The organism is Bradyrhizobium glycinis, assembly GCF_016031655.1.
In the GTDB taxonomy this organism is placed as follows: domain Bacteria; phylum Pseudomonadota; class Alphaproteobacteria; order Rhizobiales; family Xanthobacteraceae; genus Bradyrhizobium; species Bradyrhizobium glycinis.
The window spans coordinates 1-57671 of the sequence record NZ_JACCHQ010000020.1 but is presented as its reverse complement, the minus strand read 5'-3'; the positions used below and the strand labels follow the sequence as shown (position 1 = coordinate 57671).

The following is a 57671-nucleotide window of genomic DNA, read 5'->3' as shown; positions in this document are numbered from 1 at the left end:
CAGCAGGCTTCATGTCTTCGCTCGCAAGCCGGCGCCGATTCAGGTCACGGGCTTCGGGCATGCCACGGGGACGGGCCTTCGAACGATGGACTACGTGCTCGCTGACCCAATCTTCATCCCGCAATCGGCGCGCCATCTCTTGGCCGAGAAGGTTCATGACCTGCCGTGCCTGATCACGATCGATCCGATTCTGGCCATTCCGCCTTCGGAGCCTCCCATGCTCCGCAACGGCTACGTCACTTTCGGCGTGTTCAACCGCATCTTCAAGATTTCGGACGAGGCCATCCGGGTGTGGTCGAACGTGATGCATGCTGTGAGGGGATCGAAGATCATCGTCAAGAACGGGCTGCTTGACGATCCATTATTGCGCGATCGTCTGATCGCGCGGTTCGCGGCACGGGGCATCGCCGAGCAGAACGTGGTCTGCATGGGCTCGACCTCGCGCCCCGAGCATCTGCGGGCATTTGCGATGGTCGACATTTCCCTCGACACCTTCCCGCAGAACGGCGGCATCAGCACCTGGGAGTCCCTCTATGCCGGCGTTCCCGTGGTCGCCAAGCTCGGCAGCGGCGCCTCGTCGCGCGCCGGCGGCTCCATCGTCACGGCCCTCGGCCTGGAGGACTGGGTCGCCGAGGATGACGCGGGCTATGCCGCGATCGCGTGCAAATACGCGGCGCAGCCGGGCTACCTGGCAAAGCTGCGGGCGGAGCTGCCGGCTCGGATCGCAGCCTCGCTGGCCGGCGACGTCGAGCTTTACACGCGAGAGGTCGAAGCGGCCTATCGCCGGTTCTGGCGCGATCATTGTGCCGCCGCCTCGGAGGTGGCCTAGGAAGATCTTACGCTAAGCCCCGGGAAATCCCGGAGGCGAAGGGACTCCGGTGACCGGCGGGCCAAGCTCGCGAATCAGTTAGACTCTGCCCAGGGCATCCTCCGGAGAGACACCTTGCAGAAGAGCGGCGGCGGCGCGCGCGCGTTCCAGAATGCGCGATTGCAGAAGAAATTGATGAAGCAGGCCGACGCCGTGATTGCCGCGGCGGCGACCGCCTATGGCCAGGGCCGATATGCCGAGACCGAGGCGCTGTGCCGCGAAATCCTGAAAGCCCTTCCGGATCATGTCGATGCCATTCACCTGCTCGGCATGTGCGCCCATGACGGCCGGCGCCTGGAAGAGGCGAGGGAGCTGCTCGAGCGCGTGATCGCGCTCGATCCGCGCCTGCACGATGCCCACAACAACCTCGCGACCGTGCATTTCGACCTCGGCAATTACCAGGAGGCGCGGCGGTGCCAGGAGCGGGCGATCGCGCTGAAGCCGAATTTCGCGGTGGCGCTGACCAACCTCGGCAATACGCTGATGCATCTGGGGCAGTACGAACAGGCGCTCGAGCTGCACGAGCGCGCCATCAAGATCAAACCGGATTATGCCGATGCGTTCTGCAATCGCGGCATGGTCGAGATCGTGCTTGGGCAGATCATGCGCGCCAAGGAGAGTTTCGATCGCGCTTTGCTGTTTCAGCCGCGTCACGCCGAGGCCATTGTCGGCAGCGGCATGGTCAGCATGGAGCTGCGGCACCACGAGGAGGCCGCAGCTAAGATCGCCCAGGCCCTCGCAATCAAGCCGGGCGCGCCGCGGATCCTGGCCCAGCGCGGACGGCTCAGTTACGAGCTGCAGCGCCTGCACGAGGCGCTGGCGGATTTCGATGCGGCGCTTGCGATTTCGCCCAAGCTCGAGCTGGCCCTTCGGGGCAAGGCGCAGGTCTGCCTCGTCATGGGAAGGACCGCGCAGGCGATGGCGGCCGCGACGACCTTGATCGAGCGAAATCCTCGCTCCGAGATCGGGTTGGCGCTGTTGGGCTTCGCATATTCGAACCAGGGAGACATGGACTCCGCGATCCAATATCTCGATCGCGCGCTGGCGCTGCGACCGGACTATGGAGACGCGATCAGAGGCAAGATCTTCTTGCTGGACTACCTTGCGGAGGCGGATTTCGCGGTCCAGCAGGCGGTGCGAAAGTCCTGGTGGGATGCAATCGGCTCGAGGATCCCGCAAAGGACGCTGCCGAAGCGGCCGCTGGATCCGGACAAGCAGATTGTGGTCGGATATGTCGCGGCCGAATTCCGGCAACACTCGGCGGGACTGACCTTGCTGCCCGTGTTGCGCCATCATGATCACGCCAAGTTCAAGATCATCTGCTATTACGCCTGGCCGGGGGCGGACGAGTACACCGCCATGTTCAAGCAGATGGCGGACGTCTGGGTCGACGCTTGGCAGATGTCGGACGACGAGCTCGCCGATCGTATTCAGGCCGACAATGTCGACATTCTGATCGACGTTTCCGGCCACACGACCGGCAACAGGCTGCAATGCTTCGCGCGGAAGCCGGCTCCGATCCAGGCCACCGGCTTCGGACACGCGACGGGCACGGGCATGCCGACCATGGATTACGTGCTCGCTGATCCGATCTTCATTCCGCCATCGGCCCGGCATTTGTTTCCGGAAAAGATCTACGACCTGCCGTGCCTGATCACGATGGAGCCGGTGACAAATCTGCAGCCTTCCGAGCTGCCGATGCTCCGCAACGCCTACGTCACCTTTGGCGTGTTCAACCGAATCTACAAGATCTCGGACGACGCGATCCGCGTGTGGTCGCGCATCATGCGCGAGGTGCCGGGATCGAAGATCGTCCTCAAGCATGGCTTGCTCGACGATCCTCTGCTGCGCGATAGTCTGGTCGCACGCTTCATCGCGCAGGGTATCCCCGAGGAGAACATCACATGCCTTGGCACCACCTCGCGCGACGACCATCTGAGGGCCTTTGATCAGATAGATATTTCCCTCGACACGTTCCCACAGAACGGCGGCATCAGCACCTGGGAGTCCCTCTACAAGGGCGTGCCCGTGGTCGCCAAGCTCGGCATTGGCGCCTCCTCGCGCGCCGGTGCTTCGATCGTGACGGCCGCAGGTCTGGGCGATTGGGTCGGCGAGGACGACGAGGGTTATGTCGAGATCGCCCGCAAGTTTGCCTCGCAGCCCGAGTATCTGGCGAAGTCGCGCGCCGGTTTGCCAGCCCAGATCGCAGCCTCGCCCGCCGGCAATGTCGAAATCTACACGCGTGAGCTCGAAGCCGGCTACCGCCAGTTCTGGCGCGACTATTGTGCCGCTGCCGCCGAGCGAGGCGAGGCTGCGGTCAGCGGGACGGACGCACCTGGCGGCTCCTGAGCTGGATCCTGCAGGCGACCCCCGGGATATCCCGGACGGGTTTCTAGCCCGGCAGTTCGGCCGAGTGGACACGCGAATCAGCTAGACTCGCCACGGGCCACCTCCGGAGAGACACCTTGCAGAGCAGCGCCGGTGCGCGCGCATTCCAGAATGCGCGATTGCAAAAGAAATTGAAGAAGCAGGCGGATGCCGTCATCACCGCCGCGGCGAGTGCCTTTGGCCAAGGCAGATATGCTGAGACCGAGGCGATCTGCGGTCAGATCCTGCAGGCCATTCCGGATCATTTCGACGCCACGCATCTGCTCGGCCTGTGCGCGCAAGAGGGCGGGCGGCTGGAACAGGCGCAACAGCTGCTCGAACGCGCGGTCGCGATCGATCCGCGTTCGGCCGAGGCCCACAACAGTCTCGCAACATTGTACTTCGTCCTGCAGAAACTGGAGGCCGCTCGCGCCTGTCAGGAGAAGGCGATCGCGCTGAAGCCGAATTTTGCGCCGGCCCTGACCGGCCTCGGCAATACCTTGCTTCAGATGAACCTGCGCGAACAGGCCATCGAGATGTACGATCGCGCCATCAGGCTGAAGCCGGACCATGCCGACGCGCTTTGCAATCGCGGCTTGGCGGAGCTGGCGCTGCGCCGGTTCGACCGCGCGCGGGAAAGCCTTGATCGGGCGCTGTTGTTTCAACCGCGTCACGCCGAGGCGCTCGTCGGCAAAGCCGTGGTCGGCCTCGAGCTCAAGCACTACGATGACGCGGAAGCTGCTCTCGCAGCGGCGCTCACGATCAGGCCCGGTTCGGCGAAGATCCTGGCGCAACGCGGGCGGCTCAATTACGAGCTGGGACGCCTGGAGCCGGCGCTTGCGGATTTCGAGGCGGCGCTCGCGGTTTCGCCCAACCTCGAACTGGCTCTCCGGGGCAAGGCACAGGCTTGCCTCATGATGGGCAAGACAGCGCAGGCGTTGGCGGCCGCAGCGGCCTTGCTCGAGCGAAATCCGCGGTCGGAGGCGGGGCTGGCACTGATGGGCTTTGCTCATTCGAACCAGGGAGAAATGGACGCCGCGATCGAATATCTCAATCGCGCGCTGGCGATCCGGCCGGACTATGAAGACGCGATCCGAGGAAAGATCTTCTTGCAGGACCACCGCGCCGAGGCCGATTTCGCGCTCCAGCAGGCGGTGCGGCGAGATTGGTGGGACTTGATCGGCTCCAAGATACCGCAGCGGACGCTGCCGAAGCGGCCGCTCGATCCGGAAAAGCAGATCGTGGTCGGCTATGTCGCCAACGAATTCCGACACCACTCAGCGGCCCTCACCTTGCTGCCGGTGCTGCGCCGTCATGATCACGCCAACTTCAAGATCATCTGCTATTCGTGCTCGCCGTCGCGAGACGCGATGACCGCCAAATTCGAGTCATTGGCTGACGCATGGGTCGATGCCTGGCAGCTTTCGGATGACGAGCTCGCCGATCGCATCGAGGCCGACAAGGTCGATATCCTGATCGACGTGTCCGGCCACACGACCGGCAACAGGCTGCAGCTTTTCGCGCGAAAGCCGGCTCCGATCCAGGCCACCGGGTTCGGACACGCGACGGGTACGGGCATGCCGACCGTGGACTATGTGCTCGCGGACCCTGTCTTCATTCCACAATCGGCACGGCATCTGCTGGCCGAAAAGGTCTATGACCTGCCGTGCCTGATCACGATCGATCCCATCCTGGATGTGCCGCCGTCGGAGCCTCCCATGCTCCGCAACGGCTACGTCACTTTCGGCGTGTTCAACCGCGTCAGCAAGATCTCGGACCATGCCATCCGCGTGTGGTCGAACGTGATGCGCGAGGTGACCGGATCGAAGATCGTCGTCAAGCATACGCTGCTCGACGATCCCCTCGTGCGCGACGGTCTGCTGGCGCGTTTCGTGGCGCAGGGCATCGCCGCGGAAGACGTCATCTGCCTGGGCTCGACCCCGCGCCACGAGCATCTGCTGGCACTTGCGAAGGTCGACATCTCCCTTGATACGTTCCCGCAAAACGGCGGCATCAGCACCTGGGAATCCCTCTATGCGGGCGTTCCGGTCGTGGCCAAGCTCGGCATTGGCGCCTCCTCGCGTGCCGGCGCCTCCATCGTGGCGGCCGTCGGCCTCAGCGACTGGGTCGCGGAGGACGACGACGGCTATGTCGAGATCGCCCGCAAGTTTGCCTCGCAGCCCGAGTATCTGGCGAAGTTGCGCGCTGGCTTGCCGGCCCAGATCGCGGCCTCGCCCGCCGGTAATATCGAGATCTACACGCGTGAGCTCGAGGCGGGATACCGAAAGTTCTGGCGCGATTACTGTGCCGCTGCCGCAGAACGCGACGACGCTGCGGTCAGCGGGGCGGACGCACCTGGCAGCTCCTGAGCTGCATCCTGCAGGCGAACCCGGGATATCCCGGACGGATTTCTGGTCCGGCAGTTCGGCCGGGCCGGTACGCGAATCAGCTAGACTCGGCCTGGGGCATCTTCCGGAGAGACATCTTGCAGAGCAGCGTCGGCGCGCGCGCATTCCAGAATGCGCGATTGCAGAAGAAATTGAAGAAGCAGGCCGACGCCGTCATCTCCGCCGCGGCGAGCGCCTATGGTCAAGGCAGATATGCGGAAAGCGAGGCGCTCTGCCGCCAGATTCTGCAAGCCGTTCCGGATCATTTCGACGCCACGCACGTGCTCGGCCTGAGCGTGCAGCAGGGCGGGCGCCTTGAGGAGGCGCAACAGCTGCTCGAGCGCGCGATTGCGATCGATCCGCGTTCGCACGAGGCTCAGAGCAATCTCGCGGCCGTCTACTTCGTGCTTCAGAAATTTGAAGCGGCCCGCGCCTGCCAGGAGAAAGCGATCGCGCTGAAGCCGAATTTTACGCCGGCCCTGGCTGGCCTCGGCAATACCCTGCTCCAGATGAACCTGCCCGAACAGGCCATCGAGATGTATGATCGGGCCATTAAGCTGAAGCCCGACTACGCCGACGCACTTTGCAATCGTGGCGTGGCGGAGCTGGCGCTGTTCCGGTTCGACCGTGCCAGGGAGAGTTTTGATCGCGCGCTGTTGTTTCAGCCGCGCCACATCGAAGCGCTCATTGGCAAAGGCATGGTCAGCATCGAGCTCAAGCGCTACGATGAAGCGGAAGCTGCGCTCGCGGCGGCGTTCGCGATCAAGCCCGATTCGGCGAAGATTCTGGCGCAGCGCGGTCGCCTCAACTCGGCCCTGTCGCGGCTGGAACAGGCAGCCGCGGATTTCGATGCGGCACTTGCACTTTCGCCCCGGTTCGAAATGGCCTTGCGGGGAAAGGCGGAGGTCTCGCTCAGCCTGGGAAATACCGCACAGGCGATCCTGGCCTGCACGACCTTGCTCGAGCAAAATCCACGTTCCACGATCGCGTTGGCATTGCTGAGCTCCTGTTTTGCAAATCAGGGAGAAATCGCGTCCGCAATCGAACATCTCGACGCGGCGCTGGCGATCGCGCCGGATCCAGACTTGATGGCGCGGAAGATCTACTATCTGGACTTTCTCCCCGACGCCGATTTCACGATCCAGCAGGCGACACGAAGGTCCTGGGGCGAAGCGATCGGCGCCCGCGTGCCGCAGCGGAAGCTCGCTCCCCGGCAGCTCGAGCCCGACAGGCGGATCGTCATCGGCTATGTTTCCGCCGAATTCTGGTATCATTCGGCGGCGTTCGGCCTGCTGCCGGTGCTGCGCCATCACGATCACGCCAGCTTCGAGGTCGTCTGCTATTCGTGTTCGCCGACACGAGATGCGGTCACAGCCGAATTCAGGTCGGCGGCAGACGTCTGGGTCGATGCCTGGCAGATGTCCGACGACGAATTGGCCGATCGTATCGAGGCCGACAAGGTCGATATCCTGATCGACGTGTCCGGGCATTCGTCGGGCAACAGGCTCCAGGTCTTCGCCCGCAAGCCGGCTCCCATCCAGGTCACGGGCTTCGGACACGCGACCGGTACGGGCCTTCGGACGATGGACTACGTGCTCGCGGACCCCGTCTTCATTCCGCAATCGGCGCGGCATCTGCTGACCGAAAAGGTCTATGACCTGCCATGCCTGATCACGATCGATCCCATCCTGGATGTGCCGCCGTCGGAGCCTCCCATGCTCCGCAACGGCTACGTCACCTTCGGCGTGTTCAACCGCGTCAACAAGATCTCGGACGAGGCCATCCGGGTATGGTCGAACGTGATGCGGGAGGTGGCCGGATCGAAGATCATCATCAAGCACACGCTGCTCGACGATCCCCTCGTGCGCGACGGTCTCCTCGCGCGCTTTGTGGCCCACGGGATCGCCGAAGAGTGGATCACTTGCCTCGGCTCGTCCGAGCGCGGCGATCATCTGCGAGCCTTCGCGTTGGTCGATATTTCGCTCGATCCGTTTCCGCAGAATGGCGGCGTCAGCACCTGGGAATCCCTCTATGCGGGCGTTCCGGTCGTCGCCAAGCTCGGCCACGGTGCATCCTCGCGCGCCGGCGGCTCCATCGTGGCGGCCGTCGGTCTCGACGACTGGGTGGCCGAGGACGACGAGGGCTACGCCGTGATCGCGTGCAAATTTGCTGCCCAGCCCGCGCATCTGGCAAAGCTGCGCGCGGAATTGCCGGCCCGGATCGCAGCTTCGGCCGCAGGCAACGTCGAAGGCTACACGCGCAGGGTTGAGGAGGGCTACCGCAAGTTCTGGCGCGACTATTGTGCCGCTGCCTCTGAAAGCGGGCAGCTCCCTTAAACCGGCCGAACCGCGCAGAGCGTGTGGACGTGAGCTCTCGACTCGACGACGCGCGTGACAGTCAGACGAAGGGCGGCTTGATGTTGCTGCGCTTCTCCAACCATTCCGGAACTGGTAGGTTCTTGGCGCGCATGAAGTCGGCGTTGAACAGCTTCGACAGATAGCGGCTGCCGGAATCGCACAGCACCGTGACGATCGTCTTGCCGGGCCCGAGCTGCTTCGCAAGCCGCATCGCGCCGACGACATTGATGCCCGTCGAGCCACCGAGGCACAGACCTTCGTGCTGAAGCAGTTCGTAGATCGCACTGACGGCGTCAGCGTCGGGGATGAGATAGGCATCGTCGACCTTGGCAGTCTCGACGATCGCGGTGGCGCGGTTGAGGCCGATGCCCTCGGTGATCGAGCCGCCCGGCGTCGCCTTGGGATCGCCGGTCCTGAAATATTCGTACATGCCGGCACCGTGCGGATCGGCGCAGGCGATGCGGATGTTCTTGTTCTTCTCCTTCAGATAGCGGCTGACGCCGGCGAGCGTGCCGCCGCTGCCGACCGAGCAGACGAAGCCGTCGACCTTGCCGCCGGTCTGCTCCCAGATCTCAGGCCCCGTGGATTCGTAATGCGCCTTGGCGTTGTCGAGGTTATTCCACTGGTCGGCGAACAGCACGCCATTGGGCTCGGTCTTGCGCAGCTCGTCGGCGAGCCGCCGGCCGACATGCTGGTAGTTGTTGGGGTTGGCGTAAGGAAGGGCCGGCACCTCGATCAGCTCGGCACCGCAAAGCTTCAGGAAATCCTTCTTCTCCTGGCTCTGCGTCTCCGGGATCACGATCAGGGTGCGGTACCCGCGCGCGCTTGCAACCACGGCAAGGCCGATGCCGGTATTGCCGGCGGTCGACTCCACCACCAGCCCGCCGGGCTTCAGCTCGCCGCGCTTCTCGGCCTCCAGGATCATCCATTTCCCGGCGCGGTCCTTCACCGACTGACCGGGATTCATGAACTCGGCCTTGCCCAGGATGGTGCAGCCGGTCAATTCCGAAGCCCGCTTGAGCTTGATGAGGGGGGTGTTGCCGATGGCTTCGACAACGTCGTTGCGAATGGTCATGTCAGGGAAAATCACTACCAGGGGGTTGATCGGCTTTGGCCCGAACCTAGTGCTTGGGAGGCCAAAGGGAAAGGCTTTTGCGCTGCGGCGAACCCGACTAAACGCCCGCGCAAACAGTGATATGCTTGAGAGCAGGCTAGCGATGATGCGCACGGCCGTGCGGCCGGATATTCGGTAGGAGGAAACGGCCGAACCCCGGCCAGTGCACGAAACGACCGCGCTTCCGATCAGCGTTGTTGCGACCAGTTCTTGCACAGGCGACAGGACGCGTGGACTGCGGTTCGTTGGCCGAACAGATATCGGCACAGTGGAGGGCTGCGTATTTGGCAAGATTGACGGTCTTGCGCGCCGCGCAGAGGGTGCGACTGAGCTGAAGGCGCGTGGCGCGGTCCAAATGGAGGGCGAAGCTGAGGGGTGTGGCCGCGATATCACATGAAATCTTGGTAAGCTTGCTTACGTTTCCCAATGCTTCGCAATGAAGAAAGTCTCTGCGAGACAGGCGCTTTCCGTATTCTTGTCTGCTCGCTACCGGCTCGTTGGCACCGGCATCTCGCAATTGCGGCACTGTCCCGCCGTTCCGCGCCCGGCTAGTATGAACCTCAGGTTCCGCAGAAAGCATCATCACTGTGAACGCGTCGTCCAAGGCCTCCCGACCACCCCGCCGCGAATCGGTTAATCCGGCAGCGTTGCGGCGGCTTGATCTGCCCGGCGGGGGGTGGATGTGACACAGCAAGTTCCAGTGATCGCCTCGCGGCGGTCTCTCGGTTCTGCATTCGGAACGTTGCGCGCGGCGCGATGGATTGCGGTGCTGTGCCTCGCCGCCGGCTCGGGGGCTTGCGTGCTGACCCAGGATCTTCCCGATCCCGCACTCGACGTTCCCACGCACTACAAATATGCCGGCAAGGGCGATGCGCCACCGTCGCTGGATTGGTGGCGCGGCTTCCGCTCTGCGGAGCTGACGCAGCTAATGGAGGAGGCGCAGACCGTCAACCTCGACATCGCCGCGGCCGTTGCGCGCATCGTCCAGGCCGACGCGCAGGCGCGGCAGGCGGGCGCGGCGCTGCTGCCGAGCGTGTCGACAGCCGGATCGGAAACCTATTCGCGCACCTCGGGCGCAAGCTCCTCGGGTCTGTCGATCGGCGGGCGCGAGGTCGTCAATTATACGGCCTCGCTGAGCGCGAGCTATCAGCTCGATTTCTGGGGCCAGAACCGCGACGCGCTGCAATCGGCAGAGGAGACGGCGAACGCCAACCGTTTCGATCGCGACACGGTCGCGCTGACCACGCTCGCCGCCGTCGCCAACGCCTATTTCCAGGTGCTGGCCTCGCAGGACCGCATCAGGACCTCACAGCGCAATATCGCGAGCGCGCAGCGCATCCTCGATGCGGTCAGGGAGCGCCGCAGGGCCGGCACCGGCAGCGATCTCGACGTCGCCCAACAGGAGAGCGTGCTGGCGAACCAGAAGGCGCTGGTGCCGCCGCTGCGCCAGACGTTGGACCAGAACGTCAACGCGCTCGCCGTGCTGGTCTCGCGCCCGCCGGAGAGCGTGCGCGTTCACGGCGGCTCTCTGGACCGGATCGCGATCCCGCGCGTGACGCCCGGCCTGCCGTCGGAGCTGCTGACGCAGCGGCCGGACATCCGTCGCCAGGAGGCGCAGCTCGCCTCCGCCACCGCCAACATCGGCAATGCCCGCGCACAGTTCTTTCCGACCATCCAGCTCACCGGCAGCGGCGGCTATCAGAGCGCGGCGCTGGTCTCGCTGTTCCAGCCGCATGCGGCCTTCTTCCAGCTCGTCGGCAGCGCGACGCAGCCGATCTTCGACGGCGGCAGGATCCTCGGCAATCTCGAGTTGGCCAAGGCGCGGCAGGACGAGCTGCTGCAAACCTATCGCAAGACCATCATCCAGGCCTTTGCCGATGTCGACAACGCACTGTTCTCGATCAAGCAGACCACGATCCGGCTGCAATTGCAGCGCGACGTCGTCGCCGCCTCGCGCCGCGCCTTCGATCTCTCCGAGCAGCAATTGCGTGCTGGCACCGCCGACATCGTGACCGTGCTCAACACCCAACTGACCCTGTTCCAGGCAGAAGACGCGCTGTCGCAGGCCCAACTCGCACGGCTTCTGGCCATCGTCAGCCTGTACCAGGCGCTCGGCGGCGGCTGGGAGCCGCGAATGGAGAAACCGGTCAATGCTCTTTAAGCCGGACACCAAGCAGGGCGCGGGAGAGGGGACGGCGAAGAGATCGCGCGGCCGCGGCTTCGTCATGACCCTGATCACCCTCGCGATCCTCGGCGGCCTCGGCTATGTCGGCTGGATCGCCCTGCAACAGCAGCAGACGAACAACCGCAATCAGCGCCCCGATCTGCCGGTGCCGGTGCTGGCGGCGAGCCCGCGCATCCAGGACGTGCCGGTTTATCTCGACGGCGTCGGCGCGATCCGCGCGCTCAACACCGTGACCGTGCGCTCGCAGGTCGACGGCAAGCTGATCGCGGTCAACTTCACGGAAGGCCAGGACGTCAAGAAGGGCGACGTGCTCGGCGAGATCGATCCGGCGATCTATCAGGCGCAGTACGACCAGGCGGTTGCCAAGAAGGCGCAGGATCAGGCCCAGCTCGCCAACCAACGCATCGACCTCGCGCGCTACGAGCAGCTCGCTGCCTCCAACGCCGGCTCCAAGCAGCAGGCCGACACCCAGCGCGCGCTGGTCGCGCAGACCGAGGCGCTGGTCAAGGCCGACCAGGCCGCGATCGACAACGCGGCGGCGACGCTGAGCTACACCAAGATCGTGGCGCCGATCTCGGGCCGCGCCGGCTTGCGCCTGGTCGACCAGGGCAACATCATCCATGCTTCCGACACCACGGGCCTCGTGGTGATCACGCAATTGCAGCCGATCGCGGTCTGGTTCAGCCTGCCGCAACAGCAGATCATGCGCGTCAACGCGGCGGCGGCGAAGGGGCCGCTCGCGGTCGACGTGTTCGGCAATGACGGCATCACGGTGATCGATACCGGCAAGCTCACCGGCATCGACAACCAGGTCGACCAGACCACCGGCACGCTCAAGCTCAAGGCCGAATTCCCCAATGCCAATTACCAGCTCTGGCCGGGCCAGTTCGTCAATGTCCGCCTCAAGGTCGAGACCTTGACGCAGGCGTTGGTGGTGCCGACCTCGGCGGTGCAGCGTGGCCCGATCGGCACTTTCAGCTATGTCATCGGCGCGGACAACATCGTCTCGGCCAAGCCCGTGACGGTGACCCAGCAGAACGAGCATGACGCCGTGATCGCCAGCGGCCTGTCGGCGAGCGAGAGGGTGGTCACCACGGGATTCGCAAATCTGTCCGACGGCTCCAAGGTGATCGTCGGCCGCGACGACCAGACTCCGTCGGCCGATCTTGCCCCGCGCAAGCGCTCGCGCGCACCGGACGCCCAGAAGAAGGATGGTGCCAAAGAAGGCCAGAAGGACGAGCAGGGCAAGGACGGCGAGTTGCGCGCCAAGCGCAAGAGCAGCGAAGGCGACCAGAAGGGGCAGACAGGACCGGCGCCGGGGCCGGGGGCATCGGAAAGTGGAGCCAAGCAGCCATGATCCCGACAACAGCCGCCTGAAGCGGCAGGCATAACCCATGGGTGTCTCCGAACCCTTCATCCGCCGGCCGATCGCGACTTCGCTGCTCGGCATCGCGCTTCTGATCGGCGGGCTGCTGGGCTATTTCGCCCTGCCGGTCTCGGCGCTGCCGCAGGTCGATTTCCCGACCGTGCAGGTGACGACGCAGCTGCCGGGCGCGAGTCCGGACGTGATCGCGTCGCTGATCACCGCGCCGCTGGAGCGGCAGCTCGGGCAGATCCCGTCGCTCTCGGCGATGAACTCGACGAGCTCGTTCGGCGTCAGCCAGATCTCGCTGCAGTTCGACCTAAACCGCGACATCGACGGGGCGACGCAGGACGTGCAGGCCGCGATCAATGCCGCCGCGGGCGTGCTGCCGAGGACGCTGCCTTACCCACCGACCTACGCCAAGGTGAATCCGGCGGATGCGCCGGTGATGACGCTGGCGCTGCGCTCGGACACGATCTCGCTGCGGGTGATGAGCGACATCGCCGACACCATTCTGGCGCAACGTTTGAGCCAGATCTCCGGCGTCGGGCGCGTGTCCGTGCTCGGCGGGCTGAAGCCGGCCGTGCGGATTCAGGCTGATCTTGCACGCCTTGCAGCCTACGGCATCGCGATGGAAGATCTGCGCACTGCGATCGCCAATGCCAATGTCTCGGGGCCGAAAGGCTCGCTCGACGGCGCACAGCAATCCTACATCATCGCCGCCAACGACCAGATCGCGGCGGCCGAAGCCTACAAGCCCGTCATCATCGCCTATCGCAACGGCTCGCCGGTGACCATTGCCGACGTCGCCCAGATCGTCGATGGCCTCGAGAACGACCGCACCGGCGGCTGGTACCAGGGCACGCCGGCCGTCATCCTCGACATCCAGCGCCAGCCCGGCGCCAACGTCATCGACGTCGTCAGCCAGATCCGCGCCGAGATCCCGAAACTGCAGCGCGCGATCCCGGCCGGCGTGAACCTCACCATCGTCTCCGACCGCACCGTCACCATCCGAGCCTCGGTGCGCGACGTGCAGTTCACGCTGGTCCTTGCCGTCGTGCTGGTGACGCTGGTCGTGCTGCTGTTCCTGCGTTCGTTGCGCGCGACCGTGATCGCCGGCGTCGCGCTGCCGCTGTCGCTGATCACGAGCTTCGGCATCATGTATTTTGCCGGCTTCAGCCTCGACAATCTGTCGCTGATGGCGCTCACGATCGGCACCGGATTTGTCGTCGACGATGCCATCGTGATGATCGAGAACATCGTGCGCCACATGGAAAATGGCGACGGCGCCATGGAAGCTTCCCGCAAGGGCGCCAGCGAGATCGGCTTCACCGTGATCTCGCTGACGGTGTCGCTGATTGCGGTCTTCATTCCGCTCCTGTTCATGTCGGGCCTCGTCGGGCGCATGTTCCGCGAATTTGCGCTGACCTTGACGATTGCGGTCGTGACCTCGGCGGTGGTCTCGCTGACGCTGACGCCGATGATGTGCTCGCGGCTGCTCAAGCACGCGCACGAGGAGCTGGCCGTGCCGGGACTGGCCACGATCAGCCGCTTCATCGACCGTACGGTCGATGCCTATCACAGCTCGCTTTTGTGGGTGCTGGAGCGCCAGCGCGCCACGCTGGTCGTGACCTTCGCCACGCTGATCGCGACCCTGGTGCTCTATGTCGTCGCGCCCAAGGGCTTCCTGCCGCTGCAGGACACCGCCTCGATCACGGCCGTGACGGAGGCGGGGCCCGACGTGTCGTTTGCGGAGATGAAGAGGCGGCAGGCCGAGGCGGCCGATGCCATCAGGGCCGACCCTGATGTGGTCGGCGTGGTCTCGGTGATCGGTGCGGGCTCCGTCAACCCGACCACCAATGTCGGCCGCCTCGTCATGAGCTTGCGGCCGCGCGGCGAGCGCCGCGACGATGTCAGCGTGGTCGTGGCCCGGCTGAAGGAGCGGGTCTCCGGTATCCCCGGCATGACGGTCTATTTCCAGCCGGTGCAGGACGTGCAGATCTCGACCCAGTCGAGCCGCTCACAATACCAGTACACGCTGACCGGCACCGATGCGACGCTGGTCTCGGAATGGGCGCGCAAGCTGGTTGCGGAGATGCGGCGCGATCCCCTGTTCCGGGACGTCTCGTCGGAGGCGCAGGAGGGCGGCCTGCGGGCGCAGCTCGATGTCGACCGCACGCGCGCCGGCCAGCTCGGCGTGAACCTGCAAGCAATCACTGACACGCTGAACGATGCCTTCGCGCAGCGGCAGATCTCGACCATCTACGGTCAGGCCAACCAGTACCGCGTGGTGCTGGAGGCGCTGCCGATGTATCAGCGCGATCCCTCGATTCTGTCAAAGCTCTATCTGCCGGGCGCCGCGAGCGCCACTGCCGGCGCGCCCAATGCCCAGGTGCCGCTGTCGGCCGTGGCGACGCTGAAGCGGACGACCGCGCCGCTCGCGATCTCGCACCAGGCGCAATTCCCGTCGGTGTCGCTAAGCTTCAACCTGGCGCCGGGCGCGGCGCTCGGCGATGCTGTCGAAGCCGTGAAGGTGATCGAGACCCGCATCGGCATGCCGGGCAGCATCGTCGGTGTCTATGCCGGCGATGCCGCCGAATTCGCCAAGGCGCTCGCCGGCCAGCCCTGGCTGCTGCTCGCCGCCGTCATCACGATCTACATCGTGTTAGGGGTGCTCTACGAGAGCTATATCCATCCGATCACGATCCTGTCGACGCTGCCGTCGGCCGGCGTCGGCGCCATCCTGGCGCTGATGCTGTGCGGCCAGGACCTCTCGGTGATCGGCCTGATCGGAATCATTCTCTTGATGGGCATCGTCAAGAAGAACGCGATCATGATGATCGACTTTGCGCTCGAGGCCGAGCGCGGGAAGGGCCTGTCGCCCAATGAAGCGATCGTGCAGGCCTGTCTCTTGCGCTTCCGCCCGATCATGATGACGACGCTGGCGGCGCTGTTCGGGGCGCTGCCGCTCGCAATCGAGAGCGGCACCGGCGCCGAGCTGCGCTTTCCGCTCGGCATCTCCATCATCGGCGGTCTGCTGCTCAGCCAGCTACTGACACTTTACACGACGCCCGTGATCTATCTGGCGCTCGACCGCATCAACCGTCGTCTCGAGCAGGCGCTGCCGCCGGCCGGATCCGGCGGTCCGCCGGTCGCCGGCGCGACCGAGGGGATGCAGTGATGGCATCGATCTCGGAGCCCTTCATCCGCCGTCCGGTCGCGACCACGCTGCTGTCGATCGGGCTGTTCCTGCTGGGTGTCGTCGCCTACGAGTTCCTGCCCGTCGCCTCGGTCCCGAACGTCGACTTCCCCGCCATCTTCGTCTCCGCCAGCCGGCCCGGCGCCGACCCGTCCGTGATGGCGGCGACGGTGGCTTCACCACTGGAGCGGCGGTTGGGAGAGATCGCTGGTATCAACCAGATCACCTCGACCTCGAGCCTCGGCACGACCAGCATCCAGCTCCAGTTCGACATCGGCCGCAACATCGACAAGGCCGCGCGCGACGTGCAGGCGGCCATCAACGCCGCGATGGTCGACCTGCCGAGCGACCTGCCGACGCTGCCGCGTTTCCGCAAGGCGAACACGGCCGGCGCACCCATCTTCGTGCTGGCGTTGACCTCCAAGACGATTTCTCCCTCGGCGATCTACGACGTCGCCGATACCGTGCTGGCGCAACGCATCTCCCAGGTGCCGGGCGTCGGCAACGTGTCGATCTCCGGCGCCGACCAGCCGGCCGTGCGCGTGCAGCTCAACCCGGTTGCGCTGTCCAATGCCGGAATCTCGACCGACGACGTGCGGACGGCGATCATCGGCGCCAACGCACTCGGCCCCGTCGGCATCTTCGAAGGCGAGCGCCAGAGCGAGACGCTGTCGCTGAACAGGCAGATGCGCACGGCGAAGGAGTTCCGCGACATCGTCATCAAGAGCTCGGGCACCAATTTCGTGCGGCTGTCCGACGTTGCCGATATCGAGGATTCCGTCCGCAACGTCCGCTCGATCGCCTGGTTCAACAAGCAACCGGCGGTCCTGATCCAGATCACCAAGCAGGGCGATGCCAACGTCATCGACACCGTCGACCGGGTCAAGGCGCTGATCCCCGAGCTGAAGCAGTGGATCCCGGCCGGGGTCGAGATCTCCACCCTGGTCGATCGGACCGGCACGATCCGCGCCAGCGTGCTGGACATGCAATGGACGCTGCTGGCGACAGCGGTCCTGGTGATGGTCGTCGTGTTCGTATTCTTGCGGCGGCTGACGCCGACCATCGCGGCCGGCATCTCGGTGCCGCTGGCACTCGCCGGCACTTGCGCCGGCATGTGGGTCGCGGGCTTCTCCATCGACAATTTGTCGCTGATGGCGCTCGCCATCTCCGTCGGCTTCGTCGTCGACGACGCCATTGTCATGATCGAGAACATGTTCCGCAACCTGGAGCAGGGCATGCGGCCATTCCGGGCGGCGCAGGAGGGCGCCAAGCAGATCGGCTTCACCGTGGTCTCGATCAGCCTGTCGCTGATCGCGGCCTTCACGCCGCTGATCTTCATGGACGGCGTCGTCGGCCGACTCTTGCGCGAATTCTCGCTGACGCTGACCTTCGCCATCCTGGTCTCGACGCTGGTGTCGCTGACGGTCACGCCGATGATCTGCGCCCATTACATCCGGCAGACCACCTCCGGCACGGCAACGCTGTTCGACCGCATCGTTGAAGGCGCGCTGTCGCGCACCATCGCGTTCTACGCCCGCAGCCTGCGCACCGTGCTGGAATTCCCGCTGCTGACGCTGCTGGTGTTCTTCGCCACCATCGCGCTCACGGTGACGCTCTACATCAAGGTCCCCAAGGGCTACTTCCCGACGGACGATTCCGGCTTCATCATCGGCGCGACGCGCGCCTCGGCGGACATCTCGTTCCAGTCGATGCTCGGCCTGCAGCAGCGGCTCGCCGAGATCGTGATGCAGGATCCGGCCGTGGCCGGCATCGGCTCGACCGTCGGCACCGGAGGCGGGGGCCCAGGGCCGGCGACCTCGAACCGCGGCACCATGTTCATCAGCCTGAAACCGCCGGAGGAGCGCGCCCACGTATCGACGCAGGTCGTGATCGACCGGCTCAGGCGGGCACTGTATCCCGTGCCCGGCATCCGCCTCTTCATGTTCGCCGCCCAGGACGTGCGCGCCGGCGGGCGGCAGAGCGATTCCGACTACCAATATACGCTCACCAGCACCGATCTCGGCCTGCTGCAGACATGGGCGCCGATCGTGGCCAAGCGCATGGAGAGCGTGGAGGGCATCACCGACATCTCCAGCGATCGTGACCCCGGCGGGCTGCAGCTGACGCTCTCCATCGACCGCCAGAAGGCGTCCGCGCTCGGCGTCAGGGTCCAGGACATCGACAACGCGCTGAACAATGCTTTCGCGCAGCGGCAGATCTCCATCATCTACACCCAGCGCAACCAGTACATGACCGTGCTGGAGATCGACCCGAAGTTCCAGGTCGACCCCTCCAATCTCGATCGCATCTACGTCGCCGGCGCGGGAGATGCGCAGGTGCCGCTGTCGGCCGTGGTGCGCGCGACGCGCGGGCTCGCTGCGCTCGCCGTCTATCATTCGCAGTCGTTCCCATCGACCACGGTGTCCTTCAACCTGATGCCGGACGTGCCGCTTCAGGCGGCGACCCAGAACATCCAGCGTGCGGTCGACGAGTTGCACATGCCCGAAGGCATTCGCGGCAGCTTCGACGGCAATGCCGGCGACTTCGCCAGGACCAGCGGCCGCCAGCCGCTCCTGATCCTCGGCGCACTGGTCGCGATGTATATCGTGCTCGGGGTGCTCTATGAGAGCCTCGCCCATCCGCTCACGATCATCTCGACGCTGCCCTCGGCCGGCTTAGGTGCGCTGCTCGCCTTGCAGCTCACCAACACGCCGCTTACGGTGATCGCCTTCGTCGGCATCATCCTCTTGATCGGCATCGTCAAGAAGAACGGCATCATGATGGTGGACTTCGCGCTCGATGCCGAGCGCCAGCGCGGGCTGTCCTCGGCCGAGGCGATCTTCGAGGCCTGCCAAGCGCGCTTCCGCCCGATCCTGATGACGACCATGGCGGCGCTGTTTGCCGGCATTCCGCTGGTGATCGCGACCGGCCCCGGCACGGAACTGCGCCGGCCACTCGGCATCACCATCATCGGCGGCCTGTTCGTCTCGCAGATCCTGACGCTGTACACGACGCCCGTGATCTACCTCCTGATCGACCGCCTGCGGCGCCGCTCCGAGCCGCGTCCGCTGGCGGCACCAGCGGAATAGGTTGTTGCAGCGCCGCGCGAAGCGTATAGCGGCGATCATGTCCAATCCGCCCGACACTGCCGCCGCGCCGGCCGAGCCGATCCCCGAATGCCCGCATTGCCAGAAGCCGATGCCGCTGTGCATTTGCGACAGCGTGACGCCGATCGAGAATCGGCTCTCGCTCCTGATCCTGCAGCATCCGCAGGAGCAGGACAGGGCACTCGGCACGGCGCGGCTGCTGGCCAGGCATTTTGCCGATGCCACGGTGCGGGTCGGCCTGTCCTGGCCGAGCCTGTCCAAGGCGCTGGGACGGCCGGTCGAGAATGCTTCGCACTGGGCGGTGCTCTATCTCGGCTCGGCACGCGCGGCCGATCTCGATGCCGAAGGTGAGATCGTCGCGCTCAACCGCAAGGGCGAGGTCGCGGAGAACCAGCGCGCGATCCTCGGCAAGCTCGAGGGCGTGGTGCTGCTCGACGGCACCTGGAGCCAGGCCAAGGCGCTGTGGTGGCGCAATCCCTGGATGCTGAAATGCCAGCGCGTGATCCTCAATCCGGCACATCCCTCTCGCTACGGGCGCTTGCGCAAGGAGCCGCGCCGCGACGGCCTCTCGACGATCGAAGCCGCCGCGACGATCCTCGCCGGCCTCGAGCGGCGCCCTGATATCGCCGAGACGCTTCATGCCAGTTTCGAACGGATGCTGGCTCGCTACCGCGAGGTCCAGGCCGAGATGCCGGAACTGGCACCCAAGCCCGCGCCCAAGGGCCGCCGGCGCGACTTCCGACGCCGCAAGCGCGCCTGATTTCGGCTGGACATTTCGCTGTGCTACCCGCGGGCCGTGGGGTTGCCTAAGCCATTGATCCCCTATATTGGTCCGCCCTTACGGGGCCACGTGGCGGAGTGGTTACGCAACGGTCTGCAAAACCGTGTACACCAGTTCAATTCTGGTCGTGGCCTCCATCACAAGCTTCTGATTTTCCAGCAAAAATGCGAGTTTGCCTTGGCTTTCAAGCAAGGCCTGACGGGCCGCGCCCACCGGATTTGTCCGGGGCTTGGCGGAAACCCGCGATTCAGTTCGGATGGCACAGACTTCGCATCTGCGAAGTGATGCATGTCCCATCAACGAGCGCTGGAGAGCACGTGGGCGAAATCGTCCGATTTGTCTCGAAATCCGAGCTGGAGAGGGCCCGTCTCATTCGTGAGGCGCGCGCGATCTACGACAGCATCTTCCCGCCGGCGGTACCCGAGCGGGCACCGCGGGACGGTGAAGAGCGAGTCAAGAATTGATCGTCGTTGCACCGGGCGTGGGGGCTCGCTGAGGCCCGGCCGCCCGCAGGGCGAGCCGCATCCGCTTACGAGAAGTCGGCCTCAGCAGGCCGCGTACCAGCCGTCGGGAAAGGGCAGGAGGGGCCAGGCGCCCTCGTTGTCATTGGCAGCTTTGGGCGTCGCGTCGAAGCGCCACGAGCGGGGCACGTATTCCTCCACCGGCACAGGCGCGAAATCCTCAAAGGTCATGGCGTCCCGGACAGCATCCAGCAGCAAATTGAATTCGGCTTCGCTCATCACACCCTCGCAGAACGCGGATGGCGCAATGTCGCAAAGCACGTTTGTTTCCGGATTGACCCGATCGTTCGCATTTTAACGATGCGGCGATCGGCAGCCGAATGGTTAGCGATTCCTGAAAATCCCCGGGGCAAGCCTACGTGCCGCCGCCGCGCAGCGGGCGTGAAAGAGATCACATTCCCGGCGGTTTATTTCTCCTACCCCTTTGCCCCATGCCGGCCAATGCAGGCCGGAGCGGGCAGGGCAGAGCGGGAGACTGGTCATGAAGGCAAGGTTCTTGCGGTTTGCGGGCGTGAAAAGCCGGGCGCGGGGCGCCTCAACAGTCGGGCTGTTCCTGACGCTGTTTGCCTCCGCCGCCCATGCACAGGGAACGGCGGAGCAGCGGCGGGCCTGTACCCCCGACGTCTACCGGCTCTGCGCCGGCGAGATCCCCAACGTCCGCGCCATCACCGCCTGCCTGCGTCGCAACCGCGCCAGCCTCAGCGAGGCCTGCCGATCCGTGTTCGATCAGGCAGGTGGCTGAACCCGCCCGGCTTGTGGGTTTGTGCGCAGCAAGTGCCTCGCACGCCCTTACGAATCCGCGTTGGTCATCCTGTGGATATGCTGCGGACAGGCTGTGGACGACCAGTGCTTTCGCTGCGGCGGTGGATCTGGCTGCTACGGCCGAGAGCATTTGGGTATCCCGAATTCGGAGACCCTAAACCTGCGCCGTTTCGCGGCCCCCGAACAGTTTTTGTGCAACCGTTTGCCCAAATGCCGGGCGCGCTTCATCCAAATTTTTGTACGCCCGCGGACAAGCTTTTCACCGCCCACTCCCGCACGCTTCCTCCCCGATCACTGGAGCATGGCAGAGGCCATGACATTTCGGAGGAACTGGCGAGATGGAGAAATCGATTTGGCCCCAGGCGCGGCGGGGAATGGCGCGTGCATCATTGCCCCGGCGCAAGCTCATGCTCGGCGCCGCCATTGCTTTCGGTCTCGTCGTTGTCGCACCGCTGAGCGCACAGGCCGCAGCTCCCCCCGCTTGCGCCGCGCTCCAGGAGAAATATCCGGACTGGAAGGGCAAGACGCTCGTCAATGCCATCAATCCGCACACGCCGGGCTATGAGACGATCGATCCCAAGGACCCCAGCAAATATATCGGGTTCGACATCGATCTCGGCGAAGCCATCGGCGAATGTCTCGGCTTCAAGCTGACCTACAAGCCCGTGGTGTTTGCAGCGCTCCTCACCACGCTCGCCGCCGGTCAGGCCGATATCGTCATCTCCGACATCTACGCCACCAAGGAGCGCGCCAAGGCCGCCGACTTCATCACCTATTCGAAAGTGTTCGATGGCGTGCTGGTTGCCAAGGGGAATCCAAAAGGCATCAACGGCATCAACCTGTCGATGTGCGGCGCGGCTGCCGCCGAAAACACCGGCTATGTCGAGGTGCCCCTGATCCAGACGCTGGCCGCGGAGTGCAAAAAGGCAGGCAAGCCGGAGCCGACCATCCAGCTCTACGACAACAACGCCAATTGCATCCAGGCGATTCTCGCCGGCCGTGCCGACACCTATGTCAACGACGTCAATAGCGTCGACAGCGCCGTGAAGGCCTATCCGGACAAGCTGGAGAAGGCGGTCGCTGTGACGATCCCATACTCGGTCGGCATCGCTGTTCCCAAGGGCAAGCCGAAATTTCGTGACGCCGTGCTCGCTGCCCTGATCGAGGTGCAGAAGGCGGGCACGCACATGGAGCTCCTGAAGAAGCATGGGCTCGATGTGAACAATTTCATGGAGCCGGAAATCCTCACGGCTGACTGAGCGAAGTCGGCGCGAAGTGCCGGGTGAGGGGGGCGGCAAAAGCGGTGCAGCGTAACCCCTCAACCGGATCGCATCGAACGATGCGATGTAGCCGAGGCTTGGCTGCGAGAGGTGGCCCCGTCCTGGAGGTGGCCGCCTTCGACCAAAACCCGATTCCGTTCTCATGACTGTCGGCTGATGTCGCTGTTCCTTCATTACCTGAGCATGCCGTATCTGCTCGCGGGCATCGAGCTCACCCTCGAGGTGACCGCCCTCGGGCTCGGCGGCGGGTTGATCCTTGGATTGATCCTCGCCGGCATGCAGCTCTCGCGCTTCTGGCCGCTGGCGGCGATCGCCAGGGCCTATACCGTGATCTTCCGCGGCACGCCGCTGATCCTCCAAATGGTTTTCGCCTACGACGCGCTGCCGCATATCGGCATCAAGCTGCCGGCAGTGCTGGCGGCCGGCCTCGCGCTCGCCTGCAACGAAGCGCCGTTCATTGCGGAGATGCTGCGCGCCGGCGTGCTGGGCGTCGACCGCGGTCAGCTGACGGCAGGGCAGGCGCTCGGCATGACGCCATCAGTGCTGATGCGCAGGGTCGTCGCGCCACAGGCGATCCGCACCATGATCCCGGCCTTCGGCAACGAGGCGGTGAGCGCGCTGAAGAATTCATCGCTTGCCTCTGTCGTGGCGGTGCAGGAGCTGACGTTACGATCCACGCAACTGGCGTCCTCGACCTTCGACTTCTTTTCGATCTTCTTTGCCTCGGGGCTGCTTTATCTCCTGCTGACCGCGACCATCAGCGCGATCCAGCTCTTCGTCGAATGGCTGCTCGATCTCGACCGGACCACGCGCCGAGAGCGCAAGCTGGCCGACTATCTGCCGTGGCGCCGTGTTGACCTCGCCACCAAGCTCGACCTTGCCGATGTGGCCAGCCCCGATCCCGAGCCTGCAGCGGCAGAGCTGACCGATACGCCGCCACTCGCCCTGACCCGCGAGGAGCGCGCCCGTCGCGCGGCGACGATCGCGCGCAACAATATCGCGGTCGAGGCCAAGGACCTCACCAAGAGCTACGGCGGGCAAAAGGTGCTCGACGGCCTCGACTTGACCGTGCGTGTGGGCGAGGTGGTGGCATTGCTCGGCCCCAGCGGCTCCGGCAAGAGCACGCTGCTTCGCTGCCTCAACCATCTGGAGAACTGGGACGCCGGCACCGTGCGCGTCGGCGGCCGGCGGCTCGGCTTTTCCGAGGATGGCAAGCGATTGTCGCCGCGCGCCGTCGCCAACGAGCGGGCCAGTGTCGGCGTTGGCATGGTGTTCCAGCAATTCAACCTGTTTGCTCACGTCTCGGCGAAGGAGAACATCGCCGGGCCCTTGCGCTGGGTCCACGGCATGACCCGCATCGACGCCGACCGCCGCGCCAGCGAGCTGCTCGACCGCGTCGGGCTGTCACACCGCGCCAATGCGCTGCCGCGACATCTCTCCGGCGGCCAGCAGCAGCGCGTTGCCATCGCCCGCGCGCTGGCGCCCAATCCGAGCGTGCTGCTGCTGGACGAGCCGACCTCGGCGCTGGATCCCGAGCTCGTCAATGAAGTGCTGGAGGTGATCCGCCGCCTCGCCATCGACGACGGCCTCACCATGATCATCTCGACGCACCAGATCCGCTTTGCCGATGAGGTCGCGGACCGTGTCGCCTTCCTGAGCGGCGGCACGATCATCGAGGAGGGGCCGGCGCACGAGGTGCTCTCCAATCCGCGCAATCCGCTGACGGCGCGCTTCCTCAGCGTGATGGAAGCGGACAAGACTCCGGAGGCGGTGCGATGAGCGCTCCCTCCACCATGTGCAAGATCCCCGAAGAGGTCACGTCATGAAGCATGTCACGCTGCCGGTTTCGCCGAAGACCGTCCATTGGGGCTATTTCTCCAAGACAGTCGCGCCGGCCCTGACGCTGCGCTCGGGAGACCGGGCCACGATCGAGACGCTGACCCACCACGCCAACGACGATTACGAGCGAATGATTCAGGGCGACGCCGGTGCCGAAAGCGTGTTCCAGTGGACGCGCGAGCACAAGGCGGTGGCGCGTCGTGGCTCGGGCCCGACGAAAGGCCCATTCATCCGCGGCGCGGGCGAGGGGATCGGCGTGCACTTGCTCACCGGCCCCGTCGCGATCGAAGGCGCCGAGCCCGGCGACATTCTGGAGGTGCGCATCCTCGACGTCCGGCCGCGGCCGAGTTGCAGTGCCTGTCACGCCGGCCGCTGCTTCGGCTCCAATGTCGCGGCGAACTGGGGTTTCCACTACCACGACCTGATCGAGGAGCCGAAGCCGCGCGAGGTCGTCACCATCTTCGAGCTCGACACCTCCGGCGAGCCGTATGCGAAGGCCGTCTACAATTACGTCTGGACGCCGCAGACCGATCCTGACGGCATCGTGCACCCGACCATCGACTATCCGGGCGTGCGCGTTGACCATGCCACCATCAGGAAGCGCGAGAACATCCTTACCAGCGTGAAGGTGCCGGCGCGGCTGCATTTCGGCACCATGGGCCTTGCGCCATCGGAAGCCGATTTCGTCAGCTCGATCCCGCCGAGCTATACCGGCGGCAACATCGACGACTGGCGGATCGGGAAGGGTGCGCGGATGTTCTATCCGGTCGCGGTCCCCGGTGCATATTTCTCGGTCGGCGACCCCCATGCCGCGCAAGGCGACAGCGAGCTCGGCGGCACCGCAATCGAGACCTCGCTGACCGGCGATTTCGAATTCATCCTGCACAAGAAGGCCGACCTTGGCGGCACCAGCCTCGAAGGTCTCGACCATCCCATGCTCGAGACCGACCATGCCTGGTCGTTCTACGGCTTCACCTATCCGAATTATCTCGCCGCGCTCGGCGCCGACGCGCAAACTGAGATTGCCAATCATAGCAGTCTCGACCGTGCGATGCGCGATGCGTTCAGGAAGCTTCGCCGGTTTCTGATGACAGTGCACGGCCTCAGCGAGGACGAGGCGATCTCGCTGATGTCGGTCGGCGCCGATTTCGGCGTCACTCAGGTGGTCGATGCCAATTGGGGCGTCCACGGCACGATCCGAAAAAACATCTTCCGCTGCGACTAATGTGTTGAGACGCTTTCCGTTTTCGGGATGAGCAGGTGACAAGCGGAGACCATTTGCGGCCCGTCGCAGCGACGGAGGACCGCATGCGTCTGGCACAGAGGTTGCTTCGATCGACCGCAATCTGGGTTGATCCGATGAGCTTCCGGCCGTTCACGAGCGAGTCCTACGCGCAAGACGACCGCCCCGAAGCCTGGCGGGACGTGCTGGCGGCGGTCGGCCTGCAGCCGGCAGGCGGCCATTCCTCCTTTGACGGGCATGCTACCGCCTCCCATCGCCAGACCACCGGTGTTGCGCTGACACGCATGGCCGCGGGCGCGCAGAGCGTCGGTCCGCTGGCACGCGCGAACGAAGACCTTCCGATCGTGCTGATGCCGGTCGAGGATGGCATGGTGTTGAAAACCGCCGGCGGACACCGCATCGTTCCCGTCGGTCATCTCGTGATGCTGCCGCGCAGCGGCGACTGGAGCATCGTGTTCCAGCGGGACATGCGCGCCATCGTGCTGTCAGTCACCTCCGAGGCGCTGCACGGACGCCTTTCGGGTAAGCCGCGGCTCGGCGAGCCGCGCGTCGTTCCGACCAGCGGCTTTGCCGAGGTGTTCTCGCGTCTCCTTGATGCGACGGCGCGCACGCTCGACACCTTGAGCGATGCCGAATGGAATTTGCTCGCGCAGTCGCTCGTCGATCTTCTCCTGACGCTCGCGCATCAACTGGCGGCATCGACGTCCGACGCCGGGGCGAGCGCGACGCAGGCCGCGCTGCTGCACCGGATCTGCCAGACCATCGAGCGCCGCCTCGACGATCCCGATCTGGTGCCGGCGCGCGTCGCCCAAGCCGAGGGAATTTCCGAGCGATACCTGCAAAAGCTGTTCGAGACGGTCGGCGACAATTTCACCCACTATGTTCGCGAGCGTCGTCTCCAGCGCGCCTGGGCGGATCTGTCCAGTCCGTCCGAGGCGCATCGCTCGATCTCGGAGATCGCTTACGCCTACGGCTTTGGTGACTCCGCGCATTTCAGCCGCGCCTTCCGCCATCGCTTCGGCCTGCCGCCGCGCGAGTTCCGACAGCAGGAGGCCGAGCGGGCGACCGTGCAACATGGCGTCACCGGCCAACGTGGCTGGCCGCAGGAGGCGTTGGCGCAATTGCGCGCGCATCAGAGTGTGGAGGCCCGCAGCAGCGTCGCGTGTGCCGGCGCCGGCGAGCCGACCACCACCGAACGCCGTCATCACCATCTCCCGGTCGAGGCCAGCTGCGTTCATTGGGGCTATTTCAGCCGCTCGCTGCCGCCGCAGATCGAGATCGCGTCAGGCGACACCATCACCATCGAGACGCTGACGCAGCACGCCTCCGACGATCCCGAGTTGATGATATCAGGCGATGCCGCCGCAGAAAGCGTATTCGGCTGGACGCCAGGCAAGAAGAACGTCGACCGCCGCGGTGCAGGGCCCATGGATGCCAGCGTATTCGGCCGCGGTGCCGGCGAGGGGTTTGGCGTGCATATCTGCACCGGGCCCGTCGCGGTGAAGGACGCTCAGCCCGGCGATGTGCTGGAGGTGCGTATCCTCGACATCGTGCCGCGCGCGAGCCGCAATCCGCGCCATGCGGGCCGTGTGTTCGGCTCGTCGGTCGCAGCGTGGTGGGGCTATCACTACAACGAGTTTCTCGGCGGTCCCAAGCCGCGCGAAGCCGTTACCATCTATGAGATCTTCGAAGCCGCCGAGCTGCCGCACGCCCGCGCGCTCTATTCCTATCGCTGGGAGCCGCAGACCGATCCCTTCGGCGTGGTGCACGCCACCTACGACTATCCCGGCGTGCCCGTTGCACCTGGTACGATCAAGCGCCGGCACGCGGTGCTCGACGGCATCAAAATTCCCCTGCGTCCGCATTTCGGCGTCATCGCGTTAGCGCCGCGTGAGCTCGATTTCGTCGATTCCGTGCCGCCGTCCTACTTCGGCGGCAATCTCGACAATTGGCGGCTGGGAAAGGGGGCAACGGTGTATCTTCCGGTCTCGGTCCCCGGCGCGCTGCTGTCGGTCGGCGATCCTCATGCCGCGCAGGGCGACGGCGAACTCAGCGGCACCGCGATCGAATGCTCGATGACCGGCACCTTCGAGGTGATCCTGCACAAGAAGGCCGATCTCGCCGGCCGTGCCTTCGCCGATCTCTCCTATCCCCTGATCGAGACCGAGAGCGACTGGGTGCTGACCGGCTTCAGCCACCCCAACTATCTCGCGGAATTCGGCGCGCAGGGGCAGAGCGAAGTCTACGCCAAGTCCTCGCTCGATCTCGCCATGAAAGACGCCTTCCGCAAGATGCGGCGCTTCCTGATGAACGTCAAAGGCCTCAGCGAGGACGAGGCGATCGCACTGATGTCGGCGGCGGTCGATTTCGGCGTCACGCAAGTCGTCGACGGCAATTGGGGCGTGCACGCCATTCTCAGCAAGCGCCTGTTTCACGACGCATCTTAACCAGGACATCCAAGTGAAATTCCACATGATCAGCGGTGGACCGAAGCCGGTCGCGCCCTTCAGCCACGCGGTGGAGACCGATGGCTTCGTCTTCGTGACCGGTCAGATGCCCGATACGCCGCAGACGCCGGGCGTGCTGCCCGAGGGCATCGTCGCGCAGACCCGCGCGGTGATGGAAAATTTGAAAGTGGTCCTTGCCGGCCTCGATCTCGGCCTCGAGCACGTCGTGATGGCGCGCGTCTATCTGACGCGCTTCAAGGACGACTATGCGGCCATGAACGAGACCTACCGAACGTTCTTCGCACCGGACCGGCTGCCGGCCCGTACCTGCGTCGGCGTCACCGGCCTGGCGTATGATGCGCTGATCGAGATCGATCTGGTGTGCCGGAGGCCGTGACGGCCTTGGCGCGTGGCGTTGATGAGCGAAGGGATATCCGGAACCGCCGCTGCGCTCCGAAATGAGAGTGGATGAAGAGAGGTGTCCCGTCAGATTGCGTCATCGAGGGCGCAGCGAAGCAATCCAGAATGCCTCCTCGGAAGCAGTCGGGATTACTTCGTCGCAAGAGTTCCTCGCAATGACGGGTCGAGAGAGTGACTACCGAGCGCTCCCCGCATTTCATCTCAAATTGCAACCGTCGCGTGCAAGAAGTCTTGATCGGTCGTGAGATAGGGATGATCGGCCGCTTTGAACGTGGGCCCGGACCGTCGCGACTAACCGACAGAGTGCATATGGATCAGCAGAACGTGATCGAGCTTCCGCTTCCGAAAGCACTAAAACGGTGCTTTAGTGCTTTCTATGACCCAATCGCCCCGAAACGCGCCGTCCGCGCTGCGTTACCGGCTTGCCCCTGACCCGGCCGCCCAGGCCGCCATTGAGGCAACATTCCAGGCCTATGACCGCATGATGGAGATCCTCGACGAGGTGGCGCGGACCCACAATGTGGGTTCCAACGTGGTCCTGCTCCATGCCCACGCCTATGAGCCGATCCGCAAACAGACGGCGCTGCCTTCGCGGCTGGTGACGCTGGGGCTGCGCGACCGCACGGAGTACCGCGCCGCGCCAGGGCGCCGCCTGCCGCTCGACGACAAGCTCGCCAAGATCAAGGGGCCTGCCACCATTTCGATTGCGACGGTGCAAGGGCGCTTCAGCGTGCCCTTCGACTACGCCGGTTATGCCGAGGGCTGGGGGCAGAGCGTGCCGGCACGCCTCATCCGCACCGACGACGGTTTCGAAGTTCACTACGGCGTCACGCCGAACAGCTTGCCAGAGGAGGAGAACGCCATGGATACCATCGCTGCCGCTCCCGACAACTTCCTGTCCCGGGTCGGGCGCCTGATCGCCGGGATCGCTTACGATGCGATCGAGCAGGCGGAAGGCAAGAACAAGCTGAAGGTGGTCGGCCAAGCCATCCGCGAGATCGAGCGCGCCGAGACCGAAGCGCGCGATGCGCTCGCCGCTGCGCGGGCCGAGGAATATCGTCTCAACGCGCGCCGCAGCGAGATCGAGCGGGCGATGACCGATCTCACCGCCAAGATCGAGACCGCGGTCGCAGACGGGCGCGATGATCTCGCCCGCGCCGGCATCGCGCGGCAAATGGACCTTGAGGCGCAGTTCGAGGTGCTCTCCCGCGCCATCGACGAGAACAACGAGAAGATCGAGCAATGCGTCACGTCGCTCCGCGCGGTGCTGTCGGCGCTCCAGGACGCCGAGCAGCGCCGCGCCGATCTCGAAAAGAGCGAGGCCCAGGCCAGCCCCCAGGCATCGACATCGTCGCGGAAATCCGGCGGCACCTCCGCTGCCGCGAAGGCGCTGCGGGCGGGCCGCGCGGTGGCACGGACCACCGGCGTGCCGCCGGGAATTCCTTATTCGAGCGACATCGACGAGCTGAGCACGCTTCATCGCGACAAGGAAATTGCAGCGAGGCTGGCCCGGTTGAAGTCGGGCTCCTGAGTGCCCTGCCATGAGCGCTCTGCTCGAACACGTCATGGCGCCTGAGGTCAGGCCGTTCACGATTGCGGCGGCCATGATCGTCATCGTGGGCTCGGTCGAGGTGATCTCGATGCTGGTCGGGGCCTCCTTGAGCGAGATGCTCGGCACCAACATCGATTTTGCTCATCCCAGCGACAACGGCGTGCTCAACGCCATCTCCTGGATCAATGTCGGCGGCGTGCCGCTCTTGATCTTCCTGCTGCTGCTACTCGGCGCCTTCTCCATCACCGGCTTCCTGATCCAGGACCTCGCGCGAATGGTTGCGGGTCCATTGCCGGCCACGATCGCGTCGGTCGGGGCCGTCGTGGTGTCGGTTCCGCTGGTGCGCGCCACCAGCAGGGCCATCGCGCGGGTCATTCCCAAGGACGAAAGCTACGTCGTCGGCTTGGGGGATCTCGTCGGCCGCATCGGGGAGGTCGTCGTCGGCCCGCTCGACCAGGGACCGCCCGGCCGCGTCAGCGTCGCCGACGTCCACGGCAACCGCCATTTCGTCTCGGCGGTCGCGGCGCCGTCATCGGGACCTTTGCCGCAGGGAACCATGGTCCTCCTGGTCGACCGCGACGGCACGCGCTTCGTCGCGGTGAAGGCTGACGATGAACTCAAGCCGTCCAAGCCCACTCTAAGCCATTAGCAAGTCCCACAGCGGAGAAAGTCATGTTCGACATCGCAGTCCCGGCCGTGATCGGCGTCGCGCTGATTATCGTCCTGGGGATCGTCTTCACCATTCTCTACAAGCGTGCCACCCGCGACGAGGCCTTCGTGCGCACCGGGCTCGGCGGCAAGAAGGTCGTGCTCGACGGCGGCGCCATGATCCTGCCGATCTTCCACTCCTATGCCAGCGTCAATTTGAAGACGCTGCGCCTCACCGTCGAGCGCAAGGAGCGGGAATCTCTCATCACCAAGGACCGCCTGCGCGTCGACATCGTTGCCGAGTTCTACGTCCGCGTCCGTCCCGACGAGGAGAGCATCGCGCTCGCGAGCCAGACCCTCGGCGCATTGACCAATGATGCCGAGGCGCTGCGCAACCAGGTCGAGGCGAAATTCGTCGACGGCCTGCGCTCGGTCGCGGCGACCATGACTATCCTGGAACTTCAGGAAAAGCGCTCGGATTTCGTCAAGCACGTGCAGTCCACGGTCGAGTCCGACGTCAAGTCGAACGGTCTCGAGCTGGAATCGGTTTCGCTGACCAAGCTTGACCAGACCGACGTCAAATTCTTTAACCCCGAGAACTTCTTCGATGCCGAAGGTCTCACCCAGCTGAAGACCATCACTGAGACCCGCCGCCGCGACCGCAACGCCATCGTGCGCGACAACGAGGTGGCGATCGCGCAGAAGGACCTCGAGGCGCGGCAGCAGACGCTGACCATCGAACGCACCAAGAAAGAGGCGGAGCTGTCGCAGGAGCGCGACATCGCCAACAAGACGGCGAGCACTCGCGCCGAGGTCGCGACCGCGACGCAAACCGCGCGTCTGACCGAGGAGAACGCTCGCATCGACACCGATCGTGCGGTTGCCGAGAAGGAGGCCGGTGCCAAGCAGGTCAAGGAAACCGCGGTGATCGAGTCGGACCTCGCGATCAATAAGCGCAAGACGGACGCCCAGCGCGAGATCCAGATCGCGACGCAGGAGAACGAGATCCAGATCGCGGCGAAGAGCAAGCAGACCTCGGAAGCCGTCGCCGAGGCCAAGGCCGCCGAGGCGTTGGCCGTCTCCGCGGAGGAAAAGGTCGTCACCGCGCGCGCGGTCGAGGTCGCCGATCGCGCCCGTCTCACTCAGGTGCTCGCCGCCCGGACTGAGGCCGAGCGCAAGTCGACCGAGCTGATTGTCGCCGCCGAGGCTGAGAAGAAGGCCTCGCTCGATCGCGCCGAAGCCGTCAAGACGCTGGCCACCGCGGAAGCCGAATCCAACAAGATCAAGGCGGTCGGTGTCCGCAACATCGGCGAGGCGGAAGCCGCCGTCATCACCATGAAGAACGAGGCGCAGAACAAGCTCGGCAGCAACGTCATCGATTTCGAGATCGCCAAGAAGCGGATCGAGATCATGCCGTCTGCGCTGGCCGAGATGGTGAAGCCGATCGCGAACCTCAAGGACGTCCGTATCCTGCACACCGGCGGCGCGTTCGGCGGCAACGGCGCGAGCGGAGGCAATGTCGGCTTCGGCGAAGGTCTGGCCGGCGAGCTGCTCAAGGTCCATGCGCTGCGTCCGATGATCGACGAGATCCTGCGCCAGAGCGGCTTTGCGCCGGGCGACGATCCGGTGAAGGCGCTGGTCGGCGCCGTCACGGGAAAGAGCAACGGTGCGGCCGTGCCGGCGCCGCTGCCGGAGAAAACAAACGCCGCTGAACTATGAATGTCCGTTCGTTATTGCGGACAATTCGGATCGATAAACAGGCGGGCCGCGTCTTGCGTCGCGCGAACGTTCGGAGCGCCGATCGATCGCGCCTTGAACCGTTCGATCTCGCTCCGGACGAGTCTTGAGGCAACGCTATGACGAGGCGGTGCTGGGGAAGAGCGTCAATCTCTGCAAGCTCACCGCGCTCCGCCTGCGCTACGACCGCGGCACCAAGACGACCTCGTTCCCCGGCGGAATAGTCTTTTGCAGGCCGGGACCGGAGGAGGGGTCTCCAGGCCTCTCCTGGGCGCTTTGCGGATGATGACGAATTCGTCCTTTGCAAGCGCAAGCGGCTTTGTTATACGCAGCCGCGCGCGAACGAACGGTTCGCCCTTTTCCTCGGTAGCTCAGCGGTAGAGCATCCGACTGTTAATCGGATGGTCGCTGGTTCGAATCCAGCCCGGGGAGCCAAATCTTACTGACAATTCAGTGACTTGTGCTCGCATCCCGCGCGCAATCTGCTTTCCGTGACATCGAGAGCGTCGCATCGCTGGTGCAGCACGGAATCGTGCCCGAACAGATGTGCATCGGCGTGGTTCCGCCATTCCGACGGCGCCAAATCGACTCAATTTCCGTCGAGCGTGGATCTGCCGGACACTTGCGGAGCTGATCCCCATGCCAGACATCAAGGCCGACCGTTCGGATATGGCCCCCTCAATTCTGTCGGCCGACATCCCCGAGCTCAGCGACGATGAATGCCTCGCTTGTCTCGCGCGCGCAGTCGAGGCGCCGGATTCGGCGCGGCTGGACGAGGTCGCCGGCCTTATTGGCCGCCTGGCAGTCGCCATCGAATAGAGCCGGTCGGGCCCTCCATAACGGGCGGTTGCGGAGCGCGAACGCGCATCGCCAACCGCCATGTTGCGTTTTGACCGAGCATGCTCCAAAAGATGCCGCGATTTTTCTCCGCGGCATCGTCCGCACTGCAGGGTCCGCAAATGTCCGGTTTTTCGACCGCGCGCCAAAAAATGGTCGATGGCCAGGTGCGCACCAATGACGTCACCGACCGTCGTGTTCTCGATGCCATGCTCACGGTGCCGCGCGAGGCGTTCGTGCCGGCCGGCCGGCAGGCACTGGCTTACCTCGATCTCGACCTCGACGTGAGCGAAGGCGCGGCCAAGCGGTTCCTGATCAAGCCGGCGCTGACCGGCAAGCTGCTCCAGGCCGCCGAAATCGGCGAGGGCGACAACGTGCTGGTCGTCGGCTGCGCCACCGGCTACCTCGCCGCTCTGGCCGCCAAGCTGGCGCGTCAGGTCACGGCGACCGAGTGCGATTCGGCTTTGGCCGCCAAGGCCAGGGACGCCTTCACCGCCCAGGGGCTTTCCAATGTCGCCTGCAGGGCGGCGGCCTGCTCCGAGGGGGATCCTGGTACCGCCCCCTACGATGTGATTCTCCTCAACGGCGCGGCCGAGGTGAGGCCGGAAGCTCTGCTCGGGCAGCTGAAGGAGGGTGGGCGCCTGGTGGGGGTATCGGCCGAATCGAGGCCGCCGCGCGCGACGATCGTGACCCGTACCCACGGCGAATTCGGCCATCGGGCCCTGTTCGACGCCGCCGCCCCGGTCCTTCCCGGGCTGGAACGGGCGGCTGCCTTCGTCTTCTGAGCCCAGGCCCCGTTAAAATCCCGTTCTGAATCAGAAGTGTGGCAGGGATGCTGCACGTGAAGAGTTTCGACCGAGAACCACCTTCAGGTAGTTCCGTCGCGCTTGAACGCGTCCTATGTTGCGGCGGGGCAACGACTCCATTGGTAGGGTTACCCGGCTCGCGGGCACGCGCCGGGCGTTAGAATGAACGGAATTTCACGGATGCATGGGGTGAAGCTCTTCACCGGAGCTGCGGTTTCGGTCCTGCTGCTGGCGCTGGCCGGGCCGACGCCTGCGTTGGCGGATACGATCGATGGGGCGCTGGTGCGCGCCTATCAGAACAATCCGCAGCTCAACGCGCAGCGTGCCCAGGTGCGCTCGACCGACGAAAACGTGCCGCAGGCCTTGTCTGGCTATCGTCCGCGGGTCTCGCTGACCGCGAGCGGTGGCTATCAATATCAGGATCTGCAGAGCGGCGTCGGCACCAACTCAATCCACGGAACCACGTTACCTCGCAGCGCTGGAATTACCGCTTCGCAGACACTTTACAATGGCAATCAGACCGCCAACAGAACGAGGGCGGCGGAGAGTCAGGTGTCCGGTGCTCGCGAAGCGCTGCGCAGCCTCGATCAAACTGTGCTGCTTCAGGCCGCAACGACCTACATGGACTATTTGCGCGATGCCGCCACGCTCGAAGTCCAGCGCAGCAACGTACGCGTGCTCGAGCAGACGCTGAAGCAGACCCGCGACCGCTTCAATGTCGGCGAAGTGACGCGCACCGACGTTGCGCAATCGGAAGCACAGCTGGCCGCCGGCAGGACGCAGGCCCTCACTGCTGAAGCAAATCTCACCACCACGCGCGCAAACTTCCGCCGCATCATCGGCAACGAGCCGGCGAATCTAGCACCCGGTTCACCCGTCGATCGCTTCCTCCCCGCAACCCTTGCCGCGGCGATCGAGCTTGGCCTCATCGAGCATCCCAACGTCACGGCCGCAATGTATGGCATCGACGTCAATTACCTGCAGGTCAAGGTCGCTGAAGGTGCGTTGCTGCCGACGATGACCATCCAGGCATCGGCCACGCAGGCCAACGAACAGTCCCTGATTTCGTTGCGCTCGTTCAACGCATCCGCGGTCGCGCAGCTCTCGGTGCCGATCTATCAGGGCGGTGGCGAATATTCGCTGATCCGCCAGTCCAAGGAAAACCTGGCGCAGCAGCGCCTCAACCTCGAAACGACTCGCGACCAGACCCGTGCGACCATTGTGCAATGGTGGGGCTCGCTGCAGGCCACCAAGGCGCAGGTGCAGTCGGCTCAGGCGCAGGTGACGGCGTCCGAGATCGCCCTGAACGGCGTACGTGAGGAGGCCAAGGCCGGCCAGCGTACCACGCTGGACGTGCTCAATGCGCAGCAGGCGCTGGTGAATGCGCGCGTTGCGTTGGTGACCGCGCAGCACGATCGCGTCGTCGCATCCTATAACGTCCTCGCGGCGGTCGGGCGTCTGTCGCCGCAAGTCCTCGGCCTTGCGACCACAACCTACGACCCCAGCGTTCACTACCATCAGGTCCGCGACAGCTGGGCGGGTGTGCGCACGCCTGACGGCCGCTGATTCCCGTAATCATCCGGTCGATCTCGCGAACAGCCGAGGTCGACCGGTGCTTTGCTTGCAATCGTCAAAATCCCTGACATAGCCTTGCCAAGACGATGCGGGTCGATTCGCCCGCATCGATGTCATGTGCGTACCGCTTTGGTGCCGGGGCAGGGCGCACCGCTGCGCGTCGAGCCGTGATCTGGGGACAAGTCGGGCTGCGGCGACGAAAATGGCGGACCTATCGTTGCGGAACCGGCCAATCCTGCCGTGCTTGGTGTAAAACAACGCATGCGAGGGCGTTGATGATGTGGAGTCGGAGATGACGCAGCCTGCAAAGGTCACAGAACCCTCGATGGAGGAGATTCTGGCCTCGATCCGGCGCATCATTGCCGACGACGAGGCAAAGCCTCCGCCGGCCGAGGCCGCCAAGCCCGAGAAGGCTGCTGCGCCCGCCGCGCCAACGAAGCCGCAGGCGATGAACGACATTCCTCCATCCAAGGTCGCTCCGCCCAAACCTGCCGCCGAGAAGCCCGCACCGCCGCCGGCTGCAAAGCCGGCGCCGCCACCTGCGCCGGCGCCCGCGGCGGACGCATCCAACAGCCAGGACGACATCGACGCGTTGCTGGCGGGTCTCGATGCGGCCACGCCTGCGCCTGAGGTCCGCGCGCCAGAGCCCGAGCCCGAGCCGGACGTGCTCGAACTGACCGACGACATGGCGGTGGACCCGACGCCGCCTCCACCGCCGCCGAGCTTCCGCAAGGTCGAGCCACGCGACGATCTCGAATTCGCCGAGCCGCCGCGGCCCGCTCCGCCGCCGTCCTACGCGCCGGTGGACTTCGACGCGCCGCCGCTGCCCCCGCAGCAGCCGATCCTTGCGCAATCGACGGTCTCCGCGGTCGAATCGGCCTTCAACTCCCTGGCCCATACGGTGCTCAGCAGCAACGCGCGGACGCTGGAGGACTTGGTCAAGGAGATGCTGCGGCCGATGCTGAAGTCCTGGCTCGACGACAACCTGCCCGGCCTCGTTGAACGCATCGTGAAGGCCGAAATCGAGCGGGTCTCGCGCGGGGGCCGCTGAAGGCGGCCGAAGGGCCCTCATAAAACCCGGCTTGGGTGTCATATATGGGCCCCGGAACGGGCCCGAAAGCGCTGTCGCCGCCTCGTTTTCCCCGAGCTTTTCGTTGACTTGGCCCCCTCGCGCGGCTTTCTAGCAGCCCCATGATCGAGAAAAATTACCAGCCCGCCGATATCGAAACCCGCATGTCCGTGGTGTGGGAGGACAGCCTTGCGTTCAAGGCTGGCCGGCCCGACCGTCGTGATGCCGTGCCCTTCACCATCGTGATCCCGCCGCCAAACGTGACGGGCTCGCTGCACATGGGCCACGCCCTCAACAACACGCTGCAGGACATCCTTTGCCGGTTTGAGCGCATGCGCGGCCGCGACGTGCTGTGGCAACCCGGCACCGACCATGCCGGCATCGCCACCCAGATGGTGGTCGAGCGGCAGTTGATGGAGCGTCAGCAGCCCGGCCGCCGCGAGATGGGCCGCGAGAAGTTTCTGGAGCGGGTCTGGCAGTGGAAGGCCGAGAGCGGCGATACCATCATCAACCAGCTCAAGCGCCTCGGTGCGTCCTGCGACTGGTCGCGCGAGCGCTTCACCATGGACGAAGGCCTGTCGAAGGCCGTCGTCAAGGTGTTCGTCGAGCTGCACCGCGAGGGCCTGATCTACAAGGACAAGCGGCTGGTGAACTGGGACACCAAGCTGCTGACCGCGATCTCCGATCTCGAAGTGCAGCAGACAGAAGTGAAGGGCCACCTCTGGTATCTGCGCTATCCGATCGAGGGCAAGACGTTCAGCCCCGAGGATCCCTCGAGCTTCATCGTCGTCGCCACCACGCGCCCCGAGACCATGCTCGGCGACACCGGCGTTGCCGTGCATCCGGAGGACGAGCGCTATCAGAAGCTGATCGGCAAGAACGTCGTCCTGCCGCTGGTCGGCCGCAAGATCAAAATCGTCGCCGATGAGTATTCCGATCCCGAGAAGGGATCGGGCGCCGTGAAGGTGACGCCAGCGCACGACTTCAACGATTTCGAGGTCGGCAATCGCCACGGGCTGCGCCGGATCAGCGTGCTCGACAGGGAAGGCTGTCTCGATCTCCTCGACAACGAGGATTATCTGCGCGACCTGCCCGAAGGGGCCGCGCAATTCGCCGAGGAATTCCACAAGGTCGACCGCTTCGCCGCGCGCAAGCGCATCGTCGAGCGGCTGGAATCGTTCGGCTTCGTTGAGCGGATCGAGCCGCACACCCATATGGTGCCGCACGGCGATCGCTCTGGCAGCGTGATCGAGCCCTACCTGACCGACCAGTGGTATGTCGACGCCAAGACGCTGGCGAGACCTGCGATCGCGGCGGTGCGTTCGGGCGAAACAACATTCGTGCCGAAGAACTGGGAAAAGACCTATTACGACTGGATGGAGAACATCCAGCCCTGGTGCATCTCGCGTCAGCTCTGGTGGGGCCACCAGATCCCGGCCTGGTACGGACCAGACGGGAAGGTGTTCGTCGCCGAGACCGAGGAGGAGGCCGTCAGCCACGCGCTCGGCTATTACGTCGAGCAGGAGGTCATCACGCCCGAGCAGGGCCGCGAGATGGCGCTCGACCGCACCAAGCGCGAAGGCTTCATCACGCGCGACGAGGACGTGCTCGACACTTGGTTCTCCTCGGCGCTGTGGCCGTTCTCGACACTCGGCTGGCCCGACGACACGCCCGAGGTGCAGCGCTATTATCCGACCAATGCGCTGGTGACCGGCTTCGACATCATCTTCTTCTGGGTGGCCCGCATGATGATGATGGGCTTACACTTCATGAAGGAGGTGCCGTTCTCGACCGTCTACATCCACGCCCTCGTTCGCGACGAGAAGGGCGCCAAGATGTCGAAGTCGAAGGGCAACGTCATTGATCCGCTCCACCTGATCGACGAATACGGCGCAGACGCGCTGCGCTTCACGCTGGCGGCGATGGCGGCGCAGGGGCGCGACATCAAGCTCGCCACCAGCCGCGTCGAAGGCTACCGCAATTTCGCGACCAAGCTCTGGAACGCGTGCAGATTCGCGGAGATGAACCACTGCGCCTTGCCTGATGGTTTCGAGCCGGCGAAGGCAAAGGAGACGCTGAACCGCTGGATCGCGCATGAGACCGCCCACACCACGCGCGAGGTGACCGAGGCGATCGAGGCCTATCGCTTCAACGATGCCGCCGGCAGCATCTACCGCTTCGTCTGGAACGTCTATTGCGACTGGTATGTCGAACTCGCCAAGCCCGTACTGCTCGGTCCGGACAGCCCCGCCAAGGACGAGACCCGCGCCATGGTCACCTGGGCGCGCGACGAGATATTGAAGCTGCTGCATCCCTTCATGCCCTTCATCACAGAAGAGCTGTGGGAGGTCACGGCCAAACGCGACGGTCTGCTCGCGCTGGCGCCGTGGCCGCTGAGGCCTGTCGAGCCGACGCCGGAGCAGCTCGCAATGCTTGCGGCGACCACAGGGCCGACCGATGCGCTCGTCTCGCCGGCCTGGGTGCTGCCGATCTTCGATCATGCCGACTTCACCGATCCGGCTGCCGAGGCCGAGATCGGCTGGGTAATCGACCTCGTCACGCAGATCCGCTCGGTGCGCGCCGAGATGAACATCGCGCCGGCAACGCTGACGGCGCTGGTGCTCGCAGGCGCTTCGGCCGAAACCAAGGAGCGTGCGCCGCGCTGGACCGACGTCATCAAGCGTATGGCGCGGCTGTCGGACATCTCCTTCGGCGACCGCGCGCCCGACGGCGCTGTCCAGTTGCTGGTGCGCGGTGAGGTCGCCGCGCTGCCGCTGAAGGGCGTGATCGACGTTGCCGCCGAGCGTACACGCCTCGACAAGGAGATCGGCAAGGCCGAAGCCGACATCAAGCGCGCCGAGTCCAAGCTGGCGAACGAGAAGTTCGTCGCCAACGCGGCCGAGGAGGTCGTCGAGGAGGAGCGCGAAAAGCGCGAGGCGGCGGTGGCCCGCAAGGCCAAGCTGCTCGAAGCGATGGAGCGGCTGAAGCAGGCGTCGTAGCCGCGCCGTCATTCCGGGGCGGCTCGAAGAGCCGAACTCCGGTGCGTAATTGCGCACCTGAGAATCTCGAGATTCCGGGTCTGGTCCTTCGGACCATCCCGGAATGACGATCACTTCGGAAACGGCTTGCTCAAAAACTTCGAGCCCCTGATTCCATAGCGCCAGGGCAGTTCGACCGCTTTGGTGATGCCGATGCGGATGCCGGTTGCGACCTCGACATCCTCGGTCCGCGCATGCAGCGCGATGGGAGGCCGATCCAGCGGCAGGGCGTTGTGCGCGATGGTGATGCCGAGCGCCTCGGTCAGCTTGCCGGGGCCCGAGCACAGCGCCTGCACCTCCTGCAGATGCCGGCGTCGGCGCATCGCAGCCAAGCCATGCGTCGGCTCGAGCGCACGGATCAGCACGGCGCTGGCCGAGCCTTCTTCCTCGCAGACGAAGTTCACGCACCAGTGGATGCCATAGGAGCGGTAGACATAGGCAAAGCCGGGCGGGCCAAACATCACCTGGTTCCGCGCCGTCGGCCCGCGATAGGAGTGCGCGGCCGGGTCGGTATGATGATAGGCCTCGACCTCGACGATGATCCCGCCGACGCCGTCGACCAGCATGGTGGCGCCGATCAGGTCGGGCGCGACCTCATGGACGCTGCGGCCGAAAAAGGTCCGCTTCAGCGGCTTGCCAAGCCGTGGCGGTGAAGTGTTCGAGATTGGAGCCATTCGAGGTGAGAATCGCCTGACAACAGAGCAGGATATTGCCCATATCTGCCATGTTCCCTGAAGCGGGGCGAGCCGGGTTGCGATGCCAGGCCAGACCGACTAGGTAGGACCTGAACAGACCGGACACCCCATGGTCGTTATTGTCGATACCATCTCGAACCCGCTGCGCCCGCGCCACCCCGAAAAGGTGAACCGGCCCGATTCCGCTTCGCCGCCGAAGCCGGACTGGATCCGCGTGCGCGCGCCGAACACCCGCGGCTATGCCGACACCCGCACCATCGTCCGGTCGAACGGCCTGCACACGGTGTGCGAGGAGGCGGGTTGCCCGAACATTGGCGAGTGCTGGGACAAGAAGCACGCGACCTTCATGATCATGGGTGACACCTGCACCCGGGCCTGCGCCTTCTGCAACGTCAAGACCGGCCTGCCGAATGCGCTGGATGCGGCCGAGCCGCAGCACGTCGCAGAGGCGACCGCCAAGCTGGGCCTCGCCCACGTCGTGATCACCTCGGTCGACCGCGACGACCTCACGGACGGCGGCGCCGAGCATTTCGCAGAGACCATCCGCGCGATCCGGGCGGCGTGCCCTTCGACCACGATCGAGATCCTGACACCCGACTTCCTGCGCAAGGAAGGCGCGCTCGAAATCGTCGTGGCGGCGAGGCCCGACGTGTTCAACCACAATCTCGAGACGGTGCCGTCGCGCTATCTCACGGTGCGGCCGGGCGCGCGCTATTTCCATTCGATCCGGCTGCTGCAGCGGGTCAAGGAGCTCGATCCCACCATCTTCACCAAGTCCGGAATCATGGTCGGCCTCGGCGAGGAGCGCCATGAGGTGCAGCAGGTGATGGACGATCTGCGCTCGGCCGACGTCGACTTCCTGACCATCGGGCAATATCTGCAGCCGACCCGCAAGCATCACGCGGTGATGCGCTACGTGCCGCCGGACGAGTTCTCGTCCTATGAAAAGATCGCCTACACCAAGGGATTCCTGATGGTGTCGGCGAGCCCGCTCACCCGCTCGTCGCATCATGCCGGCGAGGATTTCGCGAGACTGAAGGCTGCGCGGGCAGCTCACGCCCGCTGACGTACCATGCATCGAGTTTCGAGCAAGCACCGCGTCAACCACAGTGCGTCCGAGATGTTTGATCTGGTCGCCGATGTCGAGCGATACCCGGAATTCGTGCCGCTGTGCAGCGCCCTCAAGGTCCGGCAGCGCATGGCGAAGCCCGACGGCACCGAGGTGCTGATCGCGGACATGACGGTGTCGTTCAAGCTGGTGAGGGAGTCCTTCACCAGCCGCGTGACGCTCGACCGCGCCAATCTGAAGATCCTGGTCGAATATCTGCAAGGTCCGTTCAGGAATCTGGAAAACCGTTGGACGTTCGAGCCCAAGGGTGAGGGCGTCTGCGACGTCGGTTTCTTCCTCGCCTACGAATTCAAGAGCCGCATGCTGGCGATGCTGATGGGCTCGATGTTCGACGCCGCCTTCGCACGGTTTTCCACCGCGTTCGAGAAGCGGGCAGACGCGATCTACGGCCGGCCGAAGCTGGCCTCGACGTAGGCACACTCTTTCCACCGTCATTGCGAGCGTAGCGAAGCAATCCAGAGTCTCTCCGCGCAGGGATTCTGGATTGCTTCGTCGCAAGGGCTCCGCAACCCGCGGTCACCGAGGCCCCGGATTACGCTGCGTTCCATCCGGGTTCTGGAGTTCGTCACGGCCATCGGGCGGATCAATTCGCATCGCGGTGCGTTCTCAACCGACTGTCCGGGTTGGAGCCGCCATGACTATCAATTTCGATACGCTGAAGGCGTCGCTTGTCCTGTACGGCCTGAACGCGATCTACGCGATCCTGCTGCTCGCGGTCGGCTGGTATCTGTCCGGCGCGATGCAGCGCTTCGTCACGCGCGTCCTCAGCGTCACGCACCGCGTCGACCCGCTGGTGACGCTGTTCGTGGGCAGCCTTGCGCGCTATGGCGTCCTCGCCGTCGTCGGCATCGCCGTGCTGCAGCTCTTCGGCATCCAGACGGCAAGCCTCGTCGCCGTGCTGGGCGCGACCTCGCTCGCCATTGGTCTGGCGTTGCAGGGCACGCTGTCCAATCTCGCCGCCGGCGTGATGCTGCTGTTGTTCCGGCCCTTTCACATCGGCGACGACGTCGAGGTCGCGGGCAAGGCGGGCAAGGTGAGGTCGCTGTCGCTGTTCATCACCGAGCTGGTCGCGCCCGACAACACCCAGATCCTGTTGCCGAATGGACAGGTCTGGGGCGCCGCCATCATCAACCACAGCGCCTATCCTGGCACGGGCGAGGTCAAGGTCGCGTTTCCGGTCCCGGCGGGCGCGGCCAATAGGTTGGCCGATCGGATACTCAAGGAATTGCGCAATGACTCCCGGATCGACGATCACGCAGCGCCGGCCGTCTCCGTTACCAAAGTCCTCGATGTCGCCAATCCCACGGCACCGATCCTGGAATTGACGGTCAGCGCGAAGGCGAAACCGTCTGAAGCCGACGCGGTCAAGCAATGCGTGCTGGATCATGCGAGCGCGCTGCTTGCCACGGCGCCCTGAGGCGTTTTATCCCCGCGGCGGACGCGGCGGCCTGCGCTTGACGACGTGCTGGCGCGGCGAGCGGGTGACGCGCGGGCGCAGGCGGCTTGCTGCGGCGCGTTGCGGCTTGGCTGCGACTTGCGGGCCGCGGGCTAGATCCATCAGCATGCGCAGCGCCTCGACGACCGAGCGGGCGCGCACCGCGCTGCGGCCGATGGCGCCGAAGCGGTGCTCGCGGTGGATGATGCGGCCGTCGCGCGCTGCGGCGGCGAAGTGCACGAGACCGACTGGCTTGCCGGGCGTGGCGCCGCCCGGGCCGGCGATGCCGGTGATGGCGACGGCGAGATCGACATCGGCGCGCTCCAGCGCACCGATCGCCATCGCCGTTGCGGTCTCTTTGCTGACGGCGCCGAAATTAGCGAGCGTGCTCGCCTCGACGCCAAGCATCGCGCGCTTTGCCTCGTTGGAATAGGTGACGAAGCCGCGGTCGATCACATCGGACGAGCCGGGAATGTCGGTCAGCGCGCCCGCAACGAGGCCGCCGGTGCAGGATTCGGCGGTCGCGATCGTCAGCTTGCGCATCCGGCACAGATCGAGCAGCGAGCGGGAAAGGGCGCGTGCGTCGCTGCCGCCCATGGCTTACACGCTCCAGGGCAGGCGGATGGTGGCGCTCGCGGTCGCCGCGATGCCTTCCTCACGGCCGGTGAAGCCGAGCCGCTCGCTGGTGGTCGCCTTCACCGCGACGCGCGAGATGTCGACGCCCGAGATCTCGGCAATGCGCGCCCGCATGGTGTCGCGCAAGGGACCGATCTTGGGCCGCTCGCAGATCAGCGTCACCTCGAGATTGGCGACGCGGCCGCCACGCGCCGTGACGCGCTCGATGGCATATTTCAGGAACTGGTCGGACGAGGCGCCCTTCCACTTCGGATCGCTCGGCGGGAAGTGCGAGCCGATGTCGCCGTCGGCGAGCGCGCCGAGAATGGCGTCAACCAGCGCATGCAGGCCGACATCGCCGTCGGAATGAGCCAGGAAGCCCTTGGTGTGCGGCACGCGCACGCCGCAGATCATGACATGGTCGCCTTCGCCGAAGGCGTGCACGTCATAGCCGGTGCCGGTCCTGATGTCGCCGAGCTGCGCGGCCAGGCGCGCTTCCTCGCGCACGAAATCCTCGGGAGTTGTGAGCTTCATGTTGGCAACATCGCCTTCAAAGGTTGCAACCGTCAATCCCGCCCATTCGGCAATCGCGGCATCGTCGGTGAAATCCGCGCGTCCATCCCTTGCCGCGCGACGATGCGCCTCGAGGATGACGTCGAAACGAAAGGATTGCGGCGTCTGTGCGATTCGCAAGGAGGCGCGCTCCGGCGTGGCCTCGACGTTGCCGCCTTCGCCGGTGACTTTGATGGTGTCGGTGACGGGAACGGTGGGGATCGCAGCACCGGTGCGGCTCGCCGCCTCGATCGCGCGCGAGATCACCCCTTCCGAGACGAACGGCCGTGCTGCGTCGTGGATCAGCACGATGTCCGGCCTGTGCTTCGCCAGCGCTTCAAGACCGGCGAGCACCGAAGCCTGCCGCGTTGCGCCCCCATTGGTCGGCGGCTCGTGCCTGAGCCCTGCGACCGCTGCGGTGAACATGGCGCTGTCGTCGGGGTTCACCACAGGCTGCACCGCGAACACGTCAGCGTGACGGCTGAAGGCTTCCATGGCGCGGCGGATCACGGGCACGCCGCCGATCTCGCGATATTGCTTCGGCCCGCCGGCTCCGGCGCGCAATCCGCGCCCGGCTGCGACGAGGACGACCGCGGTGCGCTGTGATTTCGCCATAGGACTCAAATACTCAATTGCCAATGAAAGAGCAGGGGTGATTTGCCGGGATGCCTCTAGCACGGCAGGCCCGCAAAAAAAGGGGGTTTCCCCGGATTGTGGGAAACAGCATTTTGCTGCACTGCACTTGAAAGATCTGCAGAACTGTCTAAACTGTAGGCATGACGCTTGACTGCACAAGAATTGTGCGCAAGATAGATCATGGCAGGCGCGATGAGGCCCTGCCCAGTCAACGAGACCCCTGTGACCGGCTCGGTAGTATCAGGCTCTAAGCCGTTGAAAATAGGCGATATTGAAGTCGCCACCCCGGTCTTCCTGGCACCGATGTCGGGTGTGACTGACTCGCCCGTCCGCCGGCTGGCCGCCGAGCTTGGGGCTGGTCTCGTCGTGTCCGAGATGACCGCGAGCGATGAGCTCGCCAATGGCCACCGGATGTCCCGGTTGCGCTGCGAAGCCACGGGCATCGGCCCACATGTGGTCCAGCTGGCTGGCTGCGAGACACATTGGATGGCCGAAGGCGCCCGGATCGCCGAAGCCGAAGGCGCCGATATCATCGACATCAACATGGGTTGTCCCGCCCGCCACGTCACCGGCGGCCAGTCCGGCTCGGCCTTGATGCGCGACCTCGACCATGCCGTCAGCCTGATCGAGGCGACGATCGCGGCGGTGAAGGTGCCGGTGACGTTGAAGATGCGCCTCGGCTGGGACGACCGCAGCCGCAACGCGCCCGAGCTAGCGCGGCGTGCGGAGGCCGCCGGGGTCAAGCTCGCCACCGTGCACGGCCGCACCCGCTGCCAGTTCTACAAGGGCGAGGCCGATTGGGATGCGATCCGCGCCGTGCGCGAGGCCATCTCCATTCCGCTCGTCGTCAACGGCGACATCACCTCCTACGAGAAGGCGCTCGCGGCATTGGACGCCTCGGGCGCCGACGCCGTGATGATCGGCCGCGGCGCGCAGGGCCAGCCCTGGCTGCCGGGTCAGATCGGTCGCCGTCTGCAGGGCGGAGAAGAGGAAGCCGTGCCCTCGCTCGAAACGCAGCTGCATTATGTCCGCACGCTCTATGACGGCGTTTGTGCGCTCTATGGTCTGCGCATCGGGCTGCGGCACGCCCGCAAGCATCTGGGCTGGGCGCTTGACGTCGCAGCGCAGGCGAGCCGTGCGCCGGCCGAGAAGCTGAAATCCTGGCGGCAGAAGATCCTGGTCTCGGAGGATCCGCGCCTCGTTCACGATTCACTGCAAGACGCCTTCGACGACTTCGCATGGAGCGCTGCTGCATGAGCTCAGCCGCTGAACATCGTCGGCCGCTTCAGTCCGACAGCGACGCAATCCTGGATGCCTTGCCAAACCCCGTGCTCATGATCGGGCCCGACGGCAAGATCGTCGCCGCCAACATCGCCACCGAAGCCTTCTTCGAGATCTCCACGCAATTCCTGAAGCGGCAGTCGCTGAAGGAGCTGGTGCCGTTCGGCAGCCCCTTGCTGGCGCTGATCGACCAGGTGCGCTCCTCGAACTCGCCGGTCAACGAGTACAAGGTCGATCTCGGCACGCCGCGGATGGGCGGCGACCGCCAGGTCGACCTGCATGTCGCGCCGCTCACCGAGCGGCCGGGCCATATCGTGGTGATGCTCCAGGAGCGCACCATCGCCGACAAGATGGATCGGCAGCTCACCCATCGCAGCGCGGCGCGCTCGGTGATAGCGCTAGCAGCAATGCTCGCGCACGAAATCAAGAATCCGCTTTCGGGCATTCGCGGCGCGGCACAGCTGCTGGAGCAGCAGGCCTCGTCCGAGGACCGCATGCTGACGCGGCTGATCTGCGACGAGGCCGACCGCATCGTGACGCTGGTCGATCGCATGGAGGTGTTCGGCGACGAGCGTCCCGTGGTGCGCGGCCCCGTCAACATCCATTCGGTGCTCGATCATGTGAAGCGGCTGGCGCAGTCCGGCTTTGCCCGCAACATCCGCTTCATCGAGGACTACGACCCCTCGCTGCCGCCGGTGCTGGCAAACCAGGACCAGCTGATCCAGGTGTTCCTCAATCTCGTGAAGAACGCCGCCGAAGCGCTGATCGACGTGCCCGACGCCGAGATCCAGCTCACCACCGCGTTCCGTCCCGGCGTGCGCCTGTCAGTCCCCGGTCAAAAATCCCGGGTATCCCTTCCGCTCGAATTCTGTGTGAAGGACAACGGACCCGGCGTGCCCGACGATCTTCTGCCCAACCTGTTCGACCCCTTCGTGACCACCAAGCAGACCGGCTCGGGTCTCGGCCTTGCGCTGGTCGCCAAGATCGTTGGCGATCACGGGGGCATCATCGAATGCGAATCTCAGCCGCGCAAGACCACCTTCCGCGTGCTGATGCCGATGTATTCCACATCGGTCAAACACGCCGATCAAAGCAGTCGCGACGGCTCTGCCGGGAAGTCGTCGCCTGCGTCACAGGGGGCAAAATGAGGATCAACAATGCCCGCAGGTAGCATTCTCGTAGCCGATGACGATACCGCCATCCGCACCGTTCTCAATCAGGCTCTGTCCCGCGCCGGTTACGAAGTGCGGCTGACCGGCAATGCCGCAACGCTATGGCGCTGGGTCAGCCAGGGCGAGGGCGATCTCGTCATCACCGACGTCGTGATGCCGGACGAAAACGCCTTCGACCTGTTGCCGCGGATCAAGAAGATGCGGCCGAACCTGCCCGTCATCGTCATGAGCGCGCAGAACACCTTCATGACGGCGATCCGCGCCTCCGAGCGCGGGGCTTACGAATATCTGCCGAAGCCGTTCGACCTCAAGGAGCTGATCGCGATCGTCGGCCGCGCGCTCGCCGAGCCGAAGGAGCGGACCTCGACGCCGGACGAGGACGCCGAGATGGAGGCGATCCCGCTGGTCGGCCGCTCGCCGGCGATGCAGGAAATCTACCGCGTGCTGGCGCGCCTGATGCAGACCGACCTCACCGTGATGATCACGGGCGAGTCCGGCACCGGCAAGGAGCTGGTGGCGCGCGCGCTGCACGATTACGGCAAGCGCCGCAACGGCCCCTTCGTCGCGGTCAACATGGCGGCAATCCCGCGCGATCTCATCGAGTCCGAATTGTTCGGCCACGAGCGCGGCGCCTTCACCGGCGCCAACACCCGCGCCTCCGGCCGGTTCGAGCAGGCCGAAGGCGGCACGTTGTTCCTGGATGAGATCGGCGACATGCCGATGGAGGCGCAGACGCGATTGCTGCGCGTGCTGCAGCAGGGCGAATACACCACGGTCGGCGGCCGCACCCCGATCAAGACCGACGTGCGCATCGTCGCGGCCTCCAACAAGGACCTGCGCGTGTTGATCCAGCAGGGCTTGTTCCGCGAAGACCTGTTCTTCCGCCTCAACGTCGTTCCGCTGCGGCTGCCGCCCTTGCGCGAGCGCATCGAGGATCTGCCGGACCTCGTGCGGCACTTCTTCACGCTGGCCGAGAAGGACGGATTGCCGCCGAAGAAGCTGGATGCGCTGGCGCTGGAGCGGCTGAAGCAGCACCGCTGGCCCGGCAACGTGCGCGAGCTCGAGAACCTCGCCCGAAGGCTCGCCGCGCTCTATCCGCAGGACGTGATCACGGCCTCCGTCATCGACGGCGAGCTCGCGCCGCCCTCGGTCAGCCCGGGCGCTGCGGTCCAGCAGGGCGTCGACAATCTCGGCGGCGCCGTGGAGGCGTATCTGTCCTCGCACTTTCAGGGCTTCCCGAACGGTGTGCCGCCGCCCGGCCTCTATCACCGCATCCTCAAGGAGATCGAGGTGCCGCTGCTCACGGCGGCGCTCGCCGCCACCCGCGGCAATCAGATCCGCGCCGCGGACCTGCTCGGCCTCAACCGCAACACACTACGGAAGAAGATCCGGGACCTCGACATCCAGGTGTATCGGAGCGGGGGTTAGTTAGTACCGTTGTAGTATTCTGCACCAGAATCGAATCCGGGATCTCGAGATCCCGGGTTCGGTTTGTGGTGAAAAGCAGATTGGCCGATGCAGATGCTTGCCGATCTACACGGCTCTCGGCCAATAGCCGCTCAAGCACTGCGAGTTGTCGACGGATCTCTCGCTCGACCATAGAGGCTGCATTAACCGAGCCTCCGATCGGCACTAGAGGTGGAGATGATTGCATTCCTTGAAGTTGATGCCGCTTAGCGGCAATTCGCGCACGCAGAATATCGCTGTAGTCGGACATAGCTGTCCTCCTCTCTGATTGATAGGTTGCGATATTCGAACTGCCCAAGCGGCCCGCTTGGGTCCCGTCGATCAGGCGATCTACGGCGCGCAGACCGTTGCGATAGCTTTGGCGGTCGCAAAGCGGAACCAATCTACCAAGATCACTATACCAGAACCTCGGGGATGCATCCAATGGCTCATGATCTGAGGGACGCCGTTGATCTAAATTTGTACTCGTCAGCACCTGTGGCGGCAGCCACGGCGACGCGAAGATCGGCGTCGTCGCTGCGACAAGAGCGCAACAACGAAGTGACAGCTGGCCAACTAGTCCTTTCGCGCCCGGAACATCAGCATCGTCAAAAAGACTCTCTTCTGTTCAGGCGTGCTTGATGCAAACCATTCCATTGCTTGCCGAGCCTCGGAAACAGCCAGCCGAACTTCGCTAGGCGAGTATGTCGCGCCGGGGTCATAGTCCGCCTTAATGCGCAGTTCATAAAGGTTATAAGTCACGCGCGCGAATTGGGATATGTCGCCAAAGCCGCCTGAAAGCTTGATCGGAACGTCTCCCGGCTTGGTCCCCCGAAGCTGGTCGCACAAGCCGCGCAGGCGCGTGTGGTCAATGCTGCGGTAGACCAGCAAATATTCAGGAGTCGCCCTTGACGTGGCTCCGACGACCATGTCGGCCGCGGCAGTCAAGCAGAAGTGGAACACGGCGTAATAGGCTGCGGAGAGAGCCCGTCGCAGATCAATCTGCGTCGGACTTGCATTCCCGGCCAAGCCGTCAGCATGAATCAGCAGTTCGTCAGGAGCCAGAGACACCTACTTCCTCGTACCGCACAATCGGAAGCCGGTCGTCTCCTCGATCAGCCAATTCTCGAATAAGCTCAGAAACGGTTCGCGCGGAGGGGCGCCCCATTATTGCGGTCGACGAACCCTGGGTAATCACCAGCTTGATCTCGACGGCCGAATGGCCGGTCGAATCTATTGCAGGCGCAGTCTGGACGTCGGCGATGCTCACGCCATTCGCCGAAGCCACACTTTTCGCAATTCTTACTAACTCTTGATCAGGCAAATCAGCCATGGAGAGCCCCTCCCTCCATCCAGCATAGTCTCTTTTGTGGGAATTGTCGCGAGGCGACGGTAGCGCTGTGGCAAGCACGGCCGCTGTCGCAAGCAGGATCCAAGCGGGCTGTGCGTCGGGACTGCGGAACGCGGAGGTGAGCGAGGCACTGAACGCCAGCGCCCGCGAGAAGAACCCGAGCCGCTGGCCGGTGGCTCAGCTCCCCCTACCAAGGCAGAGCTGAGCCTGTCCGGATCGCGCTGGCCGTTGTGGCTGACGCGGTGAGCAGAAGTCCTGAGGGGACTGTAATGTTCCACCCGCACATTCAAATTGGTCATTCCGGCCGCAACGCGGCCATCACATCTATCTGACCAGTCCGCCGGATGCCGGCACCACGCTCGCGACATTCAGAGGCGGCTGCTGCAGACCGAGGCCGTTGACCAGGAGGTCGGCGGCCACGATCAGCAGCAGAACGGCCGAAACCATCGTCGCGAGAAAAATCCTATCCATGCGGATCAAGCCGGAATGGTGGGCATCCGTTCCACCTCGGCGGCATCTGCCTGTGGATTGTGCTGGCCGGCCGCGGAGATAGCGCCGCGGAATTGTCGCAATTCGGCAACAATGTGGTACGAATACATCAGTATCCGCGCGTCCGCGGACCCGTTTTCAGCATCATTGCCGGAATGACCAGCGCAGATACCTCGGCCGCACACTTTGACACGGCCCCAGCGGAAGAGCCCCGGCGTTGGTCGGTGCGACGCTGGCTGGCGCCCTTTGCCGTCGCGCTGGCACTGCTGTCGGCCTTCCTGACCTTCCTGGTCCTGACGGGTCTGAGCACGATCGAGCCGACGCCCGGGGTGGTCCGCACATTTTATCTGATCAATGCCGCCACGATCCTGCTGCTGGTGGGGATCATCGTCCGGGAACTCTGGCAGCTGATCCTGGCGCGGCGGCGGGGCAGGGCGGCGGCGCGTCTCCACGTCCAGATCGTCAGCCTGTTCTCGATCGTGGCGGTGCTGCCGGCGGTGCTGGTCGCCGTCGTCGCCAATGTCACCATCGAGCGCGGCCTCGACCGGCTGTTCTCCGGGCCGACCAAGGAGGTGATCCAGAACTCGCTAACGATCGCGCGGGCCTATATGCAGGACCATGCGCAGCTGATCCGCGGCGACATTCTCGGCATGGCCAACGACATCGCTCATGCCCGGCCACTCTACGACCAGGATCGCCGCTCGTTTCGCGAGATGCTGACGGCGAGCGCCGCGTCCCGCAACCTGCCGGGCGCGATGATCATCGACAAGAACACCAACATCCTGGAATCCGCCGACACCGGCATGCGGCTCGCTTATTCGCCGCCCGCGCCGGACTTTCTCAGTAACGTCAACGAGAACGAGCCCGAAATCGCGGTGCTTCCCGATGCGAGCTTCGTCGCTGCGGTGATCCGCCTGCGCGCCTTCAGCGACACCTTCCTCTATGTCGCCAGGCCACTTGATCCGAATGTCGTCAATCAGCTTAAGCAGACCGAGGTCAGCGTCGCCGAATACGCCCAGATCGAATCGCGCAGGCTCGGCATCCAGGTCGCCTTCGCGCTGATGTTCGCGGTGATCGCGCTGACGATCCTCATGGCTTCGGTGCTGATCGGGCTGAACTTCGCCAACTCGCTGGTGGCGCCGATCCGGCGGCTGATGAACGCTGCCCATACGGTTTCGACCGGCGACCTCCATGTGAAGGTGCCGGTGCATCAGTCGGAAGGGGACCTCGCCCAGCTGGGCGAGACCTTCAACAAGATGACGCAGGAATTGCGCAGCCAGCGCGACGAGCTGGTCAATGCCAGCGACCTCATCGACAGCCGTCGCCGCTTCATCGAGGCGGTGCTGTCATCGGCGAGCGCCGGCATCATCGGCGTCGACGAGTCCGGCAGCGTCGGCATCCTCAATCGCTCCGCCGAGAAGCTGATCGGGCACTCCGAAGCCGAGACGCTCGGCCATCCGCTCTCGGACGTGCTTCCCGAGCTCGACGAGATGATGAAGACGGCGCGGGAAGGAACCCAGCGCCTGGTGCAGGGCCAGATCACGATCACCCGCGACGGCACCGAGCGCAACCTGTCGGTCCGCGTCAGCGCCGAGAAGAACCAGCCGCACGACAGCTACATCATCACACTCGACGACATCACCGAGCTGGTCTCTGCGCAACGCACCTCGGCCTGGGGCGACGTGGCGCGCCGCATCGCGCATGAGATCAAGAACCCACTGACGCCGATCCAGCTCTCGGCCGAGCGCATCCGCCGCAAGTTCGGCAAGACCATCACCGAGGACAAGGACAAGCAGATCTTCGACCAGTGCACCGACACCATCGTCCGCCAGGTCGACGACATCAGGCGCATGGTCGACGAGTTCTCGCGTTTTGCGCGGATGCCCAAGCCGGTGATGGAGGGCGAGGACGTCGCCGACACGGTGCGCCAGGCCGTCTTCTTGATGAAGGTCGCCCATCCCGAAATCGACATCGAGGCCGAGTTCAAGCAGGATCCGCTGCGCGCGCAGTTCGATCGGCGCCTGATCTCGCAGGCGGTCACCAACATCGTCAAGAACGCCACCGAGGCGATCGAGCAGGTCCCGCCCGAGGAGCTCGGCAAGGGCCGTATCGACGTCGTCGTGTCGCGCGAGGGCGACGACGTGCTGATCGACGTCATCGACAACGGCATCGGCCTGCCCAAGGTCGCGCGCTCGCGCCTGCTCGAGCCTTACGTCACCACGCGCGCCAAAGGCACCGGGCTCGGGCTTGCGATCGTCGGCCGCGTGCTGGAAGACCATGGCGGGCGGATCGAGCTGAAGGACGCCTCCGACTTCCGCCCAGGTCAGCGCGGCGCCTGGATGCGCATGCGCTTTGCCGTGTCAGGGCAACCCGCGAAGTCCGCGACAACGGAGCAAGTGCCGGCGGTCAACGACGCGACCGGGACAACCTCCAAGCCCGACATCACGCAAACGGCGGCGGAATCCGTCGAGACCCAGGAAACAAAAGAGCCGGCCGCCGGAACCAAAGAGCCGGCTGAAAAGACCAATGATTCAACCAAAATCGAAGCCTCAACAGGCAGCTGACAAGACAGGCGCGATCCATGGCAAGTGAAATTCTGATTGTCGATGACGAGGCCGATATTCGCGATCTCGTTGCGGGCATTCTCGAAGACGAGGGGTTCGTCACGAGGACCGCACGTGACAGCGACACTGCGCTCGCCGAGATTGCCAATCGCAGGCCGCATCTGGTGTTTCTCGATATCTGGCTGCAAGGCTCCAAGCTCGACGGCCTGCAGCTCCTGGAGCAGGTCAAGAAGGATAATGCCGATCTGCCCGTCGTGATGATCTCCGGCCACGGCAACATCGAGACCGCGGTCGCCGCGATCAAGCGCGGCGCCTACGACTTCATCGAGAAGCCGTTCAAGGCCGACCGCCTCATCCTGGTCGCGACCAGAGCGCTGGAGAACTCGCGGCTGAAGCGCGAGGTCAAGGAGCTGAAGCAGCTCGCCCCGAGCGCCAGCCAGCTGGTCGGCCGCTCGCCCAGCATGAACCAGCTGCGCCAGACCATCGAGCGCGCGGCTAAGGCCAACAGCCGCATCCTGATCGTCGGCCCCGCCGGCGCCGGCAAGGAGCTGACCGCGCGCACGCTGCATGCCGCCTCGGGCCGCGCCGACGGTCCGTTCGTCGTCATCAACGCCGCCGCGATCACGCCCGAGCGGATGGAGCATGAGCTGTTCGGCGTCGAGCAGTCCAATGGCGAGCAGCCGCGCAAGCCCGGCGCGCTCGAAGAGGCACATGGCGGCACGCTGTTCATCGACGAGATCGCGGACATGCCGCGCGAGACCCAGAACAAGATCCTGCGCGTGCTGGTGGAGCAGTCGTTCCAGCGCGTCGGCGGCACCGCCAAGGTGCAGGTCGACGTGCGCATCATCTCATCGACCGCACGCAATCTCGAAGAGGAGATCGCGGCCGGCCGTTTCCGCGAGGACCTCTACCACCGGCTCTCGGTGGTGCCGATTCGCGTTCCCGCACTGTCGGAGCGGCGCGAGGACATTCCCGAACTGATCGACTATTTCATGGAGCAGATCTCGGCCGGCAGCGGCCTGCCCAAGCGCCAGATCGGTCAGGACGCGATGGCGGTGCTGCAATCGCATGTCTGGCCCGGCAATGTGCGCCAGCTCCGCAATAACGTTGAAAGAGTCATGATTCTGGCCGCCGGCGGGCCCGAGGTCATCATCACCGCCGATATGCTGCCGCAGGATGTCGGCTCGATGGTGCCGGCGATGCCGACCAGCAACAATGGCGAGCACATCATGGGCCTGCCGCTGCGCGAAGCACGCGAGGTGTTCGAGCGCGACTATTTGATTGCGCAGATCAGCCGTTTCTCAGGAAATATTTCTCGAACGGCCGAGTTCGTTGGCATGGAACGTTCGGCCCTGCACCGGAAGTTGAAAGCGCTCGGCGTCGGCTAGTGCTGCGACGCTGCGGCGGCATCTCGGAAATAGGCGAAGAAAATCATCGATTTCCGTAATTTTTCGGGGCAATAGGGCCGGGCCTGCCGCTTGAAGCGGCTTGCCTAATATCCCGACCTGTCCTCTAATCGAACCGCTGTTCCTTCCGAGGGGGATCTCATGAAGGACGGCAACCGGAGGAGGCCCCGAACTCCACAAAGAGGGCCGCATCCGGCGCAATAAAAAGAAACTCAAAGCGAGAAAAAAACAATGGCGGCAGACCGCGCACAAAACCTACAGGACACCTTCCTTAATCACGTTCGCAAAACCAAGACGCCACTGACGATCTTTCTGGTCAACGGAGTGAAGCTCCAGGGCATCGTGACCTGGTTCGACAATTTCTGTTTGCTGCTTCGGCGCGACGGTCATTCGCAGCTCGTCTACAAGCATGCGATCTCGACCATCATGCCGGGCGCTCCGATTCAGTTGTTCGAAGGCGGCGAGGACCAGCCGGCTTGAGAGTGACCTGATTGGAACCCCGGAATTTCGACGGGGATGTCGACCGTCCGCGGTCGGCAGGGGCTACGCAGACGGGGCGGGTGCTTGTCATCGGCCCCTACTTGCGCGTGCGTGCGGGCAGCGCCGACGCGGAATCGGAGACTCATGCCCTGCGAGATACCGAGGCCCGGCTCGATGAAGCCGTCGGCCTCGCGCGTGCGATCGATCTCGTCATCGCCGACGCCATCGTCGCACCGGTCAGCCAGATCCGGCCCGCGACCTATATCGGTAAGGGCAAGGTCGAGGAGATCGCCGGGCTGATCAAGACCCTCGAGGTCGAGCTCGTGGTCATGGATTGCGCGTTGTCGCCGATCCAGCAGCGCAACCTCGAGAAGGAATGGCACGCCAAGGTGCTCGACCGCACCGGGCTCATTCTCGAAATCTTCGGCCGCCGCGCCAAGACCAGGGAAGGCTCGCTGCAGGTCGACCTTGCCCATCTCAACTACCAGCGCTCGCGCCTGGTGCGCTCCTGGACCCATCTCGAACGCCAGCGCGGCGGTTTCGGCTTCATGGGCGGGCCCGGCGAGACCCAGATCGAGGCCGACCGCCGCCTGATCCAGGAGCGCATCTCCAAGCTGGAGAGCGAGCTGAAAAAGGTGCAGGCGACGCGGCGGCTGCATCGCGCCGGTCGCCAACGCGTGCCGTATCGTGTCGTCGCGCTGGTCGGCTACACCAATGCCGGCAAGTCGACGCTGTTCAATCGCCTGACCCGCGCCGACGTGCAGGCGGCCGACATGCTGTTTGCGACGCTCGATCCCACCTTGCGGGCGCTCACCCTGCCGCATGGCGGCAAGGCGATGCTGTCGGACACCGTCGGCTTCATCTCCAACCTCCCGACGCAGCTCGTCGCCGCCTTCCGCGCCACCCTGGAGGAGGTGCTGGAGGCCGACGTCATCCTGCATGTCCGCGACATCTCGCATGAAGACGCCGAGGCGCAGCAGAGCGACGTCGACGCGGTGCTGCGCCAGCTCGGCATCAACCCGGACGATTCCGGCCGCATCATCGAGGTCTGGAACAAGATCGACCGTTTCGCCCCCGAACAACGCGAAGAGCTGCTCAACATCGCCGCGCGCAGGCCCGAGGATCATCCGGCGATGCTGGTGTCAGCCGTGTCGGGCGAGGGCATCGATGCTCTGCTCGCCGCGATCGAACAACGGCTCGCTGCGAAACGAACCACGCTCGATCTCTCCATCGACGCCGCTGACGGCGCCGGCATCAGCTGGCTGCACCGCAATGCCGAGGTGCTGTCGAAGGAGCTGCACGACGGCCGCTTCGACATGACCGTGCGGGTGGACGAGACCAAGCGGGACATTGTGGTCAACAGGTTCGATGCCGTGCCGCATCACGCCACATAACCGCGGGACGCACATTGGTGCGCGGCTTCGGCCGCGTCCTGCAGGCGATCGATCACACGCGCCGTGTGATCGGCACATCAGAACGGAATGGTCAGGCCCGGATGTTTGGCTTGCGCCTTGGTATAGGCGACACCGTGAACCTTGATCCCGCGCTGGTCCAGCAACGAGATGATTCCGCCCTGGTTCGATAATTCCATGGGCTTCTGCACGACCACGGCAAGCGTGCCTCCGGCCGCGATCTTTCCCGACAGAGCCATTTTCTTCTTCTGCTTGTCGGCCAGCATCCAACCGGTGAGATCGATGTCGCGATCGGCCGTATTGAGCAGTGTGACGACTTCGCGCTCCGGCGTCTTCACGGCGTTGACGAGTGCCGCAACGATGCGCACGAGCCCATCCGGCATTTCCCCTGTCGGAGGGGCCGTCGGATCCAGCGGCCTCGTCGGCGTCCCGCCGCCGAGGTCGATCGGATGACCGGTCTCGTCGTCAGTGTGCCAAGCCTGCGTCTGGAATTTGAGGAAGACCGCCGTCCATAGATTCCGCTCCGGGAATTCGAACACGAGCCCGCCGTCCTGCCACGGCCCGTTGTCGCCCGAGAACCTTCCGACGGGATTTCCCTGGTTCATATGGATATCGTGAATGCCGCGTCCCGGCCGGAAGCCGAAATAATTGTCCGCCTTGGTCTCGGGGCCCCATGTCTCGCCGAACGCGTAGACCATCGCGCTTTCGTCCGAGAGTGCGCGCTGGACGAACTGATCAAGCTTCTCGTTGAGGTCGTTGTCCGGCCCAGGCACGGACACCGGCAGCGGCACCATCTCCTGGGGCTGCATCAGATTACCGCGGATGAAGTCCAGCGCAATGCTGCCGGGCTGGGCGGGCTGCGGGTGCAGCCCCTCCGGGAGTGCCGCAAGTCGTTCGGTGATCGGATGGACGAAACGAGATCGCACCAGAAATTCGACTTCGCTGCCGTCGGCCGACTGCACGTTCACGGCAATGCGGAAATCTTCATCGCCGGCCACGATATGGACCTGATAGTGCGGCGACCTGCCGGTGCCGAAACGCATCGCAATCGGGCGTCCCTTGAGGACTGAATAATGTTTCAATGGCATCGCACTTCACCTGCCGTAGGGTGGCTGCGTCAGGATTATCATACAACTTTAGACTGTCTGCGGTGACAATTTCATGGCGGCGGCTTGACGCATCTCTCCGTACGAGCCGCCCGAGCCGGTGAATCGGGGTACATTGCTGACCGATCGGCGATGGGATGGTGCTGCCCTCTCTCTCTGCCACCGCACCTGGCTAAGTGGCGGTCTTCGCTGCATTCCACAACGCGTCCATCTCCGCCAGCGAGGCCTGCTCGAGTGTCCGGCCCTGCGCCTCCAGCGCCCGCTCGATATAGGCAAAGCGCCGCTCGAATTTCGCGTTGGTCGCACGCAGGGCGCTTTCCGGATCGGCGTCTACGTGGCGGGCGAGGTTGACGAGGGCGAACATCAGGTCGCCGGTCTCTTCCGCCAGGCCCGCGCGGTC

General features: G+C 64.8%; 43 protein-coding genes, 2 tRNA genes and 1 pseudogene (1 of these 46 running past the window's edge). 36 read left to right on the top strand and 10 right to left on the bottom strand.

Annotation, left to right across the window (positions count from 1 at the left end; genetic code table 11):
• From HZZ16_RS25390 to HZZ16_RS25375, 4 genes are all read left to right on the top strand, one after another.
• Positions 1-829, top strand: partial view of an O-linked N-acetylglucosamine transferase, SPINDLY family protein gene (locus tag HZZ16_RS25390; protein ID WP_197952594.1) — the final stretch only. 1403 nt of this gene lie to the left of the window's left edge; 829 of the gene's 2232 nt are visible here — the last part of the coding sequence; its start codon lies beyond the left edge, outside the window; the stop codon is at positions 827-829.
• A gap of 114 nt (positions 830-943) precedes the next feature.
• Positions 944-3217, top strand: coding sequence for an O-linked N-acetylglucosamine transferase family protein (locus HZZ16_RS25385; RefSeq protein ID WP_197952593.1), 2274 nt, complete (start codon positions 944-946; stop codon positions 3215-3217).
• A 116-nt stretch (positions 3218-3333) separates the two neighbouring features.
• Positions 3334-5604, top strand: coding sequence for an O-linked N-acetylglucosamine transferase, SPINDLY family protein (locus HZZ16_RS25380; protein ID WP_197952592.1), 2271 nt, complete (start codon positions 3334-3336; stop codon positions 5602-5604).
• Between the two features lie 116 nt (positions 5605-5720).
• Positions 5721-7958: a tetratricopeptide repeat protein gene (locus HZZ16_RS25375; RefSeq protein WP_197952591.1), complete on the top strand. Its 2238-nt coding sequence runs from the start codon at positions 5721-5723 to the stop codon at positions 7956-7958.
• A 61-nt stretch (positions 7959-8019) separates the two neighbouring features.
• On the opposite strand, the gene HZZ16_RS25370 is transcribed toward HZZ16_RS25375, so the two are convergent.
• Positions 8020-9054, bottom strand: a complete 1035-nt coding sequence (locus tag HZZ16_RS25370) for a cysteine synthase A (protein WP_197952590.1) — start codon at positions 9052-9054, stop codon at positions 8020-8022.
• Positions 9055-9769: 715 nt separating this feature from the next.
• On the opposite strand from HZZ16_RS25370, the gene HZZ16_RS25365 reads away from it, so the two are divergent.
• From HZZ16_RS25365 to HZZ16_RS25340, 6 genes are all read left to right on the top strand, one after another.
• A complete protein-coding gene (locus HZZ16_RS25365) occupies positions 9770-11254 on the top strand; it encodes an efflux transporter outer membrane subunit (protein WP_197952589.1) in 1485 nt (494 codons plus the stop codon).
• Positions 11244-12635, top strand: a complete 1392-nt coding sequence (locus tag HZZ16_RS25360) for an efflux RND transporter periplasmic adaptor subunit (protein WP_197952588.1) — start codon at positions 11244-11246, stop codon at positions 12633-12635. Before HZZ16_RS25365 ends, HZZ16_RS25360 begins: the two co-directional genes overlap by 11 nt.
• Positions 12636-12672: 37 nt before the next feature.
• On the top strand, positions 12673-15822 hold the full coding sequence (locus HZZ16_RS25355; RefSeq protein ID WP_197952587.1) for an efflux RND transporter permease subunit: 3150 nt from the start codon (positions 12673-12675) through the stop codon (positions 15820-15822).
• The gene (locus tag HZZ16_RS25350) at positions 15822-18929 is read left to right on the top strand and encodes an efflux RND transporter permease subunit (RefSeq protein WP_197952586.1); all 3108 of its coding nucleotides are present in this window, start codon (positions 15822-15824) and stop codon (positions 18927-18929) included. Before HZZ16_RS25355 ends, HZZ16_RS25350 begins: the two co-directional genes overlap by 1 nt.
• Before the next feature lie 37 nt (positions 18930-18966).
• On the top strand, positions 18967-19707 hold the full coding sequence (locus HZZ16_RS25345) for a tRNA-uridine aminocarboxypropyltransferase (protein WP_197952585.1): 741 nt from the start codon (positions 18967-18969) through the stop codon (positions 19705-19707).
• Between the two features lie 84 nt (positions 19708-19791).
• A tRNA-Cys gene (locus tag HZZ16_RS25340) sits at positions 19792-19865 on the top strand.
• Positions 19866-20273: 408 nt separating this feature from the next.
• Here the strand turns inward: HZZ16_RS25340 and HZZ16_RS25335 are convergent.
• Positions 20274-20468, bottom strand: a complete 195-nt coding sequence (locus HZZ16_RS25335) for a hypothetical protein (RefSeq protein WP_197952584.1) — start codon at positions 20466-20468, stop codon at positions 20274-20276.
• Positions 20469-20730: 262 nt separating this feature from the next.
• On the opposite strand from HZZ16_RS25335, the gene HZZ16_RS25330 reads away from it, so the two are divergent.
• The 16 genes from HZZ16_RS25330 to HZZ16_RS25255 all read left to right on the top strand — a co-directional run bounded on the left by HZZ16_RS25330 (position 20731) and on the right by HZZ16_RS25255 (position 39463).
• Positions 20731-20991 (top strand): hypothetical protein, encoded by a 261-nt coding sequence (locus HZZ16_RS25330; RefSeq protein WP_025036239.1) that lies wholly within the window; start codon positions 20731-20733, stop codon positions 20989-20991.
• A gap of 394 nt (positions 20992-21385) precedes the next feature.
• Positions 21386-22270, top strand: coding sequence for an ABC transporter substrate-binding protein (locus HZZ16_RS25325; RefSeq protein ID WP_376707591.1), 885 nt, complete (start codon positions 21386-21388; stop codon positions 22268-22270).
• Between the two features lie 177 nt (positions 22271-22447).
• Positions 22448-24070: an amino acid ABC transporter permease/ATP-binding protein gene (locus tag HZZ16_RS25320; RefSeq protein WP_197952582.1), complete on the top strand. Its 1623-nt coding sequence runs from the start codon at positions 22448-22450 to the stop codon at positions 24068-24070.
• 43 nt (positions 24071-24113) lie between these two features.
• Positions 24114-25355 (top strand): acetamidase/formamidase family protein, encoded by a 1242-nt coding sequence (locus HZZ16_RS25315; RefSeq protein ID WP_197952581.1) that lies wholly within the window; start codon positions 24114-24116, stop codon positions 25353-25355.
• Positions 25356-25489: 134 nt separating this feature from the next.
• A complete protein-coding gene (locus HZZ16_RS25310; protein ID WP_197952688.1) occupies positions 25490-27820 on the top strand; it encodes an acetamidase/formamidase family protein in 2331 nt (776 codons plus the stop codon).
• Positions 27821-27833: 13 nt separating this feature from the next.
• A complete protein-coding gene (locus HZZ16_RS25305) occupies positions 27834-28217 on the top strand; it encodes a RidA family protein (RefSeq protein WP_197952580.1) in 384 nt (127 codons plus the stop codon).
• Positions 28218-28607: 390 nt separating this feature from the next.
• Entirely contained in the window at positions 28608-29771 is a 1164-nt protein-coding gene (locus HZZ16_RS25300; RefSeq protein ID WP_197952579.1) for a PspA/IM30 family protein, read from the top strand.
• Positions 29772-29781: 10 nt separating this feature from the next.
• Positions 29782-30441, top strand: coding sequence for an OB-fold-containig protein (locus HZZ16_RS25295; RefSeq protein ID WP_197952578.1), 660 nt, complete (start codon positions 29782-29784; stop codon positions 30439-30441).
• 23 nt (positions 30442-30464) lie between these two features.
• The gene (locus HZZ16_RS25290; protein ID WP_197952577.1) at positions 30465-32159 is read left to right on the top strand and encodes a flotillin family protein; all 1695 of its coding nucleotides are present in this window, start codon (positions 30465-30467) and stop codon (positions 32157-32159) included.
• Between the two features lie 124 nt (positions 32160-32283).
• On the top strand, positions 32284-32463 hold the full coding sequence (locus HZZ16_RS25285; RefSeq protein ID WP_197952576.1) for a hypothetical protein: 180 nt from the start codon (positions 32284-32286) through the stop codon (positions 32461-32463).
• Positions 32464-32537: 74 nt separating this feature from the next.
• Positions 32538-32612 (top strand) — tRNA-Asn (locus tag HZZ16_RS25280).
• Between the two features lie 204 nt (positions 32613-32816).
• Positions 32817-32996 carry a hypothetical protein gene (locus HZZ16_RS25275; RefSeq protein ID WP_197952575.1) on the top strand — a complete coding sequence of 60 codons (180 nt, stop codon included), beginning with the start codon at positions 32817-32819 and terminating at the stop codon, positions 32994-32996.
• Positions 32997-33136: 140 nt separating this feature from the next.
• Positions 33137-33799 (top strand): protein-L-isoaspartate O-methyltransferase family protein, encoded by a 663-nt coding sequence (locus HZZ16_RS25270; protein ID WP_197952574.1) that lies wholly within the window; start codon positions 33137-33139, stop codon positions 33797-33799.
• 201 nt (positions 33800-34000) lie between these two features.
• Entirely contained in the window at positions 34001-35386 is a 1386-nt protein-coding gene (locus tag HZZ16_RS25265) for a TolC family outer membrane protein (protein ID WP_197952687.1), read from the top strand.
• Between the two features lie 301 nt (positions 35387-35687).
• The gene (locus HZZ16_RS25260; RefSeq protein WP_197952573.1) at positions 35688-36446 is read left to right on the top strand and encodes a PopZ family protein; all 759 of its coding nucleotides are present in this window, start codon (positions 35688-35690) and stop codon (positions 36444-36446) included.
• A gap of 140 nt (positions 36447-36586) precedes the next feature.
• Positions 36587-39463 (top strand): valine--tRNA ligase, encoded by a 2877-nt coding sequence (locus tag HZZ16_RS25255; RefSeq protein ID WP_197952572.1) that lies wholly within the window; start codon positions 36587-36589, stop codon positions 39461-39463.
• A 110-nt stretch (positions 39464-39573) separates the two neighbouring features.
• On the opposite strand, the gene HZZ16_RS25250 is transcribed toward HZZ16_RS25255, so the two are convergent.
• Positions 39574-40176, bottom strand: a complete 603-nt coding sequence (locus HZZ16_RS25250; protein ID WP_197952571.1) for a DNA-3-methyladenine glycosylase — start codon at positions 40174-40176, stop codon at positions 39574-39576.
• A gap of 130 nt (positions 40177-40306) precedes the next feature.
• Between HZZ16_RS25250 and lipA the strand changes: the two genes are divergently transcribed.
• From lipA to HZZ16_RS25235, 3 genes are all read left to right on the top strand, one after another.
• Complete coding sequence (gene lipA / locus HZZ16_RS25245) at positions 40307-41263, top strand: lipoyl synthase (RefSeq protein WP_197952570.1); 957 nt, start codon at positions 40307-40309, stop codon at positions 41261-41263.
• A 6-nt stretch (positions 41264-41269) separates the two neighbouring features.
• On the top strand, positions 41270-41740 hold the full coding sequence (locus HZZ16_RS25240) for a type II toxin-antitoxin system RatA family toxin (RefSeq protein ID WP_197952569.1): 471 nt from the start codon (positions 41270-41272) through the stop codon (positions 41738-41740).
• Between the two features lie 220 nt (positions 41741-41960).
• Positions 41961-42743: a mechanosensitive ion channel family protein gene (locus tag HZZ16_RS25235; protein ID WP_197952568.1), complete on the top strand. Its 783-nt coding sequence runs from the start codon at positions 41961-41963 to the stop codon at positions 42741-42743.
• A gap of 6 nt (positions 42744-42749) precedes the next feature.
• Here the strand turns inward: HZZ16_RS25235 and HZZ16_RS25230 are convergent, their stop codons facing one another.
• Both HZZ16_RS25230 and HZZ16_RS25225 read right to left on the bottom strand, forming a co-directional pair.
• Positions 42750-43358 (bottom strand): CinA family protein, encoded by a 609-nt coding sequence (locus HZZ16_RS25230; protein WP_197952567.1) that lies wholly within the window; start codon positions 43356-43358, stop codon positions 42750-42752.
• Positions 43359-43361: 3 nt separating this feature from the next.
• Positions 43362-44543 carry a bifunctional 2-C-methyl-D-erythritol 4-phosphate cytidylyltransferase/2-C-methyl-D-erythritol 2,4-cyclodiphosphate synthase gene (locus HZZ16_RS25225; protein ID WP_197952566.1) on the bottom strand — a complete coding sequence of 394 codons (1182 nt, stop codon included), beginning with the start codon at positions 44541-44543 and terminating at the stop codon, positions 43362-43364.
• A gap of 276 nt (positions 44544-44819) precedes the next feature.
• Between HZZ16_RS25225 and dusB the strand changes: the two genes are divergently transcribed.
• The 3 genes from dusB to ntrC are packed head-to-tail and all read left to right on the top strand — an operon-like array spanning position 44820 to position 48445.
• Entirely contained in the window at positions 44820-45821 is a 1002-nt protein-coding gene (gene dusB, locus HZZ16_RS25220) for a tRNA dihydrouridine synthase DusB (protein WP_197952565.1), read from the top strand.
• Complete coding sequence (locus HZZ16_RS25215; protein ID WP_172788966.1) at positions 45818-46993, top strand: two-component system sensor histidine kinase NtrB; 1176 nt, start codon at positions 45818-45820, stop codon at positions 46991-46993. The genes dusB and HZZ16_RS25215 overlap by 4 nt, the downstream gene beginning before the upstream one ends.
• A 9-nt stretch (positions 46994-47002) precedes the next feature.
• Positions 47003-48445 (top strand): nitrogen regulation protein NR(I), encoded by a 1443-nt coding sequence (ntrC, locus tag HZZ16_RS25210; protein ID WP_122403283.1) that lies wholly within the window; start codon positions 47003-47005, stop codon positions 48443-48445.
• Between the two features lie 594 nt (positions 48446-49039).
• Here the strand turns inward: ntrC and HZZ16_RS25205 are convergent.
• The 3 genes from HZZ16_RS25205 to HZZ16_RS25195 all read right to left on the bottom strand — a co-directional run bounded on the left by HZZ16_RS25205 (position 49040) and on the right by HZZ16_RS25195 (position 50285).
• Positions 49040-49534 carry a HEPN domain-containing protein gene (locus tag HZZ16_RS25205; RefSeq protein ID WP_197952564.1) on the bottom strand — a complete coding sequence of 165 codons (495 nt, stop codon included), beginning with the start codon at positions 49532-49534 and terminating at the stop codon, positions 49040-49042.
• A complete protein-coding gene (locus tag HZZ16_RS25200; RefSeq protein WP_197952563.1) occupies positions 49518-49796 on the bottom strand; it encodes a hypothetical protein in 279 nt (92 codons plus the stop codon). Before HZZ16_RS25200 ends, HZZ16_RS25205 begins: the two co-directional genes overlap by 17 nt.
• A 342-nt stretch (positions 49797-50138) precedes the next feature.
• Positions 50139-50285 carry a hypothetical protein gene (locus HZZ16_RS25195; protein WP_167361662.1) on the bottom strand — a complete coding sequence of 49 codons (147 nt, stop codon included), beginning with the start codon at positions 50283-50285 and terminating at the stop codon, positions 50139-50141.
• A gap of 173 nt (positions 50286-50458) precedes the next feature.
• Here HZZ16_RS25195 and HZZ16_RS25190 point away from each other — a divergent pair, with 173 nt between their 5' ends.
• The 4 genes from HZZ16_RS25190 to hflX all read left to right on the top strand — a co-directional run bounded on the left by HZZ16_RS25190 (position 50459) and on the right by hflX (position 56147).
• Positions 50459-52867, top strand: coding sequence for a sensor histidine kinase (locus HZZ16_RS25190; RefSeq protein ID WP_197952562.1), 2409 nt, complete (start codon positions 50459-50461; stop codon positions 52865-52867).
• A 17-nt stretch (positions 52868-52884) separates the two neighbouring features.
• A complete protein-coding gene (gene ntrX, locus HZZ16_RS25185; RefSeq protein WP_197952561.1) occupies positions 52885-54255 on the top strand; it encodes a nitrogen assimilation response regulator NtrX in 1371 nt (456 codons plus the stop codon).
• A 249-nt stretch (positions 54256-54504) separates the two neighbouring features.
• Positions 54505-54753: an RNA chaperone Hfq gene (gene hfq / locus HZZ16_RS25180; protein ID WP_007591126.1), complete on the top strand. Its 249-nt coding sequence runs from the start codon at positions 54505-54507 to the stop codon at positions 54751-54753.
• Positions 54754-54764: 11 nt separating this feature from the next.
• Positions 54765-56147 carry a GTPase HflX gene (gene hflX, locus HZZ16_RS25175; protein WP_197952560.1) on the top strand — a complete coding sequence of 461 codons (1383 nt, stop codon included), beginning with the start codon at positions 54765-54767 and terminating at the stop codon, positions 56145-56147.
• Positions 56148-56224: 77 nt separating this feature from the next.
• On the opposite strand, the gene HZZ16_RS25170 is transcribed toward hflX, so the two are convergent.
• Together HZZ16_RS25170 and HZZ16_RS25165 are read right to left on the bottom strand one after the other, a co-directional pair.
• Positions 56225-57253: a DUF2278 family protein gene (locus HZZ16_RS25170; RefSeq protein WP_197952559.1), complete on the bottom strand. Its 1029-nt coding sequence runs from the start codon at positions 57251-57253 to the stop codon at positions 56225-56227.
• A 190-nt stretch (positions 57254-57443) separates the two neighbouring features.
• Positions 57444-57671 (bottom strand): annotated as a pseudogene (locus tag HZZ16_RS25165) (nucleoside triphosphate pyrophosphohydrolase); the annotation flags it as partial.

Bases quoted from the DNA above. Each gene is read 5' to 3' on its own strand.
- HZZ16_RS25250 (WP_197952571.1), bottom strand. From the start codon at position 40,176: ATGGCTCCAATCTCGAACACTTCACCGCCACGGCTTGGCAAGCCGCTG.
- HZZ16_RS25325 (WP_376707591.1), top strand. From the start codon at position 21,386: ATGGCGCGTGCATCATTGCCCCGGCGCAAGCTCATGCTCGGCGCCGCC.
- HZZ16_RS25330 (WP_025036239.1), top strand. From the start codon at position 20,731: ATGAAGGCAAGGTTCTTGCGGTTTGCGGGCGTGAAAAGCCGGGCGCGG.
- HZZ16_RS25225 (WP_197952566.1), bottom strand. From the start codon at position 44,543: ATGGCGAAATCACAGCGCACCGCGGTCGTCCTCGTCGCAGCCGGGCGC.
- HZZ16_RS25200 (WP_197952563.1), bottom strand. From the start codon at position 49,796: ATGGCTGATTTGCCTGATCAAGAGTTAGTAAGAATTGCGAAAAGTGTG.
- HZZ16_RS25345 (WP_197952585.1), top strand. From the start codon at position 18,967: ATGTCCAATCCGCCCGACACTGCCGCCGCGCCGGCCGAGCCGATCCCC.
- HZZ16_RS25295 (WP_197952578.1), top strand. From the start codon at position 29,782: ATGAGCGCTCTGCTCGAACACGTCATGGCGCCTGAGGTCAGGCCGTTC.
- HZZ16_RS25190 (WP_197952562.1), top strand. From the start codon at position 50,459: ATGACCAGCGCAGATACCTCGGCCGCACACTTTGACACGGCCCCAGCG.
- ntrC (WP_122403283.1), top strand. From the start codon at position 47,003: ATGCCCGCAGGTAGCATTCTCGTAGCCGATGACGATACCGCCATCCGC.
- HZZ16_RS25170 (WP_197952559.1), bottom strand. From the start codon at position 57,253: ATGCCATTGAAACATTATTCAGTCCTCAAGGGACGCCCGATTGCGATG.
- HZZ16_RS25230 (WP_197952567.1), bottom strand. From the start codon at position 43,358: ATGGGCGGCAGCGACGCACGCGCCCTTTCCCGCTCGCTGCTCGATCTG.
- HZZ16_RS25360 (WP_197952588.1), top strand. From the start codon at position 11,244: ATGCTCTTTAAGCCGGACACCAAGCAGGGCGCGGGAGAGGGGACGGCG.
- HZZ16_RS25310 (WP_197952688.1), top strand. From the start codon at position 25,490: ATGAGCTTCCGGCCGTTCACGAGCGAGTCCTACGCGCAAGACGACCGC.
- ntrX (WP_197952561.1), top strand. From the start codon at position 52,885: ATGGCAAGTGAAATTCTGATTGTCGATGACGAGGCCGATATTCGCGAT.
- HZZ16_RS25350 (WP_197952586.1), top strand. From the start codon at position 15,822: ATGGCATCGATCTCGGAGCCCTTCATCCGCCGTCCGGTCGCGACCACG.
- HZZ16_RS25215 (WP_172788966.1), top strand. From the start codon at position 45,818: ATGAGCTCAGCCGCTGAACATCGTCGGCCGCTTCAGTCCGACAGCGAC.
- hfq (WP_007591126.1), top strand. From the start codon at position 54,505: ATGGCGGCAGACCGCGCACAAAACCTACAGGACACCTTCCTTAATCAC.
- HZZ16_RS25355 (WP_197952587.1), top strand. From the start codon at position 12,673: ATGGGTGTCTCCGAACCCTTCATCCGCCGGCCGATCGCGACTTCGCTG.
- HZZ16_RS25260 (WP_197952573.1), top strand. From the start codon at position 35,688: ATGACGCAGCCTGCAAAGGTCACAGAACCCTCGATGGAGGAGATTCTG.
- HZZ16_RS25265 (WP_197952687.1), top strand. From the start codon at position 34,001: ATGCATGGGGTGAAGCTCTTCACCGGAGCTGCGGTTTCGGTCCTGCTG.
- HZZ16_RS25240 (WP_197952569.1), top strand. From the start codon at position 41,270: ATGCATCGAGTTTCGAGCAAGCACCGCGTCAACCACAGTGCGTCCGAG.
- HZZ16_RS25270 (WP_197952574.1), top strand. From the start codon at position 33,137: ATGTCCGGTTTTTCGACCGCGCGCCAAAAAATGGTCGATGGCCAGGTG.
- HZZ16_RS25315 (WP_197952581.1), top strand. From the start codon at position 24,114: ATGAAGCATGTCACGCTGCCGGTTTCGCCGAAGACCGTCCATTGGGGC.
- HZZ16_RS25195 (WP_167361662.1), bottom strand. From the start codon at position 50,285: ATGGATAGGATTTTTCTCGCGACGATGGTTTCGGCCGTTCTGCTGCTG.
- HZZ16_RS25335 (WP_197952584.1), bottom strand. From the start codon at position 20,468: ATGAGCGAAGCCGAATTCAATTTGCTGCTGGATGCTGTCCGGGACGCC.
- lipA (WP_197952570.1), top strand. From the start codon at position 40,307: ATGGTCGTTATTGTCGATACCATCTCGAACCCGCTGCGCCCGCGCCAC.
- HZZ16_RS25235 (WP_197952568.1), top strand. From the start codon at position 41,961: ATGACTATCAATTTCGATACGCTGAAGGCGTCGCTTGTCCTGTACGGC.
- HZZ16_RS25290 (WP_197952577.1), top strand. From the start codon at position 30,465: ATGTTCGACATCGCAGTCCCGGCCGTGATCGGCGTCGCGCTGATTATC.
- HZZ16_RS25275 (WP_197952575.1), top strand. From the start codon at position 32,817: ATGCCAGACATCAAGGCCGACCGTTCGGATATGGCCCCCTCAATTCTG.
- HZZ16_RS25320 (WP_197952582.1), top strand. From the start codon at position 22,448: ATGTCGCTGTTCCTTCATTACCTGAGCATGCCGTATCTGCTCGCGGGC.
- HZZ16_RS25370 (WP_197952590.1), bottom strand. From the start codon at position 9,054: ATGACCATTCGCAACGACGTTGTCGAAGCCATCGGCAACACCCCCCTC.
- HZZ16_RS25255 (WP_197952572.1), top strand. From the start codon at position 36,587: ATGATCGAGAAAAATTACCAGCCCGCCGATATCGAAACCCGCATGTCC.